Origin of the sequence: Leptothoe sp. LEGE 181152, from assembly GCF_032906605.1 — a bacterium.
In the GTDB taxonomy this organism is placed as follows: domain Bacteria; phylum Cyanobacteriota; class Cyanobacteriia; order Phormidesmidales; family Phormidesmidaceae; genus Leptothoe; species Leptothoe turfae.
In genome coordinates this window covers 1-57,671 of sequence record NZ_JASATU010000028.1, presented here as the reverse complement: position 1 = coordinate 57,671, position 57,671 = coordinate 1, and the positions used below count along the sequence as shown (strand labels likewise).

Genomic DNA, 57,671 nt, shown 5'->3' with positions numbered 1-57,671 from the left:
ATTGGTAACCCTTCCACCTTGATCCAAACTGAGTAGGTATATTGACGATTGATGCTAACCTTTCCCAGTCGAAACCCCTCAGTCTCAACGGCTGGATTGATGCGGACCACACTGCCACTAAATGTTTTTCCTGGATAAGCCACCAAACGGACAGTGACCGGATCACCGACACGAATAGTATCAAGCCGGACCTGATCGACAAATGCTTCGAAGGCAACATTCTGACTCAGGGTAATCAGGGCGTCTTCTCCAATTTCATAAAAGTCTCCGGCATCAACATTGACTTTGCTAATCAGGCCGTCACTCACCGCATAGAGTAGGGTTTTATCTAACAGCCCCTCAGTCTCATTAACGATCGCTTCAGCTTTTTCTACGTCTAATCGCAGGCTTTTCAGCGTTACTGATTGGGTTTGGCGCAAATTAGCCAGCTGTTGTTTAGCGGCTGATAAATCAAGCTCACGTTCTAGAAAAAAGTCACGGTTAATAAATTGGGAGTTCTGGTCTAAAAAATCTCCCCGACTAGCATTCTCAAATTCTTGTAATCTCGCCGCATACAGATCTTCCGCATCCAGTAGACGAAATTCGCTGACAGCTCCCTGCTTGTGCAGATAACGTATGCTTTCAAGACGTTCTCGTGCATTTTCTAACCGTACACGGGTTGCAGTTCTCTCTTGTTCAATTTGTTGCTGAATGCGGACGGTGCTATCTTGCACTCTCGCTGTCGCAGTGTTGAGGCGATCCCTGGCCAGGGTGACTTCATCTTCAAGCAGTTGAATCGCTCCCTGGGTATCGACTTCCTGCTGGCGCAATTGGTTTTGCGATCGCGCCAGATCTGTACGAGCCTGTTGAACCCTTGCTAAAATATCATTCTGTCTCAAGCGGAAGAGCAATTGACCTTTACGGACCCAATCACCTTCTTTAACCAAGACACTTTCAACAACACCATTGATTTCAGGTCGAACATTCACATCATCGAGTGCCACTGATACGCCTGGCGCACCAATGGCATTGGTGGCAATTTGCTGACCTACCACAAATGTTTCCACGGCGATAGGTTTACCAGTCTGCCGCTGCCGTGCTGGATAACCGATCCTCGACGAGTATATACGCGAATTTGGATCCTTAAGTGTTGGCAGTAAAACCATCAACGTCAAGAAAAGCATACCTACCAACGGACCTACCACCAACGTAGGCAGCAGCCAACTCAAGACTGAAGGTCTAATCCCCCTGAACATAACCTACGTTACGAACCTTAAATGGTTCTCTGCTAAAGGACTCGTTGGTAGATGTCCTGCCACATGGCTATAATGCTCGACCAGTTAAAACGCGTTTGAATATCCGCTAAACCCTGATGTCCTAGTTGGGTTGCCCAGTCTGGCCGATCAAGCAACTCTGCAATTGCTTTGGCCAAAGCCAATGAGTTTTTCTCAGGCACTAAACATCCCGTTTCCCCTGGCCTAATTACATCCGGGATTCCGCCAACGGCGGTGGCTACCACTGGTTTGGCATGGGCTAGTGCCTCAATCATGACAATACCCAATCCTTCGGTATCTCCTTTACTATCAACAATTGCAGGCAATACAAAAACATCGCATTTAGCATATTCGTCAGCTAGTTGTGCCTTAGAAACAAAACCAAGAAAGTCTACTTGTTGCTCCAATGCCAGACCTTGGACTTGTTCCTTTAACTCAGTTTCTAGAATACCTGTGCCGACAATCCGTAATCGTACATCTCGCTCAGTCAATAAAATTGCCAGTGCGTCCAACAGATAGCACACCCCTTTGCGTTCATCTAAGCGACCCACAAATAGCAGGGTAGGTATCTGCTCGGGAGCACGAGGTTCAGTCGGTTTGGCTTCTACAGTTAAACCGTAGGGAATCACCTGCAACGGACAAGGGCGTAATTTCTCTACTAGGCCCTTGGTAAAGGATGAATTGGTTGTGACGCCAACTGTGTGGGACAAAAGCCAGCGTAAAATATGGGCAACAAAACCAAACCGCTGAGCTAGCAATAGCTCACCACCATGGAAACTAAAGACCATGGGAATTTTAAATAGCTTGCTAGCAGGCCAGGCCATTAACCCATGGGGAAAGGGCCAATGGACATGCAACAAATTGGGGCGAATTTTGCGGCAGAGCCAAACTAGTTGCCAGGTTCCTAATATTACATAGCAAACAGCCGGAATCAGGTTAAACGGCTGACGTTTTAACTTAGTCGGTGCACCATCTCGCACCAGCGTCTCAAACCGCTTCCAAAAATATCGAAACCGATAAACCTTGACTCCTTCCAGCTCATAGGATTGGCCACCCTCATAGGCAGGGGCAAACACACTAAACGTTGCTCCTGTCGGCTGTAGTCGCAGAATTGTTTCTCGAATAAATGCTCCATGATTCCCATCTGGAAAGAGGGGATAGACAGAGCTAAGAACAAGAATATGCTTTTTATTTAAGGACATCGACCACTATCCCCTACCCATAGGGCAAATACCTAGATAGTCGAAGATTGCCCAGTTAGTTGAGGACCCTCAACAGAAACCCAGTAATTTTTTGCAAGCCGTCCGCAGTTCAAGCGGGCTCTAAGGATATCTACAGATCAAAGCATTGGGTACTATTCTCAGGCATTGATTGTCTCGGCTAGAAATCTTTCTTGCAAGTAAGTATTAGCCATGGCTATGTAGCGAGAAGCCCGACCCAAGGGTCGCTCCAGGTAAAACCAGGTAACAACTTTCAGAAAGTCTTGGGCAGAGGTCATTAAGCGTTTCTTGCCAAATTTGCTAGTTCCAGAAAACCGTGGATGCCAATGGGTTTTCACTTCTTCTACTTGGTGACCTAACCCCGCTAAGACAGCCAACAAAAATCGGTGGGTAATCAGCTCAATAGGGAGTCCTACCAGGGCATCTCGACGCACTAATTTGATCCAGTTCATGTCGTGAATCTTCAAGCCAAAGGTCCAACGGCAGGCACGGTTCGCCAATTGAGACGCTTGGGTTTTACCATCACCGCGTTGCTGCCGCCAACCAGCTACTGCCGTCATACCGGGTCGGTAAGCTCTGAGTAATGCTGGAATATCTGTTGCTGGATCAGACTCTAGATCTGCTTGACCCCAGAAAATCCAATCTGTCTTAACGTGTTCCAAGGCTGTTTGCCAGACAGCGGCAACACCACGACGTTGAGGATGTCGAATTACACTCAAGAATGTATGCTTTTCAGCCAACTGTGCCAGAATTTCTGGACTTTCATCGGTGCTACCGTCATCAATAACTAATACGGGTAGTGTCAAACTTAGCTCATCAAAAGCAATAGAGATTCGCTCAAAGAGCTTTTCTAGATTGCCAGCTTCATTTAAAGCTGGAATCACAACCGTTACTGCCCCTGCCTGAAGAGGATCATCGCTTGAAGCCTTAGAGAAGGTAAAATCAAATACCTTTGACTCGAAATTGTCGACGAATGCCAATTTACTTAAAGCTGTATCTTTCTTAGAAACGGCAACAACCATTGACATTGATCTCCATAAAAATAAGGAAAAAGCCTGTATAACCTAGTTAGAAACTTGAGCTTTCACCTCATTTACACCTATCCTTCTAGCTTTGAGCCGCGAGGTAAAATCTAGTAATTTCACTTGGTTGAGTACATCACAAATCTATCAGCTAAAAAAAGGTAACCCTACAGAGATATTACTGACAGAACATTCGTACATCAAAGCAAGTCGGTTCAACTAATCTTATTTTTTAAGGACAAATACAGATATTTTCAAACTCAAAACAATAATCTTTCGAAGAAAGTTAGTTATTTCCCAGGAAGACAGGTAAGGATTGATATTCGATGTTCAGTTTTATTGACTAATTTTGAGCATTTTTCAGCACTTTGATCACTTATTATCGAGATAATTTCGACAAATGGCTGAATAGTCTAAATAGTCGAATAATTGGAGCGCAGTTTCTAGCAATGTATCAACCCTAAAAATTAGGTTGGGAGCATAAAGGGTAGAGAGTGAATACCGATGGAGAGCAGCGCTTTACCCGTTACTCTTCATTGAACCTTCACCTCAAAATCAAGCCCTGATAGATCACTAATAAGAAGTATCCGATTGACTGAAATCTCCAACGAATAGCTTCAGGAATCAGTTCGTGGCAGACAATACAACCCAGTTCACGACTAGTACAGATGGAGGTTCCTCAAAAGATATGTAACGATCAAATGCAACGAAACATGTTTTGTTGGTAGGTAGCCGACGTCATTAACAATGGATTTGGCTAGTCCTGAACTAGAAACATCGAGCGTGCATATCTAAATATCATTTTGAGCTGCTGGTACAGTCTCAAAGAGCTGCAAAGTACCTATATCGAAGTTGCCTTGTTGCTGTTCAGGGATTTCAAACTCAAGATTTTCTCCATCATTTTTAGATAGATGGAGGCGATAGATACCAGGCTTTAAGCCAGGCGCTACAAAACGACCAGTACGATTAGTGAAGAATTCAATAGCAGGCCAGTTAGAATCCGACAAAGACTCTATCCATCCTTGCTGTAGAGTAACAGGTTCCTGTCTTTGGTCAACTAATACACCTCGCAAAAACACAGTCGCTTCAGTTCCTGTTGTAATCAACGTACCGCTGCGATAGGTGGGTAAGAGTTGATAACTCGTTTGGCCCAAATCTTCTCCTAGACTCAGGCTAGGTGCATCCAGCGATACCTCAGTTAAGGTATAAGGTGCCATAGAAAGAACAGCAGGTCCTGTGCCATTAGCCTGTGCCATATCGCCAGATAATGTAGGATTAACCTTGACAGTTTCTCCTACGGCACTTCCCTGACGGCTGATCAGAGCAAAACTGTTGTCAATGGGGCTAGACCATCCCCAAATACCGTCCACAAAAGCAATTGCTGTTCCCCAAGTCACTGTGGAACTACTTTCAATGGAGTCTTTTTGATCACGAGGTAGTGTAAATTGATGGTTTAACCCTACGCTACTGCGGTAGCCCTGATACTGTAAACGTCCATTAAGCCCATAACTTTGCAGCGACTGTGTCAGGGTTAAATTTGGAGTTATTGCACCTAATGTGTGACTTGGAGAATAACTCCAATTGAGAGAATTTTGAGGTTCTAATGTATTGTTAAACTCTGTACGTGTATTAAATCGTTGGCCTGAAAAGGGGAGTGCCCCATTAAAGCCAATACTAAAGCGATGGTCCGTTTCACTTGAAGAATCTTGCCCATAGTGATAACCGAGGTTAACGTTCAACCCTTGTGCGAATGGACGAGCTAAACTCACACCAATGTTATAGGCATCACTGTTTTCACGCTGTATTTGATATTCACCATTGAATCTGGCTTGAATATTCTCGAAGAGAGTCTGCTGATATGCAAAGGATACGTTTAGCGCAGTCTTATTCTGGGGAGTATCTTGTCCCAAAATCGAAAAGTCTTCACCTCGATACTCTAGTGCTAAATGTAGTTGTCGATTTTGAGACGAGTTCTGAGATGCTTCTAGCCATTCATAAAAGAGCTTACCTGCTATATCTACCCCATAATCAGTATGGTTACTAGCGGCCATATCCCAGCCAAAGTTACCCACTGTAGTTGCCAAGGTACCATTTAGGCCAGCCATTTGTTGAGTAATATCTCCTTGTAAGTAACCACCTAACGTTAAATTAGGAGTCAGGCCTACTCGGTGAAACATGGATAATGTAGGCCGTGATAAATCATAGGATTTTAACGGTTGTTGTTCTATGGCAGGAAAGCCAACACTGTATGCAAACTGGTGAACACCTTCAGCTAATAGTTCACCAGCGGCCCCAGTGGAGAAGTTGAGGGTTTCTGTCTGTCCTAAATTATTTGTGATTTCTAAGCGAATATCGTTAATACCCATTTTTAATGGTAGGTCGCGAATATCCTGTGGGCCAGCCTCTAGCCGTAATGTTGTGATTAACTTATCATTAACAAATATTTCAACCGTTGAGAGCTGTTCCAAGAAAAAACTATAGTGACTGGTGGGGCGTGCTATTCGAAAAGGCTGTAGTGAAAAATTACGAGCAGCAGAAACTCCCAATAGTGATGGGCTCATTTGGTACCCTGCTGTGGGTACGGACAAATCCCCGAACGTATAGCGGATTGCTTGATCAGGCACATCTCTCACAACACTGAGTCGATCGAATTGCCATGATTGGCCTAATGTAGCTTGACCATAGGCTTCTAAGACCCAGCCCTGCCAATTAATTGCACCATCAAACTGTAAACCTAAGGGTTCTAGCCTAGTGTCATCTGTCCAATTAATTTTCTGATTGCCCCTGAGATTCAGATACCCACTCAGCTGGCCGGGTAACGTTAAGGCAAACTCACCAGGATTATCTGGGGGGACGTTAAGGCTATGAGTATTGGTGAGCCTTAGCTCAGAAGGTACATTAACTTGAAGTTCTAAACGTCTGCGGTCAAAATTGACTTCTAACCCTTCGCTCTGAAGAATTGATAAACTTAGTTGATCATCCGCAGCAATAGCCAATTGCACATTCTTTTGTGTGCCTTCTCCCAAGCTATCTTGCGCTAATGTCAAAAATGCGTTGCCAGCTATCGTTATATGGACAACTTCATTGTGGGGATGAACAAAAATATTCCCAGCAAAGCGACCATTAAGGATTAGGGGCACTTCTATTTGAGTAGAGTAGAGCTCAGAAGGTTTTCCAAATACCTGTTCAAATAGTTGAGCTTCATCCAGTACAGCATTATCTGGAGATTGAGAAATTGTTTGTGATCTAGTGTGAGCATGATCTGTTTTTATATTCTTTTTTGAGGAGAAGAGAACAGCTGATTCTTGTACCTCAATCACCGATAAGGACTGTTGATCAATATTCTCTTTAAATAGTTCTCCGGATAACTCAGGGTTAACATTGGCAGGAATAGGGCTTACGTCTGCGGGAACAGCAGCAGACGTATCAAACACAAGCGGGAGCATGGCAAAGCCAATCAACTTATAGAATTAATTTTCAAACTGAAAAGTAGCCATTACATCCCCAATGGGCAGTCCTTCGGGCCAGGGAAGATCAAACTGCCGCTGTTGTCCCGGCAGTATTACTCGGCTATTCATTTCTTTTGCTAAAGCAGGAGTAAGCTGCACCGTTTGCCCTTGACCAACCACTTCTAACTGCCAGTCACTTAACCGCGCATTACCATTTCCTTGATTTTCAAGAACGACAGATAGCTTGGTCTCACCTGAATCAATTACGGTTGGTTCTACCGATACCAGGCTAACGTCAGGAGCTACATTTTGGGGGCGAATAAACACGCTAGATATGTAGCGAAAAGAAAGTTTTATCTCTCCACGGGGTTCGTTAGGAATTGGTGCTTCAGGATTGACTAAATGAATAGGCAGTTGTTCTGCAATTAAGCGATAGGTCAATTCCTGAGTCGGGGTTGGATCACCCAGCCATGTCACTCGCACCATTTGTATTTCATCAGGTGCTAGAATCATTTGTGGAGGATAGACTAAAAAGTCATCTTCCGCAGGGGTAAAATTCTCATCTCCTGTCAAGTCCATTTCGCTCAGAACGACAGAAACTTCAACGGCAATGGGCTCATCTGTATCATTAACGATCTCATAGGATTGCGTAGCTTCTGAACCCGTTGGAGTAAATACCTGGGATAGAGGATTGAACTGAAATGCGAGGGATGGACGTGCAGTACCTAGTAATAAACAGGTGGTTAACGTTAGAGCTGAAGAGAAATGTCTGAACACCGTTAATTATCAGTAACAGAAAGGTCAACAGAACTGGTATAGCTGCCAGGATCTTGAAATGGCAAAGGGGTATAGAGAATATACACATCTCTATTTTCGGTTCCGGCAGAACCGGTTACATAGGTGTAGTTATTGCCAGAGGGGGTTGAAAAATCTCCACTATTGGGAGGTGAAGCATTGTCGGTCACAGTAGTAACTTGGAATGATATGGGTTGACCACCGATGCGATCAATATCTCCTGATGAGATAGTCAAGGTTAATCCTGAACTATTATCAGTTGAAAGCGCTATATCAGCTACTTTCACCACATGGGTCGATGCATTACCCTCACCATCCAAATCCAACTGCCCTGCGTTGATAGTCGGAGTGGTAGTTAATGTAGGTACGGCCTGAGCAGGTAATAGATATATGCTCCAGAGTCCTACAATTAGGCATCCTGTTCGGATCACGACTAGCTCCACCTCCGTCAATAGTGTCTAGGGATTAAGTGTCTAGATATTGTCTAGAGTGCTTTAGAGATAGCTTTCTACAGTCATGGTAATGGTAGAGCTATAAGTATCAGGATCTAAGTACTCTGGACCATCGTACTCAATGTATAGGTCTTGATTAGCTGCGTTGCTGGAAAAGTCTGTATTATCTACATTTACAGTATCTGATGTAGCGGAGAAAGCCCCAGCTGCTGGTGCTGTGGCATTATCATCAACAAGTTTCACTTGATAAGCCAGAGTGACACCATTAGTACCACCAGTCAAAGCACTATCAGCTTCAGCCTTTAACTCAACACCCTCTGTGTTGTTAGATGTAAGCGCAATATCAGCTACTTTGACAACAACATCAGCTGTAGCAGTCCCTTCACCATAAAGGTTAAGGCTGCCGGCACCAGCCGTGGCCGTCGATGAGATAGTGCTGTAGTTAGACACTGTTCCACCAAGGTTAATCGTATCAGCGAATGCGGCGGCACCACTGAATGCTAGAGTACCTGCCACCAAGCCAGTGGTCAATGCAAAACGACGCATAGTCATAAATGAAATACTCCAAAAGTCAATAAATGATTCTCACGAATTCTATGCTTGTGCACAAGCATAGAATTTAAGCCAATGATGAGAGAAGAAGTAGCAATTTTCAGAAACTCAACAACTCTAGATTTTTCACAACCATAAGAGGTTTTACTAAATTTATTAAGCCTTTTCTTGCTGTCTCTCGCTTACGAGTTTAGAGATTCTTCTGTGCAAAGTCGTCACCATTCCCACGTATCTTTTTTGACATAAATCTCCGCAAAAATGTTGAATCAAAAGAATTTGAATATCCACAAAAAACTAAAGATTTAGATGATGAATTTCAAAAATAAGCGATATAACGCGCTATAAGACTACAAATCCTACTAAATTCAAAATTTAAAGTTGTCGTAAATAGCACAATTATGATTTAGAAAAAAAACGGAGGAGTATAACTTTGACCCTAGTTAATTTTGCGGAGACGATTAATTTATAGCTCAGCCAATTATCCTAAAATTTTAGGCACTGGTGCGTAAGCAAGATCCAATAATCATGATTTCGACTTGCTTGTATCAACTTTATGGAATGCACCTACTGACGCTGGCAGTAGGTGACTAAGCCATGACCAGTACACTTAGTATTCTCAGTCTAGATAGAGCTGTTTTACTTAGACGTTGAGTGCCGCCACTTGACGAGATTCACCTAGGAAGGGAACCACAAATGTTGGAATATACCAGGTTGCCCCGAAATATGGCACAACCTCCGTCTGACGAAAAGCATTTATCAAGTCCCCTGCGCCAACAATATTGAAGAGCCAGACCAATGGTAGCGAAAATCTCCAACCAGCTCGCAGGGTTATCAAGGAAAAGAGCGCCAGCAAACCACTTATAAAATCCCCATAGGTAGCGGCATTAGCAAAAGCTCCAGGCAGTGGTTGGACCACTAATTGGGGTATTAAAAAGGCTCATCCTAAATACCGAAATGCATGGGGAATAATTAGCGGGATTAATGCTTGGTTGATGGGTTTCTTGGCAAGCCACGGTATCAAGTACCACTTGGCTAAGAGAGCATAAACAACAAGGCTAAAAACAAATTGAAGACCAAAAACTGTTAGGCGTGTCCATAGAACTACCTCTCAATGGGTGTAAAAGTAAATCTTGTATTTTAAAAAGATGCATATGCACATATTTCGACAAAAAATCAGGTTGCTGCAAATTTGATTGAAATCTTGCTGAGTTCCGCTAAAAGTTGGTGGACATTGGTTTTGCCTAGAAGTTCTTCAGTTTGACTTTGAGCCTTTTTCCAGGCAGGAAATGCCTCTTTCAGCCGCTGATGACCATCGGTTGTTAGGGATATTTCCTTTACCCGACGATCCGTTCCAGGCTGTACTTGAATCAACCCCTGGCGCGCCAGGGATGCTAAATTACGGGTCAACGTGGTTCGATCTGTCACCGTACATTCAGCCAGAGTTTTCTGATTAACAGGCTGCTGTAGCCGAATGGCAATGAGAAGGGTGAACTGAGTTGACTTCAATCGGTGAGGTCTGAGCATTTCATCATACAGTTGCATAATAATCCGATCTGCCTGACGCAAATGCTTAGACAGGCAGGTGTCTCTCACTTCAAAGGCCGCTTCGACTTCCAGGGAATTAAGCGTTGATTCAATCATATATGTGCATATACACCTTTTGCTTCGATGATATATTTCAAAGTCAGTTTTGGGATGGCTTTTGGGCTCAGACCACTACATGTGCAGTAATGTTTGTGGGAAGTTTAACCCGCTTGGATCTTGATACTTTAGGGCTTACAGGTCATAGACTTATAACTATGGTTTAGATAGCTCATTTCTCACATCCCTTCTTTGGCTAACAGATCAGTCTTTAAACTGCTCTACTACTTCGGGACTGATTGTTAAAGATGGCTCGATTTCTTCTTCGCCTGATAGTTTCTGTATTTCTTGCTCAAGCTGAGCATTGCCAGCTTCAAAAAACCGTTGTGCACTGTTGGGATAGGCCAGATCAGCTACCAGTCTTGCCAGGGTGGCCTGATCCAGAGTTGCTGGAATCGCTGAACTCGGTACAGATTGGGCCATGGCAGTGGCACTTCCACCGACAACAACAGTTAATATAACAACTGTAGTGCTAATGATATAGGGAATTGTTACGGGAGGTTGTTGCATACAGTCCTCTGCTTAACCTACAGTTAGAGGGGGTCTCTATAATTAGAGAGGGGTCTCTACAAACCTTACTTACTATTGTAGAAATTTCTTCTAGAATTGTGTTGAGTCGCTCCAACAAACTAACTAAGATGCTTTATTTACTTTCTTTGGGGTAAATAATTTTTATAAAAGCTCGTTCATATACAAGCCGTTTCCGACTTATATAGATAGGTAACGTTTCCCATAGATAGGTTTCCTATCTTGTATCGATGCGCATATTGCTGGTAGACGATGATGAAGCGCTGATGGATGCATTGGCTAATCACCTGATTCATCATCGCTATGCCGTGGATATTACAATCGATGGTCAAAGTGCTCGAGAATATCTCGACATGTTTAACTATGACCTGGTGGTACTCGATCTTGATCTGCCCGATGGCAGTGGTATTGAGTTTTGCCAGATCTTTCGGAAAATGGGGTATGAGCAACCGATTTTGATGTTATCGGCAACGGATACCCCAGCTCAAAAAGTAAAAGCCCTAGATGCAGGGGCTGATGATTATGTGGTCAAGCCCTTTGATTTAGATGAACTGGATGCCCGCATTCGAGCGTTACTGCGACGTGAACAAGTAGGATTGCCGACTGTATTGCGGTTAGGAGGGATTAATCTAGACCCGAGTACCTGTGAAACCACCTACAACGGAACGCTGGTGCATCTTACCCCTAAAGAGTTTGCACTGTTGGAATTGTTTTTACGGCGGCCTAATCGGGTCTACAGTCTAGATGCCATCATTGATGATCTTTGGGCCTTTGAGAATCCCCCCAGTGAAGATGCTGTCCGGACCCATATTAAAGGGTTACGGCAAAAACTGAGTGCGGTGGGCGCACCTAAAAATTTAATCAAAACGGTCTATGGTTTGGGCTATCGACTCAATGTCAGTGAGTCGACGGAGCCACCCACACCAAAATCCACCACTACTGCTGCTGTGGAGCAGGCCTGGCAAAAGTATCAGGGGGTGATGCAGGAGCGGGTAGCGGTGCTGGAGAAGGCTGCGATCGCAATCGAGCAAGGTACCCTGGGCAGCGAGCTATACCAAACCAGCCAAATGACGGCCCATAAGCTCGTGGGGGCACTAGGTAGTTTTGGCTTTCCCATGGGGTCCACCCTCGCACAACGGTTAGAAAAACTCTTACAAATCACTCCATCCACTAATATTCCGTCGATGCAGTTTAATCAGCTGGTGCAGCAGTTGCGCCACGAAATTGATGAAACCTCGATGGAAGATGCCACTGAAACCTTAGCGGCTGGGGCTCCCCTGCTGTTGCTAATTAGTCCTGACAGTACTTTGGTGGAGCAATTGAGTCTAGAGGCAACACAGCAATCCTTACGGGTCCGTCAAGCTAATAGTCTGATCCACGCCCATCGTTTGCTCCAAGCCCTTAAACCTCAGCTGGTTATTTTTGATATCCTGGCATCCCTGCAAGGGGAAGAGCTGCCAAATCAACTGCTCAACGATATTGCAACCTTTACCGATCAATTTACCGGCCCCTTTTTGCTGCTCCTGCCACCCCTGCCCGCCCAGTCACGGCTCCAACTCGTACAACAGGGGGCCAGTCAGCTACTGGATCGCACCCATCCACCCGCCCAGCTGATGACAGAAGCTCTGCAAATCATGCGGACTAAAACCACCCCCGCCAAAATCATCATTGTTGATGACGATCCGCAAATCTTAAAACTGCTACAGGTTAGCCTGACACCCTGGAATTTTGATATTACCCCCCTCACCAATGCCAAACAGCTGTGGGAAGTTCTAGAAAAAATCCAGCCAGATGCCTTAGTGCTGGATGTCACCATGCCAGAAATGAACGGCTTTGAAATCTGTCAGTTACTGCGGGCAGATCCCCGTTGGCGCAACCTACCCATCGTGTTTCTCACCGTTCATGAAGCAGAAACCACCCGTGGTCGAGCATTTCGCTTTGGCGGGGATGATTTTATTAACAAATCAGTTGCTACTTCTGAGCTGGCCATCCGTATTCTCAATCAAATCAATCACCATACATAGGTGTGTCTGAATAGCTGAATACGTTGGGGGCTATACCAAACTGGGCGGATAGTATCCTAACCCCTCAACAAAGCGGGCACAGAATTCATGCAGCTCTGTCGGGTCAGGCACCCCATGGGAAACCACAACCACCTGATACTCACTCATCACTTCAGTGGGCGTTTTACCCTTGTCCAAAGCACGGAGGGTATCCCGCAACTGCATAGATGGCTTATGGGGCATGCCATTTTCCATCAGGAAAGCGATTAAGTTTTTCTCTGCATCAGCGCCCAAGGCATTCCTTAACTTAAGACGCAGCACCCACCGATCAACTAGATAGATAACCGTCACAGATTCTAAGGACAGACCAATCATCTGCGATAACCGATCCATCACCCTTAGAATTAAACTTACGTTTGCGAAGCTGTAGAGATATTGCATTGCCATTGCCTCCTAACGTCTACACCCTACGGGAAAATTCTGAAGAAAATGTGAGGATTGGCAATTCATATAGGTTTTTGTTGGCTAGCAAACCCTTGATTCTAAGGATGATCTGTAACAGCGTGTAAAGAACTAGGCCCAGGTATCAGTGTTCCCGAAAAGGATCGCTAGGATAGACTCGGGATCACCCTTTCGCATTGAGGTGGCGGACGTTGTCTATGGTCAGCTCTGAGCATCATCAAGCTAAGCCACCCTTGTTTGGGCAAAACCTGGAATTATTCTTTGCCATCACACCAAGTCTGCTGTGCATTACTGATTTTGATGGCTATTTCAAGCACGTTAATCCTCAATTTTCTAAGGTTCTAGGGTATTCCTCGCTCGCTTCTATCACCCAGCCTTTGATCGAGTTTGTGCATCCCGATGATCGTGAGGCTACTCAACATGCTTTGGATGCGCTAGTCCATAACCACCAGGCGATTACCTTTGACCATCGCTATCGCTGTGCCAATGGTGGCTATCGCTATTTGGTATGGAATGCGATCGCACAGGGCAATCTAATCTACGCTGCCGCCAATGATATTACTGAGCAAAAGCAAACCGAACAGACCCTATTCCAAGAGCGCGATTTTTCAAAATCCATCCTGGCGACGATCAATAGTATCAATGAACATCCTCGTTCCCGTATTACCCAGCACTATAGTCAACAAACCCTAGAAAACATTTTTGACCTGGCTGGAGAAGCGATTATCTGCGTTGATCAGCGCCAGACTATTCGTCTATTTAACCAGGCGGCTGAACGTATTTTTGGATACATGGCGGCTGAAGCCATCAACCAACCCCTTGATTTATTGCTACCGGCGGCATTTAAGGTCATTCATCGGCAGCATATAGATAAATTTGGCAAGTCCTCTGTGCCCTCACTGCGGATGGGTGAGCGTCGGGGTAACGTGAGTGGCCGCCGTAAAAATGGCGAAATTTTTCCGGCAGAGGCGTCTATTTCTAAAAGTAGGACCAAGGACGGGCTGGTATGGTACACCGTTATGCTGCAGGACATTACTGAACGGCTACAGGCGGAAGCGGCCATTCGTCGTAGTGAAGAGCAACTGCGCAAAACAACCAATGCCCTGCCAGTATTGATTGCCTACATTGATGCGGAGGAGTGCTATCGCTTTAATAATCGTGCCTACGAAGATTGGTTGGGGGTACCTTATGAAAGCTTAGAGGGGCAATCCTTAGCCACAGCCTTGGGGCCTGAGATTTATGGTACTATTCAGCCCTATTTACGACAGGCGCTCGACGGCCAAAGTGTCACCTTTGAGGTGGAGTTTCCCGGAAGTGATAGCCCTTACCGTTGGGTGAGTGTCAGCTATCAACCGGATATTCATGATGGCAGAGTGAGGGGGTGTTTTGCCATGACCCAAGACATTAGCGATCATAAAGCAGCTGACCAGCTGAAAAATGAGTTTGTTTCGGTGGTTAGCCACGAGTTACGCACGCCCCTTACGTCCATCCATGGGGCGCTGAAGCTTTTAACGACAGGGCAGTTGGGGCAGCTACAGCCCCAGGGCCAGGAACTGCTTGAAATTGCTCTAAGTAATACGGAGCGGCTGACGCGGTTGATCAATGATGTTCTCGATTTAGAGCGCATTGAGTCGGGTCGCATCAAGATGATTAAGGTACAGTGTCAGGTGGCGGAGGTGTTACAAAAGGCGGCACAGGCGATGATGCCCATGGCTCAGACTCACGGGGTGACGGTACAGGTGTTGCCTATCGATACCTATATCTATGCTGACCCTGACCACATTGAACAGACGCTAACAAATTTACTGAGTAATGCGATTAAGTATTCACCTCGGGGTGAAATGGTTGTTCTCAAGGCTGTAGACCATCCGCAACAGGTAGTTTTCAAGGTGGTTGACCATGGTCGAGGGATTCCTGAAAATAAGCTGGAGACAATTTTTGAGCGGTTTCAACAGGTGGATGCATCGGATACTCGCAAGCATGGTGGTACGGGTCTGGGGTTAGCAATCTGTCGTGAGATTGTGCAACATCACAAGGGTCGCATTTGGGTGACCAGCGTCCATGGTGAGGGGAGTACATTCTGTTTTTCTTTGCCTAAGACGTTCACCTAAGAGAATCCATCATGACTTGTCGTACGGTTTTGTTGATTGATGATGAGACTGATATTCAGACCGTTGCCAAAATTGGTCTGACGTTGAATACGGATTGGTCTGTGACGACGGCGAATTCGGGTGAGGCGGGGTTGGATGTGGCGATCGCCACTCTCCCTGATGTGATTTTGTTGGATGTGGCGATGCCGGGTATGGATGGTCTGGCGACGCTGGCGGCATTGCAGAAGAATCCAATAACGGCAAAGATTCCGATTATTTTTTTAACGGCGAAGGCCCAGGCGTCAGATCGACGACGACTCTACGAAGCGGGCGCGTCTGGGGTGATTACGAAGCCGTTTGATCCGACCACCTTGGCGAGTCAGATTGCCGGTTTTTTGGCATGGACGATATAGGGTTAACCCACCCCGTTACCCTTCTCGTACCCCCCTATATTCCCTACCAATCCAAAATTTCAGCAATTTGATCCGCCAACAACATTACCTTAAATGGCTTCGTAATAATGGCCGTTACCCCCAGGCTCAAAAACCGCTGCTGATCAGCCGCTTGAGTTTTGGCCGTCATCAACAGCACAGGAATATCCTGAATTTGCGACTCAGCCCGCATGCGCTTAAACACTTCAATGCCATCCATATCTGGCATCATGACATCGAGTAAAACAACATCAGGGGGATCTGCCTGCATCTGGGCTAATCCCTCAGGTCCTGTGCTAGCAGTTGATACACGCCACCCCCCAATGGTTTCAAGGGCAACCTGAGCGACATCACGAATATCGTCTTCGTCATCAATAATTAGAATGTGTTTCATAAAAACTGATACTTGAAATGGTTATCCCATTGATGATTTTAGCGTTGCTGACTCAGGGAACGAGTCGATCCGACATAGTTGCACTCAGTCCAGACTTTTCATATGGCATCATACCGAGGATCAGCAACACCGATTTTACCCAATGGGATCAGTAACACGATGGATTAATTGCATCACTTGTTTTTCAAAGTCATCGGGGGAAACACGACCTTTGGTTAAAAATAAAGTTTGCCCCAGGCGCAGGCGCTGTCGCTCGGTATCATCCAAATCTTGAGCAGTGTAGATAACCAGGGGAACACGGCAGAGCTGGTTATGTTGTCGCAACCAGTCAACAACGGCAAACCCATTGCTTTCAGGTAGGGCCAAGTCGAGGACGAGTAGATCGGGGGTGACCTGCTGAATCAGATGAATCCCCGTTTGTCCTGTGGCAGCATGGTGTGAGGTAATGCCGTGACGTTCAAAAATAGCTGTGAGCACCTGGGCCAGATCCAGATCATCTTCGATGATCAATACCTGAATCTCTTTTCGGGATGATGCTAATGCCTGTTGTAGAGCCTGAAATAGGCCATCTTCATCCGGAGGCTTCACAATCCAATCGCTGATGTCAGAATGCAGCGAGCCCCCTTCTTCAGGACTGAGACCGCTGAGGATAATCACTGGGATATTTTGGGTTTGCGATCGCGCCTTCAACGCCGCCAATGTTTCCCAACCGGTCATTTCCGGCATCAGTAGGTTTAACAAAATCACATCAGGTTGTTGCTCTATGGCTTGGGTCAATGCCGCTTGCCCTGATTCAACAGCAATCACACGGTAGCTATGCTGCTCCAGCATAGCTTCCACGACCATTCGTATGGATGGGTCATCATCACATACCAGGACCAGGGGATGATGTGAGTCATCATCCAGCACTGGTGTAGGCGGCGGCAACACCGGCAGACTGACAAAAAAGGTGCTGCCCTGCTCCAGAACACTTTCAACCCAGATGCGACCACCATGGTGCTGAACAATACTGCGACACACCGCCAAACCTAAACCAGTGCCTCCCCGTCTACGGGCATCAGATGCATCCACTTGCTGGAAGCGACCAAAAATTGTCGTGAGTTGATCGGGAGGAATACCCCGACCCTGATCCCTCACTTGAAACTGTACCCGTTGGGTTGATACCGGTAAGGCTGCACAGGGAGCTGCTTCTGGGGCATCTTCCAGATTGGCCGTAAGTTCTACGGTTGTGCCCTCGCCGGAAAACTTAATGGCGTTGCTGAGGAGATTGGTGAAGACCTGAATAATTCGATCGGGGTCAGCCCAAATCCGCACAGGCAGTGGAGTCACGACAAGCTGGATACCCGATTGTGTGGCTAGGGTGTGAATTTCATCCGTTGCCGTTTGCATGAGTTTGGCCCCATCACACACCTGCTTATTTAGGGTCATCTTGCCGGACTCAATGCGTTCAATATCCAGCATGTCGTTAATCAAACGCACCAATCGATCGGCATTGTTAGCCGCAATCTGTAGCATGCGCTGTCCTTTTTCAGGTTGAGTGCTTAAGACACCGCTGGCCAAAAGATCTAACGATCCTAAAATCGAGGTCAGAGGTGTGCGTAGCTCATGATTGACAACGGAAATAAATTCATCTTTGAGTTTTTCTACTTCATGGCGATCGCTAATGTCAATACAGGTGCCGATATACCCAGCAAAACTGTCGTCAGATCTAAACCTGGGTACCCCACGACTCAATAACCAGCGGTATTGGCCATCTTCCCTATGCAGACGATATTCCAGCTCAAAGGTGCTACGGGCATCAAAGGCTTTAATGTAGGTGTCAAGAAAGTGATCGCGATCCTCAGGATGAATGCCCTCAGTCCAACCGTTACCTAATTCTTGTTCTAGCTGACGACCGGTAAACGTCAGCCAGGTTTGGTTCAGAAACGTGCAACGGGTATCGGTGCCGGTCATCCACAACAGCACTGGCGCACTGTTGGCCATCATACGAAAACGGGCTTCACTCTCTCGCAAGGCTTCTTCAATTGCTCGCTGTTGTTGCTGAGCGAGATCGGTGGCCAAAAATCGGCCAATGCTCTGGGCCATCAACTCAATAATCTCTTGTTCATGGCGAGAGAACTCATGCTCATGAATCTGGGTAGATGAGAAGTTGAGGGTGCCATAGATCTCGCCATTCACCCAAATGGGAGTACCGAGGTAGCTCTCCAGATGAAGGTTTTGATAAACCGGGTGCCCTTTCATCACCGCATGACCACCCACATGCTTATAGGTAACGGTTTGTTGCCCCTTAACGACCGCTGCACAGTAGGTGTTGCTCAGGGTAAAGGATTGATTGGCCACTAGAGAGTCTAAGTCTGACTGCACTGAGCGAATGGTATAGGTTTGCCCCGTCACCTGGCTAATGATGCCGGTTTCTAATCCGAGAATTTGCCGACCGGTTTCTAGACAATCGGCAAATAATGCATCAAAGGTTTCATAGTGGGTTGTGTTGATGCGGTGTAGATGCTTGAGGTTGGCACTAAACTGTTTGAGGTTTTCTTCTGTGATTTTGCGGTCGGTAGTATCTCGGGCCACCGCGTAGAGTAGACCGGTTTTGGTCGCAGGGAAAGCGGCCCAGTGTAGCCAGCGGTAGCTACCGTCACGACACCGATAGCGATTTTCAAAACTCAGGGTGGCCTGGCCATTCGTCAGGCTTTCCATTTCAGTCAGGGTGGATGCCTGATCATCTGGATGAACAAAGTTGATAAATGGTTGAGAGAGAAAGACCTCTGTCGGATGACCTAGGGTTCTTTCAAAAGCGGGATTAATGTGTTTAAAGTAGCCGTCCGTGCCAGTGACACAAAGTAAATCCACCGATAGACTAAAGAATCTTTCTAAATCTTGTTCAGCTCTCTGGCGTTCAGTACTTTCAGTAACCAGTTGCTGGTAGCGTTGCTGAGATTTTTGGGTTAGCCAAACCACCCATGTAGCTAACCCGGACAGCAACAAACCACTGACTAAAATCACCGTGGGTAGGGGAGACTGTTCATGGGCCAATAGCGCTGATGTTGGCCAAATTTCTAGCTCCCAAATAGTGCCATGGATGTCAATTTCAGCATGCTGACTCCAGCGATTTCGTAGACTCGTGGTCGCCGATTGAGGTGTGTCAGTCGGGAGATGGCGATAAATTTCAGTGCCGTTTTGTTGGATTGCGATCGCATAATCATCAGTCACCTGATCGCTCAAAATGGTATCGACCAGATGCTGCACCCGAAACACCCCTAAAATAAACCCATCAAATGATTGATCAGAGGCGAGGAAGAGGGGCGAATAGACCAAAACCCCTTTCCCACCCTGCACCAAATCCACCATGGACGACACAGTCATGGTGCGAGTTGTGCGAGCCAATTCCAAGGTTGCTTTGCGTTCAGGATCGGTAGCGAGGTTAAACTCTTGGGCGGCTTCATTACCCGCCATGGGAACAATCCAACGGACATATAAATTTGGATCAACCCACTCAATGGCCTGATAACCAGGGTAGTCATGCAGCAGACTCTCGGCATCAATCGTCCAGTTTTCCTGTGAAAGTCCGTCTTGGGTCTCCCACCGACGTGATAACCGCACCAACGCCTGGATGCGGTTGTCAGTCTGAGAGCGAATTTCCCGACTAATACTGACTCTGGCAAAATCCACCTGTTGGTGAATGTGAGTTTGTTCGTGGATCTTGAGAGATTGCCAAAAAAACAAGACAATGGGAAGCGTACCAGCTCCCACCACTGCGGGTAACCACGTCGCTTGCCAGAGAGCAGATCGTCGTAATAAGCGCCACATAGGGGGAATCTCCCTGACTTTTAAACCGATAAACTATGGCCAGGCTGGGCTCGCTCTAAACGTTTCAGCGCCTTAATCACCAGACTGACATGATCACCCACGGGCCAATTATCTGATAATGCCTGGTCCTCTGACGGATAGATCGCTAAGCCAGCACTAAAGCTGATGGGTGATAGATAAGGTTGAGGCTTTTCAGTCGACTGATCTCTAGAAAATTCGCTGTTTCTCTGTTGAGGCAGTGGCACCTGATGAAGCTGTTTGCGCACGGTGCGTAACCGATGCATGGCCTCCTCAATGGTGAGACCATACATGGCCACGATAAATAAGCGTCCTGCCCAGCGCCCTACCACATCATCACCCACAAACGTTTGGTGGAGAAGATGGGCAAAATGTACGAGCACTTTGTCACCTAAGTCATAGCCATAATGGCGATTAATGGCATCTAGATGATCGAGGGATAGCATCGCAATGCACACCCTTTGATGGTGTTGTTGGCCTTGCGCTAAGGCCTGGGTCACGGTCTGAATCGCCTGATGACGATTGGCCAGGCGCGTTAACGTATCAATCTCTATCTGAGATTGTGTCATCCTTGCCCGTTCTAAACGATTCAGGATGCGGGTGACAAGTTCTGGCCCAACAATGGGTTTGGAAACATAATCGTCAGCCCCCATCTCAAATACCTGGTGCTTGGTGCCAACATCGGCATGGGCGGTGAGAAACAGAATGGGAATATGGCACCATCGTAAGTCGCTGCGGACCACCTGGCATAGGGCCAAACCATCCACATGGGGCATTTCAACATCGAGCACCAGCACATCCGGTTGGATTTCATTCAAGACATCCCAAAACAGCCGTGGGTCCACCAAGGTAAAGACTTTTAACCCCCAGGGTTTTAAAAGACCTCCCATGGCGTCTAGAATCTGGGGGTCATCATCGACGACCAAAACCTTAGCTATGTGGGCGTGGGAGCGCATCCAGAGATCAATGACGGTCTCCACAACGGCTGATGCAGGTGTTGTCGATGGAATAAATCCCCGTCCCCCTAATTGGGAAGCCTTGACCCGATCTAGCAGGCTACCGTGCTCGGTGCGCAGTAATACTGGCACAGGGGGAGTTGAGGCCTGTAGCTCAGCCAAGAAGGCCACCATATCAGGGCTGAGGGATACCGTTTCTGGATGATCATCGGTCGCTGACAAATCTAAAATAACCACATCTGGGCGATGGCTATTCAGCAGTGTCAGGGCCTCAATGGGATCGGCTTGCAACTGTAGTGTCCAATCAGTGGCCACATTCGCTAATGCGGCTGCACATTCGGCCTGGAAGTCTTCATGCGGGCTAACAATCAACAAGGATGCCGTATGGATGGTCAAGGCAGCGCCTTGGGGCGGTGCTGGTTTGGGATAAAACAGGGTGGGGGTGTCACTATGTACAGCACGTTGGACCGTATGCCGTAGTTGACCAATTAAGTCGGCCAGTTGCGTGCGCTCATGATCAGGGAGCGTTGGCCAGTTTTGGAAGGCCTGTTCAGCCTTGTGGGCTAGCTTTGAACCCAGATCAAAATTGAACATGCCTAAGGACCCCGCTAGCTTGTGGGCCTCTGTCTCGGCTTGCTGTCGCAGGTCTTCAGCTAGGGTATTGCTAACACCGGCAGAGGTGGCTTTTTCAATGACCGCAATGCGCTTGCTCAGGCGTTGTTTAGCTCGTTCCCAAATTGCCATGGTCGCCGCATTAGCCTGGCTTACCACTTCAGACGATAGTTCTGATGTTTCTGCATGGAGTCGATAGCCAATACCGTACACCGTTTCGATGGGGTCATGGGGTACACCAGCCGCTTTTAAATGCTGCCGTAGCCCCTTGATGTGGGCGGTGATCGTTTCTTCACCGGGGGATCCTTCAAAGGACCACAGGTGATCGAGAATCGCCCCACGACTAAACACGCGTTGGGGATTACGCAAAAAAAGTTCTAGTAGATCGTATTCCCGTGGCCTTAGATAAATGGGCTTACCCCGATGGGTGACTTCACGGGGGCTAGGGTCCAGGGATAATTCTTCCCAGGTCAGTACCGGCAGCAGCGTGCCCGACTCCCGTCGCTGTAGTGCTCGAATACGTGCCAGCAGCTCCGCCAGGTTGAAGGGCTTGGTCACGTAGTCGTCAGCCCCGGCATCCAGCCCCAGTACTTTGCTGCTGCTGTTGTCCTGGGCCGTCAGCAATAAAATGGATGTCTGAATGCCCTGGGCCCTCAATTTGCGGCAAAGGCTCATGCCATCCAGTTTTGGCAACATGACATCTAGCAAAATTAAGTCATAGACGTCAACGGAGGCCAATTCCCAGCCTGTTTGACCATCAGTCGCTACGTCGACAGCATAGTGCTCTGCTGTCAAAGCCCTAACTAATGCTTCTATTAAAATAGTGTCATCTTCAACCAGGAGAATCTTCACGCTTAACTCCCCTACTGCAACTACCACACCAAAAATTAGCGCTATCAGGCCACTATTAGGTCATGGGTCTATTGGCCCACGCTAACGCGAGTTCAAGATGACTTAGACAGGTGTTTGTAAATTGCAACACTCATGGGAGAGGAGTGAGCAAGAAGCGAGGGCGTTTGAGGGAGTGAAGTCGTTCTATGCACGGGTTTTCTAAAACTCTGTAGACCCTACCAATCATAGATAAAACCATTAAGTTTATTTTTTAAATAAAACTTAATTTTATAGGGCTCCCGGCCATATATCACGTTAAAAACTTTAGTTAGAACATTGGGGGCTCAGGGATGACGCGGCAGGCGTTGATGGCTCATTGAGCAATCTGTTATCGGATTCAGACCATGCCGGGATACGGCGTATTATTGGCATAATCTCTTGTTTTGCCAAAATTTGACCATTTTCATCAATTTTAAAGTCCCGTTCGGGGATGTATCCGGCCAGGGTCAGTGTGAGTAGTAACTGATTGACTTCAGCCTTAGTGAGATGACGTATTGCCATGATGGAGGCGAACATTCCTTAACTTTGCTTAATCCTAGCCTAATAAGTAATTCTGAAAATGTGGTGAAACAACCGTTCAGAAGTCTGAATTAAGAGGCATCACTGTCTACATAAAATCCTCAAATTGTTGAGTTAGCTTGAAGACAATGGTTAAGCTCAATGAACACGCTTGATAAATTCTGGGGTGTTGCTGATTCTTAAGAAGATTTAAGCTTAAAAATCCTGATATAGGGCGATCTTGCCAGATCGATTCATTCTCTAAATCAGCAACGGCAATAAATCAGCAACGGCAATCCTGATTGGGTTTAGTCAATATCTGCCATAGAAATATCTGTCGTAGATGAATATCAGAACAGTTGTTTCTGGAGCAAGCTATGAGCGCACAAAAGACCTTACATCCCTTCAATTGGAAAACACTAGAAATGTATCTAGTGGCCATTATCTTGGGTGGTTTGGCAGGCTGGGGATACTGGTGGACGTCTCAACAAACTGACTATGTGTCAGGGGGGATAACGAGGGTAGAGAGTCTAGATTTGTCGGATGCGATCGCAAGGCTCAACTCGTCCTTACCAGCGGAGCTGGCTGCCTTAGTCATCGTGCAGCCCCAAACCTACTGGGTGAGCATTTCCAATCAGCAAGAGCAGCTCTTACCTCAACCGCTATCAGTAGAAGCGCAAGCATCTCCAGCAGTGATGCTGACTGAAGCCATGGAAATGTTGCTGGCAGGCTCAGTGAAGATCGACGATGCCTTCACCGCTATTCCTAAAAACACCCAGTTACTCAGTTTGACCACCAATTCTAGGGGTATCTATGTGAATTTATCCCAGGAATTCACCTATGGTGGGGGCTCCAGTTCAATGATCTATCGAGTTGCCCAGGTCATTTATACCGCCACAAGCCTGGACCCCAATGCAAAAGTCTATTTATCAGTGGCAGGGCATCTAATTGATGACGCCCATCCACTGGGGGGTGAAGGTCTTGTATTAGAACAGCCTGTCACCCGTCAGTCTTTTGCTAAAGAGTTTTCTTTTTAGGTGATAACAAACCCTTAGAACAACCATGCTTTTGAGGGTTTCATGCGATCCAAGGAGATTTTATGATGAGGGCTAAACTTACACCAATGGTCTAAGCGGCGGGGTGTGCCTGCTGCCAACGTTGCTGAGAGGCCCGGAGGATCGCGATCGCATCTTCATACCGCTCCACACAGCGAGGGATAGCCATATCGGCTGGATCAATCATGGGCGTTTGCTCATCAAGCATGCTGGTCTGGGTCCAGTCCAATAGACCTTTCCACATGGAACCAACCAAAATAAACGGTGTTTGATCGAGTTTACGCACTTGCAGTAGCTGCCAAATCATCAGCGCTTCTAAGGTTGTGCCAATACCACCTGGCATCACGACAAAAGCATCCGACATTAGAACAAAGTGGTGTAGTCGAGAGAAAAATGTACGATGACAGTAAGCCTCTTCCACAAATGGGTTAGTGGCTTGCTCGTGCTTTAAATCAACTCGAATTCCAATGGATTTGACCTGATCATTGGGGTCGGCTAAGACACTGCCCTCATTCGCTGCCTGCATTAAACCAGGGCCACCCCCCGTGACAATGTCACAGCCCAGTAGGGTTAATTCACTTGCTAACTGCTTAACCTCTTGATAGAGTTCGCTCCCTGGTGCCATACGAGCCGATCCAAAAATTGTGACCCGATAGCGAGCTCGCTTAGGAGGACGTAGGGCTGTTAAATTGTTCACCACCTCCCACAGACCTAATATTGATTGTTCTACGACTTCGAAAACAGCTTTGCTATCTGTTTCTATGGCTGTTGATAAACCCCTGAAATGGTCCGAATCAGCCATTAGGCATCTCCAGTAGCGACCTATCCATTATGCCCAAACATCGTCCATTTCGGGTATTTCCAATAAATCGGTCTGGTCACTATCGGATGAACCATTATTTAAGGCAGTTTGTTTAAGTGGAGGATGTTTCGCCAGGGATAGACTGGGTTTAATTTCATGTGTCTGACGATAGCTAGGCTGCTGGCTAGTATCTGGATTATTTATTATGGGAGATGGCGGCGCAGCATCTAGACGAGTTTTAGTCACTTTCCAGGCAGTCTGAGCACCAAGTTTACCAACTTTTACAAACGTCCATGTACCTCGCTGATAGATTTTGTCTTTTCCATGGCACTTAGGCTTAACTCCCATCAGTTGCTCAATCTCGTCAGTGGTCAGCAACCACTGTGCTGTTGCCGCCCGCTCTAACACATCCATATACCACAGTGGATTTGTCGTATGGGATTGAGCCATAATGGTTTGATTGAGTTGGTGTAGCGCCTGTGATATTTCAGAAATTGCATCCGCCAGTTGCTGATTCACCTTGAGCTGTAATGACGTGGTCAGCGGCTGCGTGGACACTATCGGCTTTGATGGGCTGCCGCCTTCATCCTCGTTAGCAACGTCCTTAGCGTTTGCCACCTTAGAACTCTGGTCTGTATTTTCTGTTGCAGAATCAGCTGTTTTCAAGGGTACATGGGAAGACTCTTTTTGCAGCTCAGGCTGAAAGGCCTGAGCTGCAATCCATGCTTGGTTGAGCTCATCTGCCAGATGTTGTAAATAGTCGGCTGACTCATCTGATCCTTGTTGTTTAAGTTGTTGAGCCACCTGTTGCATCTGATGGACCAACCCTGGTCCAATTAAATCATGGTGCTTGGCTAACAGATGTTCTTTATCGTTTTCTGAAGAACTTAACAGATCCTGTATCAGGGCTAAATATGCCTGGGACTTATCATCGTCCGGTTTGGGTATTGGCGTTTCTTTAACTAAAATATGGTGAAGTTTTGCCGCCCAATTGTGTAAAAAAATAGCAGCCTGGCGATTGCCCTCTCGCAACAGTTGTGAGGCCACTTGTTCCATGACTTGAAGCAGCTCAGAATCCACTAAATGCTCATGCTGCTTAAGCCGAATCCATTCTTCACCTTTGGGGCAGGTTAATAGTTCTTGAATAAGATTCAGATAGGCGTTGAGACGACGCTGTTGCATGGAAATATCCTCTTGATAATTTATTGGTAGGGGCGTACGGTCTTACCCCCTCTGCCTTTAGAGGCTACGGTGTACACACATCTAGAAGATAATGTCCCAAAAGGTATACCTGACCTTGAATTAGCCCTCATCCTAAATCCTTCTCCCTGGGGGAGAAGGACTTTGAGTCCAGGCCCCCCTTCTCCCCCAGGGAGTAAGGGGTTGGGGGATGAGGGCTCGATACTTGGAGCCGCTCTCCGACTTCTGTATACACCGTAGCTGCCTTGAGAGGGGGTATCGATCGTCAGGGCTATAGCTCGATAACCCCTCCCCAATGGTCCCCCTCAGCACTTTGGACAGGCTTTGCCAACGTCAGGGAAACCACATCGCCAAGCCTCTGGAGATGGGAGACTGTTAACCCTTTTAAGTGGCTTTAATTTTTACGGTTTTAGAAGCTGCAACTTCCGATTTGGGCAGCACCAGGCGAAGGATGCCATTGTTGTACTCAGCTGAAACAGCATCTTTGACAATATGGCTAGATAGGGGAATCACACGCTCAAATTTGCCATAGTGAAACTCAGAGCGAGTAATGTTATCTTCTTCTGTCTTCGACTCAGATTTGCGCTCGCCTTTAACGGTAACCGCTGTATCAGTTACCTCAATATTGAGATCATCCGCTGTCATGCCAGGGACTTCAAACTTAAGATGGATTTCAGTATCGGTTTCGTCCATCTCAGCTGATGGCATAAAGCTAAAACTAGCTTGAGCGTCAGAGGGACCAGGGGTAAATTGGGCAAACAATTTATCCAGCTCTTTTCTCAGTGTTTCCATTTCGCTGAAAGGTTCCCAATGTTCGATTTGACGGAATGGTTGCCAGTGCGTGAGTGTCATAGTAAACCCTCTAAAAAACATTTTTTTATATGGTCAGCCCTGGTTGGTCATAACTCCATAACCTCCAGGCCAACCCTTAACTTTATGGTAGGACGCAAAATTGAGGAATTTATGGGGCCAAAACATAGGAGTACGGAGACCGGAAGCAAAAGTCAATGGGCATATATTCTGCCTCCTGCCTCCTGATACCCCACCCAGCCGAGATTTCCTGGCTGACGTTGATGTCCAGCCTTAACACTCAGGGCTCTCAGTAGATGATGTGTAAGCTGTCACAGAGCCCATCTTGGCTGCTAGAGCTTGAATGCTTTCCCTTAAATTCATGTTGGTGTCAAGATATGTGGCTAGGGATTCTTCTTCGTGAGTTAATGCTTCTGCAGTTACTTTTTGCTTTGTCAATAACTCGCTGGTCGCATCAGAAATGTCATCTTTGCGCTGTTGCAGTCGCTGGCAAATAACACCGAAAGGCGCTTGGCACACAAGAATCGAGACGGGAATCCTTGACGCTTTGGCCTGAGTCAGGACAGCTTGCCGAGTAGCGATGCGATCGTATTTTGCATCGAGAATAACAATATGCCCGAGTTTTGCTAATCGGATACCTAAATCACCCAAGCGATCATAGGTTCTTTGGGTCATCTCTGACGTGTATAGATTCGCATCTCCTCGCTGCTGGAGTGACATCCCTGCCAGGTGTTTACGCACGGCATCAGAACGAATATGGAGTGCATTGGTGAGCAGGGCCAACTCCTGGGCTACGGTGCTTTTACCGACCCCAGAAAGCCCTGACATCAGGACTAGTTGTCCTGGGTGTAGCTGGGTATAACGCCAAGCCAGGGTGTAGTAGGCTTGGGACTGGGTTTGGATCTGCTCTTTCTTCTCAGCATCAATGGTGGGATCGTCCAAAAGAAACGAAGTGGTTTTTGCTCGAACATAGGCTTGGCGACTAAGGTATAGCGGTAAAACCTCTAACCCTTCCCAATCACCCGTTTCCTCTAGATAGGTATTAAGAAAGAGGTTACCCAGGTCATAGCGTCCATGGGCATCACAATCCATCACTGTAAATGCCACGTCATACATGGTGTCTACGTATCGAAATGCTTCGTTGAACTCAATACAATCAAATAGAAAGATACGGTCTTGCCATAGGCAAATATTTTTCAGGTGCAGATCGCCATGGCATTCACGAATCTTTTGTTGTTGGATACGCGTTTGAAAGCGCTCTTGATGCTCAGTAAAAATTCGATCCGTATACTTTTGAGTGTCTTGTAGCTGCTGTTGGGTTTGACCACGACCAATATACGGTAGGCTCTGGGCATAGTTTTCATCAAATGCCTGGCGAATCTTGACAACAGTGCCAAATGACTGAATGTAGTCGCTAACCATAGCGCGCTGATGGAAGACCGCCACTTGATGGGCAAGTCTTTTGATCAACGCTGGAGTTAATTTACCCTGAGCCAATAAATCAGAAAATAGAGAACCCGAGGGGAACTGATGCATTTTGACCGCATATTCAACCGGTTCTCCCTGCTCTAAAAGACTGAACTGTTCTCCCCGCTGATAAATGGGGATAGCGGCTAAATAAATTTCTTGAGCGGTGCGTTGATTTAACCGTAATTCTTCTTCCACATAGTGTTTGCGAGCTGCCAGGGTCGTATAGTTAAGAAAGCCATAGTTCACTGGCTTTTTGACCTTATAGGCATAGTTTCCTGTCAATAGGACATAGGCAGTGTGGGTTTGTACCAGTTCAATCTTATCTTGCGTCCAGTGAGGATAGAAACTGGGCCATAGCATTTGTTGAATAAGAGGAGGAAACCCCTGAGAGATCACTGCATACCTACCTATGAAAAGCCTACAGATATTTATTGCCTCGCTATACTATAGGATAGTAGAGCAATAATATGAGTATTTTGTGAGGGCAGAGAAAAATTAAATATAGGTCTATAGATCATCACTAGTGCTATGACCTAACATAGGTATTAAGAAAATATAAGGCTAAGAGCCTGAAACTTTGGGTCGAATCTAGCGATTTTCTAAGGATGGCTGTCGATTCGCTAAACACTGGTTAATAATGTCTACTAAGCGATCGGGGGCAATTGGCTTGTAGAGAGTTATATTTACACCTGTCCGTTTGGCGAGTTCTAGAGGCGTAGATTTGCTATAAACTCCGGGCTTGTATCCACTTACCCCGATGATATAAGGTGAGCCGTCATACTCCATTTTTAGTCGGGCTAGAAGTGTCAGCCCCCCTGCTGGAACAAACCGGCCATTCTGTTTAATCATCATGTCCATAATCACTATATCGGGCTGAATAGCTGTTGCGATCGCTAATGCATTTCGTATAGTTGTGCAACAGCAGACGTAGTGATTATAGGTTTCTAGTAACTGTCGCCATTGCAAGGCCAAGGCCATGTTGTCTTCAAAAATAAGTACGGTAGCCATAATCAACTAAGCAGGTCACTAACGAGTTTTTCTAACTTTGATTCATCAATGGGTTTTTTTAGGAGCGGCACCGACTCCAAGGAATTGGGAAGAGCGTGCTTGGAGTTATAACCTGTGGTAAAGGCAAACGGTATACCTTGTTCCATCAGGAAGTCAGCAATTTCGAAACTTGTTTCCTGTTTCAGATCAATATCCAATAAACAGAGCTGATAGCTTTCTTGCCGCAGATATTTAAAGGCGCGAGCGACGCTGGGGGCTGAGGTGATCGATTCTAATCCAATCTTTTTTAAAATACTTTCCATCTCCATCGCAACTAACAAGCTATCCTCTACCACTAATACTTGAATCTGTTCCATGGGCTTGAGTCGGTCAGTTTCTGGTACATTCGCCAAAGGACTAGGCTTTGTACCTCCTGCTTGACCCCACCGAATAAGATTATTGGGCAACCAAAATTCAGCCCTGATTCCAGAGGATAGAAAGTGGATCGTAGCCTCGCCCTCAAATTCATAGGGAATAGCTCGTTCAATTAGATCACGACCGAACCCCCGTCGCTGGGGAGGAGTCACGGTGGGGCCACCCGATTCTTGCCAGATCAGCTTAATCCCACCATAGTGTTCATACCACTGCACAGTCACATTGCCTGATGTAACTGATAAAGCACCATATTTAGCGGCATTGGAGGTGAGTTCATGGATCACTAAAACAAATGTTGGGACAAAATTGGCCTTGAGGCCAATCACGGGGCCCGTCAGGGTTACCCTAGGGGCTATATTGCTCAGGTAGGGGCGTAATTCAATGGCGAGTAAATTGCGTAAATTGGGCCATTCTAACCCATAGCCTGTGACTAGATCATGGGCGGCGGACAACGCGGCGATGCGGCTTTTTAGGGTTGTTGTATACTCTTCTAGAGAATTTGTAGACATTTCAGTTTGGCGAGCTATTGAGCGAATTAACGCCAAAATGTTTTTAACCCGGTGATTCAGTTCTGCCACTAAAAGATTTTGTTGACGTTGTTGAAAGTCTTGGATTTTAATTCTGGCTAAACGAATCAATTCAGTTCGGATCTCTAGGGCAATATTCAGGTCCGAAGGTGTCCAGGGGGCACAATGGTCCTTAACAATTTGCTTGTACTCTTCAAAGGAGCGTCTTGGGCGTAACTTAGGTTTAGGGCTATCTTCTACGAGCTCTTTACTCTCTGGATTACCTGCCCAGCGAATATCGCTAAGAATCTCATTTCTGAAGAAAATCAGATACAGGGGGGCATCGGAAGGAATTGTAAAGCATAGGCCCCCGGCACTACTGCCCCATGTTTTCACATCAGGCATATCAAGGTCCTGTAGACACTCAATAGTCGTGATATCGGTCTGCCCATGGTCATTATGGTGGTTTGCCAGGGCTAGAACTGTTGAAGTTGAGGGACTATTCCCGTAGCTCGCTAATACCTGTTGCTCACTGATAAAGGCTACGCCATGGGCCGATAGCAGCTGACAAAAGGGTTGGCTAGCTTGAATGATGATCTTGATCCAGTCTTTGGGTGTGGCTTGATCCGCTTGAATAGAGAAAAGCTTGTCTAGGATGGATGCTGCTTGTTTGCGATCGCGAAATCGTTCTTCAGCCAAGATTTGTTGGAACTGTAAGGAAAATAATTGCCTAAATAGTTCAACAACAGTGCGAAGATCGGGGGGGATTACCTTGGATTGTCGGTGGTGTAGGGCAAACAATCCCCACAGTTGCCCCTGCACTGTAATGGCAATGGCCATACTGGCAGTGACCCCCATATTCTTTAAATATTCACCATGGATCAACGATGAACCCCGAATTAAAGCCAGAGACAAGTCGAGGTCAGCTTCTGTTTTATCCAATGCCAGGATCGGAGCCATAGGGGCATGAACATCTGCCACAACACGAACACCTGTTTTCCAAAACAGACGACGGGTGGTATCTGGAATATCAGACGCCGGATAGCGTAAGCCTAAATAGGACTGAGCACCTGGACTGCTGGCTTCTGCGACAACTTCTCCGGACCCATCTGGTAAAAAGCGATAGGCCATCACCCGATCAAACCCAGTGGTGTTGCGTAACTCCTTTACAGCGAGAGCCAGCAATTGCTCTGAGCTAGACGTTTTCTCGAGCATTAATTGAGCTCGCATCAGGAGTGGAGTATGGGTATCCAGGTTTTCAGTAACAGGCTCTAGCTCAATCAAGGTGTGGGTGGAGCTACAATGGACACTCACATCAAGCCAGCATCCATGAATCTCATAAATTCCTAATCGATGGCGTTGAGTGGTAATTGTCGATAATCCGCAGGCATTATTAAGGTCATGAACGAGCGTGTCGGGTAAAATCGTATCTAGCGGCTGTCCCAAAACATCAGCACTTATCCCGTCAGTCTCATGTCCCAAGAGGTTACTCAGGTTATCGGAAACGTGGGTAATATACTCTAATGCACGGTCAGTGGCTAATAGTGCGCCAAAAGACTGAATTACTCCTGGGCTATGAATAGGTTCCTGAGCACAGGTAGTTAGCGCAATCTCCCATTGTTGAGCAAGGTCAGCAGACATAAGGTAACTCGTCTTTGTCGCGCAAAGTGTTTATTAATACATTTCACGTTATATCGTCCCAGTCTATTCGTGTTCTTATGAATTATTTTCAAATTTCTGGAGTTATGCCCAAGGGTAAGGTCATTGTTTGACATATGTTTGACCCTACAAAAAACATAATTTTAGACATAAGTAGGTTGTCACCATTAGCTATCCGATATCACAGCCCCCTTTTCCCAATTCTGGGGGAGACCAAGCCCAAAGCCCTCAGAATTAGGGTTTGGGGGTAAACTCGCAGAAATCAAACAACTGGTTGGCAGTGTATAAGGAACTGAGCTGACCTACTTAGGTCTAAACTTTAACAACTGCATGTCAAGAAAAAATTAGGTGATTGAGAAGATTTCAATCATAAAAGAATCATAAAAAGCTCTAGGTTTGATCAACCAAATGTTTCTTGCTCTGTTACGCTAAAAAGCTAAGGAAGAAAAAAGAAAAAATAATAGAAATATTCCGAGAATATACTGAGGTGCCATTAGAAACGTTCCTATTATTTTGAGAAATTGTCTGTCCCCCCTGACTAGAACACATCAATGGTAGATACGATTGATAGACAAACTAGCACTAGCTTTTTGATTGTCGGTATTGGTACTTCTGCAGGTGGGTTGCGTGCCCTCGAAGATTTTTTTGGGAATATGCCCAGCGATAGTAACGCTGCTTTTATCGTTGTTCAACACCTGTCACCTGATTACAAAAGCTTAATGAGTGAACTGCTCAAACGACATACCGACATGGATGTTCAACAGGTGACAGATCAGGTGTCCCTATGCCCTAATACTGTTTTCTTGATACCACCGGGTCAAAATATGGTACTCAAGGACGGATGTTTGCATCTGACGCCACAGGAACGAGGTCGGGGTCGTCAGCCTAATTTACCCATCGACTTATTTTTTAAATCTCTGTCTTTGGAGAGTCGAGAGAAGACTATCAGCGTGATTCTATCAGGAACCGGCAGCGATGGTTCACAAGGGATTCAGGAAATCTCAGAAAAGGGTGGCATTGTCCTGGTCCAGGCTCCAGAAACAGCTGAGTTTGACGGCATGCCCCAAAGCGCTATCTCCACCGGAGTTGTTGATCTAATCTTGCCTGCCAGTGAACTGGCTCAAACGACGTATCAATTAGTGACCGCCCCGAACGGGTTGCAAGACCTACGGGATAATCTGCAAAACCAGCTAATCCCTATCCAGCTACAAAAAATCATCAATATCATTGAGCAACATGATGATATTGATTTTGGTCATTATAAGCCCAGCTCGATTACTCGACGTATTCGACGACGATGTTTGATTGCAGGTTATCAAGATTTAGATAGCTATATCAGTCGATTAAACGCCTCAAAAGAAGAGCGCAACTGCTTGCGTAATGATTTATTGATTACTGTCACACGTTTTTTTAGAGATGCAGAGGCGTGGCAATTTTTAGAAAACAATGTTCTACCTGAACTACTTGACAGATTTTCCTCAGGACAGACGCTGCGTATTTGGATTACAGCTTGTGCCACGGGGGAAGAGGCCTATTCCATGGCCATCTTAGTCAGAGAACTGCTGGATCAACGCCAGCTGTCTATCGAAGTTAAGATTTTTGCTACGGATCTGGATCAAGTTGCTTTGAATAAAGCATCCTTAGGGATTTATCCAGCACCAATTGTTAATGAAATCGGTGAAGCTCGTGTCAGTCGCTTTTTTACCTCTAGGAATGATGGCTCCTTTGAGGTATCGCGAGCAATTCGAGAGATGATTATTTTTGCCAATCATAATTTGGCTAAAGACGCGGGATTTACCCAGGTGGACTTGGTGACTTGCCGTAATGTCCTGATTTACATGCAAACTGATCTTCAAGCTCAAGTCTTGAGAAATCTGCATTTTGCCCTGAACGTCAATGGTATTCTGTTCTTGGGTGAGTCAGAAACCCTAGGCATTCTTGAAGAAGAGTTTGACACTTTACACCGGAAGTGGAAAATCTATCAGAAATTGAGAGATGTCAAGCTATCCTTATCCACAGGAGCGTTTGCGGCCTTAAAGATCAATAGACCCCAGCTTCAAGTTGCTCTTTCAGATAAAAACTCTCGCTTTGATCCGCTGTTGGAGCAAGCTTTCAAGACTCTCTTAAATCAACGTGAAGCCACTTGTCTACTAGTCGATCGACAGATGCAATTGCTGTATGTGTGTGGTGACACATTAAGTCTCTTAAGGGTGCCCGATGGCAGACAATCGAATGATCTAATCGAGATGCTTCCGCAGTCACTACAGCTACCGCTCAGTACTGCATTGCACCGCATCTGCCAGGGAAGAGACAGTAGAGTTTGCTATAACAGTTACCAGATTAAAGAGCCTGAATACGAGTGTTTGACGGTAAATGTAGAAGTGAGCCGCCAGGCTGCCAATCGTAAGACAGGTGAGTTTTTTTTAATAGTCATTTCTCAGGAGAGCGGGCCTGACACCGCCCTACCTTCAAATCAGTTTGAGACCAGTGACGATACTGCTCAATATGTGTTGCAATTAGAGAGAGACTTGCAGCATACCCGCGAAAATCTTCAGGCCACTATTGAAGAATTAGAAACAACGAACGAAGAACAACAAGCCACTAATGAAGAACTAATTGCATCTAACGAAGAGCTGCAAAGTACTAACGAAGAACTACAGTCCGTTAACGAAGAGCTTTATACTGTCAATGCTGAGTACCAGTCTAAAATTCAAAGTCTCACTGAGCTCAATAATGATTTAGATAATCTGCTAAGCAACATTGAGGTTGGCGTCATTTTTCTAGATAATGGGCTGCGAATTAGAAAATATACGTCTGCGGCTACTGTTGCCTATAACCTGGTTGCCAACGATGTGGGTCGACCCATTGGGCACTTATCTCACAACCTGGAGAATCTTGATTTGCTGGTTGTGCTAGAGCAATTTAAAGAGCAGAGAAAGACTATTGAACAAGAGGTTCAGGTCAAGCACCAGGGACCCCATTTACTGATGCGGATTCACCCGTACTTGGCAGAAAATCAAACAGTTGATGGGGTGATCCTCACGTTTGTCAATATTGATGAAATTAAACGCACTCAGCTACGCTTAGAGGCCGCTGAGACCAGGTTAAGTCAATCCAATGAGATTCTAGAACAAAAAATACAAGGGCGCACCGCTGAATTAACCGCCAGTCAAGAACGCTACGATCTGGCGGTTAAAGGGGCTCGGGTGGGTCTTTGGGATCGAAATATTCTAACCAATGAGAATTATATATCGCCTCAATATGGAGAAATTCTGGGGTATGAAGACGATCAAGATGAACTTCAAAATTGGCATACTGCATTTGAATCGAAGCTGCATCCCGATGACTATGGTCGGGTTATGGAGGCCTTGAATAACCATCTACAGCATCGGGTTCCTTATCAGGCAGAATACCGTATGCGTAAAAAAAACGGCGACTATTGTTGGGTTTATGCCAGGGGGCAAGCTATTTGGGATGAATCGGGCAATCCGGTACGGCTAACGGGTTCAGTGATTGACATTAGCGATCGCAAAGCTGCCGAAAAAGAGCTACAGGATAGCGAGGCACGCTACCGCAACCTGTACGAAAGCACTCCAGCAATACTATGTTCTATCAACAATGAAGACGAATTAGTTAGCATCAGTCATCACTGGCTGCAAACGTTTGGATATGACCATACCGAGGTGATTGGCCGTAAATTTACAGAGTTTCTGACTCCAGAGTCTCGTCAATACGCTGTAGATGTGGTTATGCCAGATTTTTTGGAGAATGGAGTTTGTCACAATATTCCATATCAATGGATATGCAAAGACGGTAGTATTCGTGATGTATTACTATCTGCAACCGTTGAACAGGGTACGTCCGGCATCTTGCCTCGTTCCTTAGCAGTGCTGAGCGATGTCACAGAACACAACAAATCTCAGGCCGAGCTTGTTCGCTACCAAGAGCATTTGGAAGAATTAGTTGAAGGCCGAACTACTGAAATTAAACAAGCCAACCAGCAACTACAAGCCGAAGTTCTAGAACGGCAACGAGCTCAAAGTGAACTGGCCAACCGTGCCCAAGCCTTAGAACAGTCCAATGCGGATCTAGAACAGTTTGCCTACGTCGTTTCCCATGATTTACAAGAACCACTGCGGGCCATGACTGTTTTTGCACAACTGCTAGAAGGGGATTATGGTAAGCATCTAGACGCCACGGCCCATGACTATATTGGTCATATTGTCGAGGGTGGCATCCGCATGCATGGGTTAATTAATGGCATTTTGGCCTTTTCACGGGCTACCCATCGTGAGATTACCTTTACAGCTGTGGAGCTTGAGCAAGTATTGACCGCTGCTATCAAAAACTTAAGTTCTGCCATTGAAGAATCTCAAGCGGTCATCACCCATGATGTCCTACCCAGCCTTAACGTAGATGAACCCCAGATACTACAGCTATTTCAGAACCTGATTAGCAACGCCATTAAGTTTCGAAGGGCTGAACCTCCCCGCATCCATATGGGTGCTGAATGGAAGAACAATCAATGGACTTTTAGTCTGCAAGACAACGGCATCGGTATACCCAAAGAACAACAAGAGAGAACCTTTGGTCTGTTTCAACGTTTGCATACCCGCGAAGAAAAGGAAGGCTATGGCATCGGTCTAGCCGTCTGCAAAAAAGTTGTAGAACGACATCAAGGCCACATCTGGCTAGAGTCAGAACCCGGACAGGGCTCAGCCTTTTATTTTACCCTTGGAATGCCAAAGGGTTAGTTGTTACATAAAGCACCAGCTATTTTCTCGACGCCCGATGCCCATTCCCTAACGTCAGCACCTGTAGTATCCCCTTCGTACTCACAATGGTAGCAACCTTTCAGGCTGTCTTAATATTTAGGCAGTTCTACCCCTAACAACAGTAGATACAATAATCTTGTATACGAAACAAAGGTAGTAGACTTAGTATTTTACAGGATAGGTACTCAAGTCTTTTCACGGCAGATGCCTTACTTCGTATATTCCATTAGCAAATACTCTCTAGTAGCTATAGGTTTTGGCTGCTAGAGGGTATTTTTTATAGGAGTGTTTAAGTTACTACCATATACATCACCTATAGCAACTGTACCTTGGCAGTTTTAAGCCAAAAATCATAGATATGCTGAGCCGTTAATTTATACTCTTCGAGAACAATTGGTTTAGCAATATAGGCGTTTGCATATAGCTCATAGCTCTTAGCAATATCATCCTCCCGCGAAGAGCTAGAAACAATAATTACTGGGATCCTTCGCAGCTGATGATGGCCCTTGATTTCCTGTAGCATTTCATGGCCAGATTTACGGGGTAAGTTGAGATCCAACAGAATTAGCCGAGGTAAATCGGCCATCCCATTCCTGAGCAACTGTTCCAGCCAGTTAAGGGCTTGAATACCATCCTTAACAATCTCTATATGTCCCGCATAACCAATACATCTAAAAGCTGTGAGCATAATAGCCGCATCTGTCGATGAATCTTCCACTAGAAGAATAGGAGCATCCATGAACCAGAACCACCCTCTTAAACACCCATAGCATCATTCATTCTAGTAATCAGCAGCACCTTAATTCGCACTAGATTTGTAGTCGGGTGATGCTCCCCCAAATTCTCTTCAAATAGAGCTAATGCCTCCTGATAAAGAAACTTAGCTTTCTTATAACGACCTTGATTATCATAAAGGGTGGCAAGCTGATAAACATTTGCCATTACATCAACATGGTCATTGCCTAAGAGCCATTTACGCATCATCAAGGTTCCTTCTAATAGGGAAACCGCTTCATCTGGCTGATCTTGTTCGAGGTGAAGGTTGGCTAAATTAGAGAGCATACCAATCGCAATGTAGTGCAGCGCTGATCGAGTAGCATCCTGGCCCTGCTGGGATGTGTGGGCCAACTGCGTTTTAATACTCATGTCGGTTTGACAGCCCACCAGACGGTAAGCAACACCGGCTAAATCCCACATGGCTGTTGCCCGGGTTAACACCCAAAGATAATCCCCATTTTGATGTTGAATGCGATACTCACAATGAAATGGGGATTGCTGCTGCTGCTGCAAATAATTATTTAACTTTTTATCAAAGAGATCTTGATCCTCTGGATGAATGCGCGATAGCCATTCATCAGGGTTGTCACTAAGGGGTATATGTTCTAGCCCCAGGAGGGATTTCCACTGGGGAGAATAGTAAATAGAGTCTGTTGTTAAGTTCCAATCCCAAATGCCATCGTTCGCTTCCTGAGCAATTAATGCGTAACGTTCTTGATCTTGATTGAGTCTTTGGCTAGATTCTGTTCGCTTAATTGCATACTGAATACGTTGAACAAGTTGATGGCCCACATTAACATAGCCTAGTTGCTTTAGGTAAGCTGGAGAGAAAAAATCGGATTTGACCACATAATCCTGAACGCCTGCTTGAAGCGCGGCCTCTACAATCGTTTGATCCTGGAGGCCCGTGAGCACAACAATAGGTGTCTGAGGTGCCAACTGCTTTAATCGTTTAATTAGAGATAAGCCTTCCCCATCCGGTAAATGCAAATCTAACAAAATAATATCAAAGGTATTAACTTCTAATACAGTCAGTGCCTCATTAAAGCGACGAACATGATGAAATATAGGCTTGTCAACACTTGCTAAGTTGATAATTTTTTTCACTAGCTGAGCATCAGAGGGGCTATCCTCCACAAGGAGTGCATCAATAGTTGATTTCATAGGTTGCGACGAAACGGTATATATACAGAATGATGGGTAACAATGATCCAGATTTCTGGATAAGCTGTTTAGAAAAAGGGTTTTGAAAAAATGTTTGAGTATGATTCAATCTTTGCCTGATAACACCTACTGTTTAGCGGTTAATTTAACTAAAAAAGTTAAATTAAATATTCTTGTTATAGATTACCCACATTATCAAGAACACTATCGAGATTGTTAGTTAGGGGCGTATACAAGGCAGAGAAATTTAGATGCCGCATGTGCCATCTTAGAAGATCTCCTCCTGTCGAAAAGTTCTAAGACTCTAAAACTCCTCCACCTTGTATACCGTGGTAATATTCCCACGCTCATTTACAGCTACCCTCATCAAATCCTAATAAAACATAAAGAAGACCTAAAGGTGTTAATCTCATTTTTCTCCTATCCACTGTCAGTAGAGAGCTTTCATAATATTCATCCGAAAATTTATATATCAACCTTTTGCATCGTTTTATCTGTGACCATAGTAACTATCTATGAAAGTTGATGCGTCTCGTAAATTTTCGATACCTCGTGATACTAGGGCGCTATCAGCAAAAATCAAAACATAGCCTAAAGGACCATTAAGGTAGGCGGTCCTTTATTGGGCTAAGGGGATTGAGATTGAGAGCTGATAAAATAGGTTGCGATCGCAGCTATATCAATCACCAGAGAGCGGTGGATTGAGGGCAGTTCCGAGAAAACTTGCGCAATTCCGCTGAAGAGTTGCGCTAATTTGCCGTAGATCTAGAACTTTGAATATTTGAACGTATTACATAGTGGAGTCCGCAGTTCTAAACCATGGGTCCATGTTTTCCCATGTTTCCAGGTGAGCGGCTCTGGTTAACATCCCTGAGCCCTGCCAAATCATGCTGGTGGGTGAGCGGCTCTGATTAACATCCCTGAGCCCTGCCAAATCATGCTGGTGGGTGAGCGGCTCTGGTTAACATCCCTGAGCCCTACACAAATTATGCGGGTGCAGGACATACGTAACCACAGGGTTAAACGGTTAAGGTCTCTGGCTCAATAGAGTTACTTGAACGTCAGTGACATTGCTCGCAATAGCTTCGTAATTGACACAAAATATTAGGTCCCATGTCTCTAAAATCTGAATGGCAAGCATCGGCACTACCCAGTTACAAATTCAGTAGTTTTACAGTGGGAGTTGATCTGTCTCCGTTCTTGGATTGGTGGATACAAAATCGAGAAAACTTAAAAACAGAATCGGAGCCTACACCAGATTTGGGCTGCAACTGGTACTATAGTGAACCTGATATCAACAACTTGGTGCGCGTCCAGGTTCGGAATGAATTTTTTTATGCCCCCCAACAGGTAGCAGAACAGCATCAAGCGGCTGTAGCTCAGGGAGGGACTCAATGGCAAGAAGTTTTACAGAGATATTCCAACGTTATCAGGTCACTGAACTGATCGTCCTGACCTTTTAGTTGTCGATAAGACTAACTGACAACAATCCAAAGAACAGAATTAATGCACCCAGGGTAAAGCCAAAAGCTAAAAGCTAATACCCAATGAAAGCCCCTAGAATTTTGGCTTTGGCAGCAAACTCGCAGATGTTACACAGCTCGCTTGCATTTTATAAAGGCTTGAACTGACCTACTGAAGGATTCAGAGTTTACCACCCTCCATAGGCATTCCTACTTAGATTAATTGATATCGACTTCAGCTATATTATGATGTTTGGCAAATAGCTGCTACTTAGATTACATCCTCCATTAATATCGGGGTATTCCAGAGTTAATGCCCTGTATGAAATCTCTTCAAGAAAACAAAAAGCAAAAATATCGACAGTTGCTAATTGTACTGGCGATAACCTTTGTGGTATCGCCATTTTTGCAGGCTGGGATTGGTAATATTTTCCTGATTTCGCTGCTGTTGTATACGATTATGCTGATCATCAGCAGCTTTCCACTACCTCGAAAGTTATTGGCCATTTATGGCGCGATCGCAATTATTGCCTTCTGTTTAGAAGTTATTTCTACCCTGAACGGGGGCTTTTATCTGAATCAAACATTTAGCCTCATATCTCAAATTGTTTTTGCCATTTACTTAGCAGGAGCCGCCTACTGGATTGGTCGAGATATCTTTACTACGCCCGAAGTCACCATAGATATTGTGCGAGGTGGTATTAGTGTTTATTTATTGATTGGGTTTGTCTGGGCGTTGTTGTATGGCATTGTGAACACTTTAGATGCTAATGCCTTCTCTCAACCACTTGTACGAGTAGACTCTTATCTCAGAACAATACATTTTAGTTTTACCACCCTGACTACTTTGGGATATGGCGATATTGTGCCTTTAAGTGAAGTTGCCCAAGTATTAACAAATTTGGAAGCTATTATAGGCCAGATGTACTCTTCTATTTTTATTGCTATTCTGATCGGTAGCTATCTCAGTCACCGCTCCAATTAACATCGTTAACACGATAAAACATGACATTAGGTGACCTGAAAATCAGATGTTAAACTCTGTGTACTTGTGCTTTGTTGACTAGCATTCAGTAAATTTATTTGGCAACATTAGGCAAATCTAATCCGGGACGTTCCATAGTTACAGTTTCGCAACTACCTACTCTATGTCCTCTGACGGTATCAGCCCTCAACCGCCGATTGAGCAGTCATCCAATAATTTATCAAATACTAATGTAGAGACGGCAGTCGAAACGCCTCCCCCATCTACAGATACGGCTTCTCAGTCCAGTGCTTTGCCAAAATGGCGTAGTAAGTCTAAGAAACCGCTGTGGCCAGCCGTTGCTCTGGCTATGTTAGTGGTAGCTGGATTTGTGGGTGTAAAAGCCTATCAAACATTGACAGCCGCTCCCCCATTAGAAGAAACAGACGATGCAACCAATCAATCTCGTTTACCCATAAGGGTGCTCAGGGCGCAAAAAGGGCCAATTCAGGGATGGGTGTTTGATGAAGGTTCCGTTTGGCCAGTCCGACGGCGGATACTTAACTTTCAGGCCAGTGGTGACATTATTTATGTGGCTAAGGTCGATGGCATCGAACTGCGAGAAGGAGATTTTGTCTCCCAGGGGCAGCTGCTGGCCACCATTGATGCCCGCAGACAGGAATCTAGCATTGCTACCGCTGAGGCGGATATCCAAGTTTCAGAAACCCAACTAAACCAGTCCAGAGCCAGTTTATTGCAATCCCAGGCGAATCTAGAAAAGGCCAAGTCGGACTTGGCCCTGGCTGAGACTGAGTTACAGCGTTATGAGAATTTATTTGAGCAGGGGGCAGTATCGGAAAGCGATCGCGACGCCTACATCAACCGAGTAGACCAGGCCGCCGCCGCCCTGAAGACCGCTGAACAAGATGTCCGCTCTGCCGGCGAGAGCATTCGTTCTTCCGAAGCAGGGGTGAATGCGTCAGTGGCTCGCCTTAATCAAAGTGCCGTTGACCTAGAAGATACACAGTTAGTCTCTCCATTAGATGGAGTGGTGGCTTATATCAACATTCGAGAAGGAGAGTATTGGAGCACCCAATATCTCAATACAAGCAGCCCCCAAGATTTGATTGAGTCTGCCCCCATCGTGGTAGTTGATCCTCAATCCTTTGAAGTAGAGATCGAACTACAGGCAGGGGAAGCCGGAGAGATTAAGCCCGGTCAGCGAGCCTATGTTGTCTTAGAAGAAGAGGTCAGTGCGCTCCAGGCAGCTGGAGCTAACTCCCAGGGATTACTTGATATTGCTAGACAGCGGGGCAGTGGTGGTCAAGTATTTGCGGTTAGCCCTTCCCAAACACCTGGCAGTCGGGGCACTGAAATCACGATTCGAAACCTGGAACAGGTCGGTAATTTAAAGGTAGGGGGCCGGGTTTATGTATGGATTGAAGTGGCTCGCGATAACGATGCCGTGGTTTTACCCCTCGGGGCTCTAGTCTCCAGAAATCAGCAATATTATGCCTTTGTCGTCAATGAAACTGATGGTACCGTCCAACAGCGACGCATTACCGGCGGGATTGAAGGATTATCTGGCGTAGAAATTCTCTCTGGTATTGAACCCGGTGAGCTGGTGGTAATCGAAGGCCAAAACCGTCTGGTAGATGGCACCCCCGTCGAGATTGTTGACCGAAATTAAGCACTATGCAAATTGACGAGCGCGTTACGGCTGCTCCTGAAACTGAGAAGGGTGCTGATATCTCGTCAGTTCCCGCCTGGATGGAATTCTTCTTTACTCAGCAGATCTTTGCCATTCTCCTCTGCTTTATGCTGATGATGGGGGGCCTGATGGGCTATTTCTCCATGGTGAAAGAGGGCGATCCCGAAATTAAAATTGCTCGGGCCATGATCACCACCACCTGGGGGGGGACCGATGCCGAGACCCTCGAAAATCAGGTCACAGACAAGCTAGAAGAAGAAATCAAAAGTCTTCAAGGTCTAGATGACTTTACCAGTGCCACCTTCAATTCATTTTCCATTATTAATGTTGCCTTTAAGGCAGAATCTCCCGTTGCAGAATCCATTCAAGAACTGCGGGGTAAAGTTGACGACGCCGAGACAGAACTCCCTGAAGAATCCACCGGACGTGAAAAGCCAGATTTTGAGCAGCTATCCCAGCAGGATTCACCGGTTCTCACCCTGGCGCTAACAGGAGAGGGGTTAGACATTGGCTTACTCAGTCAGGCTTCAGAAGATTTACAAGAACGCCTGGAATCTGTTCAAAACGTACGAGAGGTAAATCTAGGCGGTCAGCGCGACGAAGTGATCCACGTACAGATGATTCCCAGCCGGTTGACCACCTTGGGGATTGCCGCCACCCAGGTGCGCGATGCCATCCAGGGGGGCAATATTGACCGCTCTTGGGACCTGGTGCGGGATGATGAGATTGGGGCCCAGGTGCGTCTATACGGTCGTTTTCGTACCCTGGAAGATTTAAAGAATTTGCCCGTAACCCGCTTGGATGAGAATCGGGTGGTCTTGCTGTCGGAGGTGGCCGACGTCTACCAGGGACTGGAGCGGGAAACCCAACGGGCCTTTTTAAGCTGGGAAGGGAGTGAGTTTAGCCCCACCATCAACCTGGAGGTGGTCAAAGTTGCTGGTAGCGACACCATTCAGGTAATCGAAGACGTCCTGGCAGAAATGGAGCTGGTGAAAAATGATCCCAGTATCTGGCTCCATGGCATGGATTATCAGGTGCTTACCAATGATGCCGACACCATTCGCAGCGACCTGGCAAATTTGGGTAGTAACGTCCTGCAAGCATCGCTGTTAGTCTTTGCCATTTTGTTTGTGGCCCTGACCTGGCGAGAGGCACTGATTGCAGGTTTAGCGATTCCCATGACCTTTGCCGGGGTGTTGTTTATCCTCTGGATGCTGGGCTACACCCTCAACACCATGGTCACCGTGGGGATGATCTTAGCCCTGGGACTCTTGGTGGATGTATTTATTCTCATGTTAGAGGGGCTGCACGATGGCATTTTTGTACAGGGTTTGAGCTTTCCTAAAGCGGCCATTAAAACTGTGCAAACCTATGCATCGCCTGCCTTTACCGGACAGCTCACCACCATTTTGGCCATGGCTCCACTGATGGCCATTTCCGGCACCCTGGGTAAGTATATTCGGCTGATTCCCATTAGTGCCATTACCTGTTTAGTGATGAGCTATGCCCTGGCCCTGTTGGCGGTGATTCCCTTATCCAGATTTCTGCTCGGTAATCAAGGTGGCAGCGGTGAGTCTAAAACCTACGTCGACCGTCTAACGGAAGCTGCATCTGAAAAGTTTTCCCACTGGAGTTTACGCATGACCATTCCCAATCGTCATGTGGCTCGTTTGTGGACAGCAAGTGCGATCGCGCTGTTTGTCTGTGCCATTCTTTTATTTAGCCAGCTGCCCAGTTCTCTGTTTGCCGTTAGCGACGACAATAAACTCAGCCTCAATGTGGAACTGCCCCCAGCCGCTACCTTAGAAACCTCTCAAGAGGTAGCCGATCGCATGGGTGAAGTGGTGCGCAACTACAGTGACCCCAATGGCGAGAAGGTGTTTGAAAGTGTGGTGAAGCTAGTGGGAAAGCGCAGTAACCTGGTTGCTACCAGCGAAATTAAACCGGGCAATGCCGATTATTTTGTCGGTCTGTCGGCAGTCTTAGTGGATCGTAACCAGCGGGCACGAGATTCTTTTAAATATGCTTACGACCTCAAAGTTCAACTAGAAAAAGAGATTATCCGTAACTACCCAGGGGCTGTATTGAGTACAGGGTTTCCACTGTCTGGTGGTGGGTCTGATCCGATTCAAATCGAGATTTTTGGTGACGACTTACAAACCCTAAGGGAAATCTCCAGCGAAGTACAACAGGCACTGCGAGAAATTCCAGGCACCATGGATGTGCGTGACGACCTGGGTAATCTACGAGAAGATTATAAGCTTGTGCCTAAGCGGGAGTCTCTTAACTTTTATGGCATCAGCCAGGATGAAGTGGGTTTGCAGGGACGTTATCTGATGATTGATAACGATGTGGGTGACTTCTCCATTGGCAGTGGTGAAGAGGATCTTGAAATTCGCCTAAGTACCCAGTGGCCATCTCAACAGGGTCGGATTGGTGGGCCTTCTCGCCTGGATGAATTTGCCACGATGCGGTTTATCAACTCAGACGGTGAAGCCATATCGCCCGATGCCCTGTTGGAAGAAGTGCCAGGCGCTGTACCCCTGGCGATCACCCACCGTGATACTCAGCGCAGCGTAACGGTACTGGCTAAGGTGATACCGGGGCAGGACTTCTATGACTCCCAAATCCTGGCTGAACTGACGCCCAAGCTAGAGGCAATGCAGTATGACCCCAACGATGAGGGCAATGCTGACCGCTGGCCTCGGGGGTATTCCTATCGGTTTGGTGGGGATGCGGATACCAGCAGTGAAACGTTTGGTTCTGCGGGTCAGATGCTGGTGGTGGCCATCTTCTTGGTGTTTGCGGTGCTGGTGTTGCAGTTTGGTTCCTACACTCAGCCGTTGATTATTATTCTCACCATTCCCTTTGCCTTAATTGGTACGTTGTTTGGGTTCTTCTTGTTGAGGCTATCGTTCTCTTTCCCGGCCATGATTGGTGTGATTGCGCTAGTCGGAATTGTGGTGAATGATGCCATTGTTATGGTGGAGACGATGAACGAGCGACGGAAAGAGGGGCTGGATGTACGCCATGCGGCAGCGGCAGGGGCCAGCGATCGACTGCGACCAATTTTGACCACATCGATTACCACTATTATTGGTCTGTTGCCGTTGGCGCTGAGTGATGCTCAGTGGTTCCCGCTGTGTATGGCGATTATTTTTGGGTTGTTGTCGGCGACGTTGATTGCGTTGCTGGTGGTGCCAGGATTGTATTTACAGCTGACGCCAACCAATTCCAAAGCTGTTTTGTAAATGTTCTGGCATTAAGGCGTACATAGACCCTCAGCCAGTCTCTAAACTGGGTGCGTAATGGACCGTTAAAAACGGTATGGATCGTTAAAAACTGTATGGACCGTTAAAAGCTGCGATCGCAAAACGCACCAAGTTTATACCTCGTCTATTGCTTGATGGCCAACCGTTTGGTCAAAATGGCCATCACTTCATTGGGCCGTCCGGTGGAAATGGGTTTACTCCAATCGTTGGGCTCAGCGTAGTGTTTTTTGTGCAGGTCTTGAATGGTCAGTCGCACGGCGGTAAGGCTGCCAAACAGCAGATGGCGAACGGTTTCGTATTGATGGTCGGGCAACGGTGCGGTGCTAACAGGTAATGTGGACGCAACAGCGCCCTGAGTCATATCGAGAAACATAAGCTTTGGTCTCCAAACGTAGGGTTGTTAAACCGTTGCCGCGTTTGAAAGCTGTAGCTAAAGCACTACAGTCTGGCGGCTCGGTAAGAAACCAAAGCTCAAATTTAGCTGCCCCGATTATGTGATGCAAACCGGGGCAGCAATAGGATAAAGTATCCCAAGCCTCGGACTGCTGGTTCAGTCGGGGGTTAGCTGGCGGTTCGGTGTTAGCGGCACCTGCCGCCAGTGCTAAATATTGAGCTTTGTAGTCATGCCCCGAAGGGCGTGAGAACTAAAGTACCGCTAAGACATTTCTCACGTCAAGCCATAGATATAGCTTTGCGCACATAGTTCACAACAGAGTTGATCGCTAACAACCTTACATAGCCGTTGATTACGAATCCAATGGACTCCGTACTCCACGTCCACCGCGATTAAGCACATGGGTATAAATCATTGTGGTCTTCACATCCTTGTGGCCTAATAGCTCTTGTACGGTGCGGATATCATAGCCATCTTCCAAAAGAAAAAGAGTTGTAATGGACCAACTAGCGAGTTCGGCACCATGGTAAGGCGATCTTTTTGGCCTTTGCCATCTCGCACTGTAATCTGGTGATACTCAAAATCTAAATTCTTAATACGTAGACGTAGCCCTTCCATCAAGCGCATGCCCGTTCCGTAGAGCAGACTGACTATTAGATGTTGGATGCCGTCTAGGTTAGTTAAAATTCGCTTTACTTCTGAGCGGGTAAATACAACCGGTAAGCGCTGAGGTCGTCTAGCTCGTTCAATATCATCTATATACGGTAATTCTATATCTAGAACTTGACGATATAGAAATAGTAGAGCGCTTAAAGCAACGGTTTGCGTTGATGCCGCCACATTACGGTGAATCGCTAAATGTGATAGGTAAGCCCTGATTTCAGGCGCTCCCATATCCTTGGGATGTCGCTTGTTATGAAACAGGATGAAATCTCGAATGTAGTGGATATAAGACTTTTCAGTTGAAAGGCTGAAATGCTTTAAGCGAGCAACTTCCCTAACTTGATCGAGCAAGCGCGGCGGCTTGGGTGGTGCCATGGTAAATGCTGTATAACTCCCGTATAGGGATGCTTATCTATCAGATCTGCTGGATAAGATCCCTATTTCCTATACTTAACTGTCAGAAGTGCTGGATAACACCCTGGATTCCCGGAGTTATACAGCAGAAATTCGGTATAAGTTCTATGAATAGGGGTGTTATCACGCAGATCTGCTGGATAAGATCTAAAGGGTTGGATCTTATCCAGCAGATCTGACACTGAATTACAAGTTAGGCGCGCGACTCGAAGTCGTTCGGTGGGTGGGTGGGTGGAGAGACTCCTAAATGTCTTTCCCCGCCAGTGTTCAGGTGGATGTCCGCCTCGGAATGTTCGATCAGTAATGGAAGGGCAGTATCAGCAGACGAGGTTAACTGTCACAGTATCTTCTGAGCCAACAAGAGGGTACGGGCTAGGGCAAGATTGCTAAGGATAAAGCAAGTGAAACCTTGATGAGGCTTACCTAATTTAGGTGCCCGAAATGTCTGATACGAGAATATTGAAGCACATGGGGATCGGCAATGGCTAAATGCTGATTAAAAACACACCGCCCCCAGATTAAAGAGGATTCCTAAGGCAATCAAATCTCCACCTCGTGCGGAACGAGGTAACCCCGACAGAGTCCTGAAGATAGCTTCATTTTTAGGTAAGCAAAGGGCAACCGAAGCTGAATTCTCCAGCGGGTACAGGCCGTCCCAAGAAGCGAAAGCTGTCAACCGAAAGGTAACCGAAATTCATAGCAGAGCGGTGAATACCCAACCCGAAAGGGTGCACATGGGACAGGTGATGGCCTTGAGTGAAGGTGAGATGAAAATCAACTGAGCATGAAGAGTTAGGTGCAAGCTTCAGTTTGTAAACGTAACCATCAGGACAATCTGTCAAGCTTGTTAAGAATGGGAAACACTGAGTTTCAAGACCTTGCTTGAGCTGTATAAAGTGAAAGTTGTACGTACAATTCTAAGTGGAGGAAGCGGGCTATATCTAAAACCTACTTCCTTACCCGACTTCTGCGTACAACGCCAGTATTAGAGGAAATTGAGAATGCAAAGTCGGTTCAGTAAGGTTGCTGTAGTAATTTTAGCGTTTATAATTGTAATCCTTACATCCTTAAGCGATGGGTTTAGAGGACCTAGATTTCCATTTCCACATAGTTCTGCTTCTGCTCAAGATTCGGTTAGAAACGAAACAGAAGATAGAATATCGCCATCGTCGGGATTTGTCTACCGTGGTAGGTATTGGCCATCAAATATCGTAGGCGCATGCTTTTTGGGTGCCGAAGATTCGTATAACAGAGAAAAGGACTGGGTGCGAGATTCAATCGAACAAACATGGATGCAGCATTCCGGTGTGTTTGTTTGGTTTTATTATTCGTGCCCGCCAAATTTCAGTGGTATCACGATAGCTATCGATGACACTGGTCCGAAGAGCTACGTGGGTACAGATTCCGTTTTACATAGGCCAAGTATGTGGCTGAACTTCGAGTTTCAGGAAACGTTTACCAATTGCCGTGGAAGGCGAGAGCGCTGTATTCGATCAATTGCAATTCATGAATTTGGTCACGCGCTTGGATTACTGCACGAACAAGCGCGACCCGAGAATGTAAATAGTCAATACTGTGCGAATGAAGACCCAAGCGATGCGGTATATCGGCAACATGGAATTCCGCATGGGAGTTATGACAATGCGTCTGTGATGAATTATTGTAGCGGTGATGTTGGTCGTCCTCTACCAACGACGCTTAGCACTGGAGATATTTCTGTAGTACAGTCTCTATATAGGCGTCCTGGTGAAGTTAGTATGGAACTTGGGAATAATGGAACAAAGAATTGTGGTGCCTATTGTAACGACAGAAGTGCAGGGCGATGCGTAGGAGCTCATGACCAACTAAATCACACTCACCGATCCTGCTCTGATACACCAGGATATCTAAACGGTCGGACATTAATATGCATGTGTAAGCGTTGATTTCGGTGAAACGCTAGTGCGATCAAAATGATCTCATAAGTTGGGTTGAATGATTCAATCTTTTTGGGACAAAACTCATCATCTATGCTCCACGAAATCCAACATTCACAAGCACAAGCTTGGTGGGTCTCTCAATTTGCTGCAAAATCGCTTAATCTTCAAAACGCTTGCTTTCTGGGTTGCGGCGGTTCTTCCTGCCCAGATGTAGGCTTAGCCGTGAGTGAGTGGCTAACAACTCAGTGGTGGCAGATGCTACGAGGATCACGGGTATCCTTTTACCTCAAAGGTATTGTCGCACCGCTCACTTCGCAGCCGTTAGCTGGCTTTGAATTTAAGCTGGGTGACTACACAAGTCACCCTGACGGGTACTTTCTCGAATCAGGTGTGTTAACTACGCTTTAATTGCTAGTTAGAGGATGTTTTAAAGGGGTTGCTTCGCGCAGCAAAGACTACCCAGACAGACTGATAGAGAACCGTAAAGCCTATTCTGTCGTAGTCACTTTGGGTAACTCAAGTAGCTAAAATATCGGCTAGAAAACTTTTTAAACACTCTCTTAGCGCGCTTCAATTTTCAAAATTTCTTTGAAATTCGACAGGCCCGCCAAAGCAAACACGTGCCGCGTAAATGCGCGCAAAGCAATCGAACGCTGCGCACGCAGGCAATATGCGCGTCGCTGGGAGCACCATCCCATCAATTCAAACGGCTCACCGAGTCCGGATTTCGATCAAAGCCCGCCGTAATCCTGTCTCCGATAGCACCCATTTACATGACTTAGTCCCAAAAAACTGATCGGTTTCAATCTCTTGCGTGATGGGTTCAAAAAGAAGGCAGTGTAGTTAAATCACTCGTATGCTGGGTTAAGGCGTAAACCAGCGAAGTATGCAAAACAACAAGCTCCCTTTAATGGGTCAGTTAAACGTTAATGATTACTTTGGAGATTAATCATGAGTGATACGATTCGAAGATATTCACCTTTCATGAGAATAATTCTATGCATCCTTGCCATTATTTATTTGGTGGTAATTGCAGCTTGTCAACCAGTTCGGGCCTTAAGTTTAGATAGCCAAGAGCTTGAGTTGAAAATTATTCAGGTTCTAAAAGATCACCCAGAGGTTATTCTTGAGTCAGTAGAAACATATCAAGAACAACAGTATGCGGCCCAGCAAGAAGCACAACGCGCTTACATTAAGGAAATTCAATCAAATCCAGATCAATTGATCGGTCATTCCCCAATAACCAGCGATTCAAAAGGGAAGTTGCTTATGGTAGAGTTTGCTGACTTTCAATGTCCTTACTGTGCTGTTGCCCATGAATCTCTGAAAGCATTCGTAGCAGACCATGCTAATGAAGTGGCATTAGTTTACAAGCATTATCCATTAGCCAATATTCATCCTGAAGCTGTTCCTGCTGCACAAGCTGCATGGGCAGCAGGTCAACAAGGAAAATTCTGGGAATATCATGGCTTGTTGTTCGAACAACAAGAACGCTTAGATGATACCGTTGTTGTAGAACTAGCAAAATCATTGAATTTAGATCTGGATCAATTCAATCGAGATCGCAATAGTAGTGCTGCTGCTGAAGCTATTGAAAAAGATATGCAACTAGCAGACCAGCTAGGTATTGATGGAACTCCTTTCCTAGTAATGGGCGATCAAGTTATGGCTGGTGCTGTAGAACGAGAAGTTCTTGAAGAAGCTTTGTCGAATCAGTTGTAAATTATGAGCTTAAATTCTCACTTTTGAGCGAGATTGCTTCACATTTCAAGTGTAGAGGCAGTCACTCCCTTCATAATGTGGCTCAAGTAAAAACTATCGATCACCATAAGGCAATTTTCTTAATTGTGCTTCTACACGGGGTTCTAACGCGCCTTAGTCGTGTATTTCTTGAGCTGGTAGAGCCGCTCATAAATTCCCCGAAGCAAACGATCTCAGCCTAACAACGCCCATGCACCCCGACCGCCGAAAGTGGCTCGGTATGATGCAGAAGTTATTTTCTGCGGGTGATGGGCAACGTTAGGCGTCAAAGCATAATAAGTCATATGGAAACAGAGGAAAATCAAAAGAGTTCTGCCCGACAACGCGCAGATGAAATAAAAGAATACAGGTGTAAAAATTTAATTACTGTGATTGAAGATCCACGCGATATCAAGAACATTGGCACCATCATAAGGAATGTAAATGCTTTAGGCGTGGAAAAGGCTTATATTGTAGACCCAAGAAAAGCCTTGCCAGACAATTGGCAAGAAATGCGAGAGAAGAAATCGCTTTCAAAAACGTCTGTTTCTGCAATCAAATGGAGTTTTGTCAAAAGATTTGATACTACTGAAGCCTGTCTTGAGCACCTCAAACAAAATCGCTTTGTGTCTATAGTCACATCCCCACATCGAAAGGGCAGAAAAAACGTTGATCTAGATGAAGCTGACTACACCATTTACACTAAGTTGGCTGTTTGGTTTGGTAATGAAGCCAAGGGTGTAAGCGACCTCGCTGTAGAACACAGCGATATGTGTGTAAGTATTCCAATGTTTGGCATGGTCGAAAGTCTTAATCTGGGTACAACGTCGGGAATAGTTTTATATGAAGTTACGAAGCAACGTCGTGAATATCAGCGTAAATACAGATGGAGAAATAATCGAGGATTGAAGATTAAAACCTAATACTGCGTTGTTGCGGCGAAGCAAAGATATTGACCAAAATTAGAATCCTGTCGCCGCACAACTCTGCCGTTATGCGTACTGATTATTAAGCACAAATGGAAGCCAATATTGACATCTGGAACCTTTTACACGATGGCAACATTGTTGCTTTCAGTAATGTTGGTCCTGGAGACATCTCTGTAAAAGTCGAAATAGAATATCTCTGTGAATTATTAGCTACCGGATCTAAGTTTCTATTGATTCACCTTCGCGATTGTAGCGACATATCATATAGTCCTTTCAAAAGCTCCGACACTGTTATTAAGCCTGAGTCATTGGGCGAATGTGATCTCGAAATCCTAAGCGCGAAAAATGAGCACAGCTATATCTCAGTTTGCTGTACTGAAGGCATAATACGACTAAGCTACATGGATGCTTATTATGAGTTGGACAACGGTGTTCCAATTTCGTTTGCTACTTTGTCTCAAGCATGCAAGAAATATTGGAATGACTGGGAGCAGCATAATAGGAACGACGTATAATATAGCGTTTCCCTGGCGGATGAGGTGCGGTCCCGAACCTGAAATCCTTTTGTAGCAATGAGTCTAAGCTCCTCGCCGTACCTCACGGGAGCAAGAAAGACTGTAGGCCAATAATTATTTAATGTAGATGACTGAATACTTAGACAAAATCACAGTTGAGCAAGCCTATTTGGCAGCATATGAATATTTATTGCGTAGATGGGAGTATATGCCCGAGAGGCTAATAGCTGATGAACTCAGCGGGATGAGTCTATTAGATGACGGAGGCAGTGCCGATCCAGCTTGCAAGAGCGAGTTTTTCGAAGCTCTCCGCGCGGTTCTTGATGCTGAGGCTAAATCAAGGAGATACACAAGGGCCGATCTAAAGCTAATTTGAGCTGCATAACAAATCGTTGGAGCGGCTGAGCTTAAAACTAGGGGCGCTAACATTGAAAAAGTGCTGTCCAGCCGCACAACTCCACGTTATATGGCCTGCTTTTAAGCTGATGTACATTCAAGTTGCAGGATTTGTGCGCTGAAACCCAGTCAGGCCATGAATCGGTCTGGAAATTTAAATGCTGATTAGCTTATGAGACCCGTATTCAAAGTCCTACAGACATGAAATAACTGAGCTTCTGGCACAAACCCTGTTTCAAAGGCTGCCCAGTGAGCTGTCTGGTCGGCTGCCCAGTTCAAGCTAGCAAACTGTGAATTAATCAACGCCTGGATGGCAGATTTGTCATCTGGCAGATTTGTCATCATCGATTTAATCTTTTATCTTTTGTGTGATCTGTTGCACCAAGTCTGGAATTGCCCCATAGGCCGATTGAATCGATTTCTGATGGCGATCGTCCCCAAATTCCTGGTATTCAATTCGAATAACGTGGTGTTTGCTAACTCCAAACAGTCTTGAGGCAACCACAATGTGAGGATCAAGGTGGTTTATTGCCGCATTAGCACCGCCAAGTTTAAATCCACCTTCTCCTGATGCAGATAGAATCACTAAAGTCTTGCCAATCAAAATAGGTTCGATTGGCTGTTCACCACGCGCCAAATCAAAGGAAAAGGTACGTCCAATCCGAATCACCTGGTCGATCCAGGCTTTCAGAGATGCTGGCATACCGTAGTTGTACATTGGTGTACCAATCACAATGACATCAGCAGGCTCTAGTTCATCGATCAATTGATCAGAAATCTTAAGCACTTCTATTTGTTCAGGCGCACGCTTCTCAGGTGCAGTGAAGGCAGCGGCGATCCAGGCTTCGCTCACGACTGGTGGTGGATTCAGTCCTACATCGCGTGTAATGACAGTATCATTAGGTCGAGACTTCAACCATTGTTGTGTAAAAGCCGTCGTTAATCCCCGGCTCAGGGAACGAGTGACACGTGCACTGGCGTCAATTTTTAGAATAGTAGCCATGATTGTAAGTTTCTAAGAAGGGTGAGGGAACCAGGCTTCGGGTTCCGGTAGAAAGTGTTGGAGAGTGAGGATGCCGTAAGTGCTTGAATGGGGGCTAAGCTGGCTTCCATCATTGTTACGATCGATTCAGTTATGGTGGTGCTTTTTGTCATCTGGAGAGTCAGTGGCTGAGGTAGTGTTAGCATAAACACCACCATCAAAAACTCCAGTCATTGCAACAGAAAAATTCGTCGCATCGATCGCGCGAATATTGGCTGTTCCACCAATGGATAGAGTGTCAGACATGATAGTCCTCCTGATAAGCTGTAAAAGTTCCTTGAAATAGGAAGAGTGACCTGTTTTCAATGCTCCAAAATCCAACAGACTTCGCTGAGCACAATGTTCACTGCACACACAAACGCGATTGTTTAGTTGGGACACACCCAAGGAGTTTGCTTAGATACGTAGCTTTAGATGAGTTTTATGCAGGTCTTGAGCGATTGAAAACCTGTTTTATTCCCTTAATTTGAAGAATAACAAGGGATAGAGGAATATTGCAAATTCAATATATTCAGGCTTAAGATGAAAGAAATTCACCCACAAGCCGATGCGATCGCTTCCCCCACTTAACGCTTTGCATACCTTTGAAGTGGCAGCGCGGCATCTGAGTTTTCAGCAAGCGGCTGAAGAACTGGATGTCACCTCGACGGCAATTAGCCATCAAATCAAATTACTAGAAGATTACCTGGAAGTTTCTTTGTTTCGCCGACGTCCTCGCCCTCTGTCGCTGACAGAAGCAGGTCAACTTTTATATCCGGTTGTACGTGAAAGCTTGGATTCAATTGCTGAGGCGATTACCCAATTAAAGCAAGTTCCAATATCCACGACGTTAACGGTAAGCGTGACAACGGTGTTTGCAGCTAAGTGGCTAGTTCCTCGTTTAGCTGAGTTTCAACGGACGCATCCTGAAATTGATCTACGACTACAAACCTCAAACGATGTGGTAAATCTACAGCGGCAAACAGTCGATTTAGCCATTCGCTACGGCAAAGGGAATTATCCAGGACTAGCAGTTCGCCCGCTGATGTCTGATAGGTTCGTGCCCATTTGTAGTCCACGTTTGTTGGAGAACAACCATCCAATTAGAAAACCGGATGATGTCGTGCATTATCCCCTGCTGCATTTTGAGTGGATTCACTTTGGAATCGATGCTCCTGATTGGAAAAACTGGTTTAGCGCTACGGGATTGAACACTGTTGCCCCCGACCACGGACTGAAATTTAACGAAGAAAGTTTAGCCATTCAAGCAGCGATCGCAGGTCAAGGTATAGCATTATGCAGCACTGTTCATGTTGCAGATGATGTAGCGTTAGGTTTTCTTGTGCAACCCCTCAATGTGATGCTAGACGGGTTTAACTATTCAGCAGTGTATCTAGAAAATCACCCGAAAGAAGTGCTGATTCTGAAGTTTATAGATTGGTTAGTGGAAATGGCTGGTCATGTCTCTTAAACCAGAGTCTTAAGGTAAAATGGAGTTTTTCGATCGCCGTATAACTCAAATGCAGCGGACGGTTGAGAGTCGTTGGTGTGGAGTTTGAGGCTATCTACTGCCGCTGATTTGAAACGTTATGTGTCAAGTGGAGCCGTATGCCTGACTCAACTGAACTCGTCCATCGTGCGATCGACTTGTCAGACGCTGAGGACTACACCGGTTCGCTGAACCTCCTGACGCGCGCTATCACCGTTGATCCAAACAACGCACAGGCGTACTTCGAGCGCGGAATGGTGCTGTTGAATCTTGACCAAGATGCCAATGCCATTCCGGACTTTGATCGCGCTCTCGCGATTGATTCTGAATTCCCCGGCGCGCGGGATTGGCGCGCGCGCGCGCGCCAATCGCTGGGCGATCATCAAAGCGCCGCTGAAGATCGTCTGAAGGAGCTGCAATCACATCCCAACGGCCCGCATGAAGGCATGGGCGTCAGTCCACAGAAATGGGCGGATTGCGCCGAAGCATTCATCAACGCTGGCAACCACCAAAAAGCTCGCGAATTGCTCGAAGATTACTTCGACAATTACTCAATCAAAGTCACCAGCTACGCACGCTTTGAAACCGCCCCAATGCGCATGCTCGCGAAACTGCTAATCCAGTCAGGCGATTTTGAGCGTGGCTGTGAGTTTGCGCAACAAGCGTATTCCAGCGATCACCAATGCCCGATGGATGTGCTAATATATGCTCTGGTGCTCGAGTCTTCTGGTGACTCAGTTGCCGCTCGCCGCGTCTTCGATGAAGCAAACCAGATCAATGATCAGATGCCGGGCGTCAAAGATTTACACGAACGCCTAACTGAATGATACATAACAATATAATGCACCAGAGTTGCCGTCCGGGGCGAATCTGAAATCAACGTCGCTGGCGGCAACCCGGTGATTGTCGTCGTTATGCGGCAACATGACACCGCTTCTCTTTGACTCAACAGTCGAATCACACCAATGGGCGTCACGATTAACACGCTTCACCACATGGATGGTCACCACGATCGACATTTTGGTTCCATCACGCACAACGGTCAGACACTTGATGCAGTGCTGGTTGGCCCATATGATCGACTCCAATTGTTGCTTCACTCTGACGCGATCGCAGAATATGAACTCGACGAGATCACCTCCGTCGAGTCCGGACTGGATAAGGACGATGCGTTGTCCGGGGTCTTCCCGTTAACGGATAACCAAATTGCAGTCGATGGCTCAATTCACCGCGAAACCAAAATCGACGAGTTTGTCAGCATACTCGATATTTACATTCAAAACGGGGCCGACTTTCTCGCCGTCTCAAGCGAGCGGCTTGGGCAAAAGCCACCGGTCGGCAGTAGAATCAGGATTGTGGGCAAGGGGTTACACGTCTATCCAACGTTCATTTAGGTCTGCGCAATGCCTCATAACAAGGCATTGCACCGGAGTGATGGACACTCGCTTTCTGTTTTTCGTACATCGTTCGCCACTTCCCGGTGAACTTGGTCGTTAGCTGGCATACAAAGCGCATAATGCGACACGTAGAACTAGCCAAGCAACTATGGCCGAAAGCGAAGTTTATCCTGCTGCCATGGGACGGAGCAGCGACGGAGGTGTTTATCACGTCACTTGACAATGACTCCCTACACCATTCCATAGAAGTAATTCAAAATTTCGTAAATAACCCTGAGATTATTTGTATTGCCAATGAGAACGTTGAAACGCCCGTGCCTCTAACTTCAGTTGCGCTGAAAAAGCTCAGTGCCGATCCAGATAACCTTATCCAACATGCAATGCGTGGTTCATTTATGAAAGCAGATGATATGTGCTTTTACATTTGGGTGGATGGACCAAACCAGTCACATGATATCGAAATAGTGTTCTGGAATGACCTACATTTCCCGAAGACAGTATCCGATGAGCAACATATCACTACTTGGGAAAGGATCGTGACTTTTACTGAACAGATTAGAGAGGGAACATTAAATAGCAAATGTATTCTCACTCCGGAGCACAATGGGCCTATAGAAGAGTTGTTTGACCATAAATCTATTGTTGTTTGGTGAAAACCATGCAGCAG

At 46.1% G+C, this 57,671-nt stretch carries 43 protein-coding genes and 2 pseudogenes (1 of these 45 running past the window's edge); 17 read left to right on the top strand and 28 right to left on the bottom strand.

Features of this window, described 5'->3' with window-relative positions; genetic code table 11:
* The 10 genes and pseudogenes from QGP82_RS16055 to QGP82_RS16010 all read right to left on the bottom strand — a co-directional run.
* Window positions 1-1,046 carry the 5' portion of a permuted SH3 domain-containing protein gene (locus QGP82_RS16055; protein WP_163668667.1) on the bottom strand. Its footprint begins 298 nt before the window's first position, so the window shows 1,046 of its 1,344 coding nt (coding positions 1-1,046); it begins with the start codon at window positions 1,044-1,046; its stop codon lies off the left edge, out of view.
* A gap of 221 nt (window positions 1,047-1,267) precedes the next feature.
* On the bottom strand, window positions 1,268-2,455 hold the full coding sequence (locus QGP82_RS16050) for a glycosyltransferase (RefSeq protein ID WP_163668666.1): 1,188 nt from the start codon (window positions 2,453-2,455) through the stop codon (window positions 1,268-1,270).
* A gap of 158 nt (window positions 2,456-2,613) precedes the next feature.
* The gene (locus QGP82_RS16045; RefSeq protein ID WP_163668663.1) at window positions 2,614-3,495 is read right to left on the bottom strand and encodes a glycosyltransferase family 2 protein; all 882 of its coding nucleotides are present in this window, start codon (window positions 3,493-3,495) and stop codon (window positions 2,614-2,616) included.
* Between the two features lie 791 nt (window positions 3,496-4,286).
* Window positions 4,287-6,941 carry a fimbria/pilus outer membrane usher protein gene (locus QGP82_RS16040; RefSeq protein ID WP_499060221.1) on the bottom strand — a complete coding sequence of 885 codons (2,655 nt, stop codon included), beginning with the start codon at window positions 6,939-6,941 and terminating at the stop codon, window positions 4,287-4,289.
* 24 nt (window positions 6,942-6,965) lie between these two features.
* On the bottom strand, window positions 6,966-7,721 hold the full coding sequence (locus tag QGP82_RS16035) for a fimbria/pilus periplasmic chaperone (protein WP_163668660.1): 756 nt from the start codon (window positions 7,719-7,721) through the stop codon (window positions 6,966-6,968).
* Window positions 7,722-7,723: 2 nt separating this feature from the next.
* Complete coding sequence (locus QGP82_RS16030) at window positions 7,724-8,170, bottom strand: hypothetical protein (protein WP_499060219.1); 447 nt, start codon at window positions 8,168-8,170, stop codon at window positions 7,724-7,726.
* A 63-nt stretch (window positions 8,171-8,233) separates the two neighbouring features.
* Window positions 8,234-8,743: a hypothetical protein gene (locus QGP82_RS16025; protein WP_163668656.1), complete on the bottom strand. Its 510-nt coding sequence runs from the start codon at window positions 8,741-8,743 to the stop codon at window positions 8,234-8,236.
* Between the two features lie 640 nt (window positions 8,744-9,383).
* Window positions 9,384-9,812: pseudogene (locus tag QGP82_RS16020) on the bottom strand (DUF8737 domain-containing protein); the annotation flags it as partial.
* Window positions 9,813-9,916: 104 nt separating this feature from the next.
* Complete coding sequence (locus tag QGP82_RS16015) at window positions 9,917-10,384, bottom strand: MarR family winged helix-turn-helix transcriptional regulator (RefSeq protein WP_163668654.1); 468 nt, start codon at window positions 10,382-10,384, stop codon at window positions 9,917-9,919.
* A gap of 204 nt (window positions 10,385-10,588) precedes the next feature.
* A complete protein-coding gene (locus QGP82_RS16010; RefSeq protein ID WP_163668652.1) occupies window positions 10,589-10,894 on the bottom strand; it encodes a hypothetical protein in 306 nt (101 codons plus the stop codon).
* Between the two features lie 248 nt (window positions 10,895-11,142).
* Between QGP82_RS16010 and QGP82_RS16005 the strand changes: the two genes are divergently transcribed.
* Window positions 11,143-12,936 carry a response regulator gene (locus tag QGP82_RS16005; protein ID WP_163668651.1) on the top strand — a complete coding sequence of 598 codons (1,794 nt, stop codon included), beginning with the start codon at window positions 11,143-11,145 and terminating at the stop codon, window positions 12,934-12,936.
* Between the two features lie 30 nt (window positions 12,937-12,966).
* Here the strand turns inward: QGP82_RS16005 and QGP82_RS16000 are convergent, their stop codons facing one another.
* Entirely contained in the window at window positions 12,967-13,356 is a 390-nt protein-coding gene (locus QGP82_RS16000; protein ID WP_006514648.1) for a hypothetical protein, read from the bottom strand.
* A gap of 218 nt (window positions 13,357-13,574) precedes the next feature.
* On the opposite strand from QGP82_RS16000, the gene QGP82_RS15995 reads away from it, so the two are divergent.
* Both QGP82_RS15995 and QGP82_RS15990 read left to right on the top strand, forming a co-directional pair.
* Window positions 13,575-15,488 carry a PAS domain-containing sensor histidine kinase gene (locus QGP82_RS15995; RefSeq protein WP_499060216.1) on the top strand — a complete coding sequence of 638 codons (1,914 nt, stop codon included), beginning with the start codon at window positions 13,575-13,577 and terminating at the stop codon, window positions 15,486-15,488.
* A gap of 11 nt (window positions 15,489-15,499) precedes the next feature.
* Window positions 15,500-15,880, top strand: a complete 381-nt coding sequence (locus QGP82_RS15990; protein ID WP_163668647.1) for a response regulator — start codon at window positions 15,500-15,502, stop codon at window positions 15,878-15,880.
* 43 nt (window positions 15,881-15,923) lie between these two features.
* Here the strand turns inward: QGP82_RS15990 and QGP82_RS15985 are convergent, their stop codons facing one another.
* The 4 genes from QGP82_RS15985 to QGP82_RS15970 all read right to left on the bottom strand — a co-directional run bounded on the left by QGP82_RS15985 (window position 15,924) and on the right by QGP82_RS15970 (window position 23,080).
* Window positions 15,924-16,292 carry a response regulator gene (locus QGP82_RS15985; protein WP_163668645.1) on the bottom strand — a complete coding sequence of 123 codons (369 nt, stop codon included), beginning with the start codon at window positions 16,290-16,292 and terminating at the stop codon, window positions 15,924-15,926.
* A 135-nt stretch (window positions 16,293-16,427) separates the two neighbouring features.
* Window positions 16,428-20,102, bottom strand: coding sequence for a response regulator (locus tag QGP82_RS15980; RefSeq protein ID WP_499060213.1), 3,675 nt, complete (start codon window positions 20,100-20,102; stop codon window positions 16,428-16,430).
* A gap of 20 nt (window positions 20,103-20,122) precedes the next feature.
* Window positions 20,123-22,540, bottom strand: coding sequence for a response regulator (locus tag QGP82_RS15975; protein ID WP_490794313.1), 2,418 nt, complete (start codon window positions 22,538-22,540; stop codon window positions 20,123-20,125).
* A gap of 303 nt (window positions 22,541-22,843) precedes the next feature.
* Window positions 22,844-23,080 (bottom strand): hypothetical protein, encoded by a 237-nt coding sequence (locus tag QGP82_RS15970; protein WP_163668639.1) that lies wholly within the window; start codon window positions 23,078-23,080, stop codon window positions 22,844-22,846.
* Window positions 23,081-23,454: 374 nt separating this feature from the next.
* On the opposite strand from QGP82_RS15970, the gene QGP82_RS15965 reads away from it, so the two are divergent.
* Window positions 23,455-24,114: a GerMN domain-containing protein gene (locus tag QGP82_RS15965; protein WP_163668637.1), complete on the top strand. Its 660-nt coding sequence runs from the start codon at window positions 23,455-23,457 to the stop codon at window positions 24,112-24,114.
* 91 nt (window positions 24,115-24,205) lie between these two features.
* Here the strand turns inward: QGP82_RS15965 and QGP82_RS15960 are convergent, their stop codons facing one another.
* From QGP82_RS15960 to QGP82_RS15935, 6 genes are all read right to left on the bottom strand, one after another.
* On the bottom strand, window positions 24,206-24,934 hold the full coding sequence (locus tag QGP82_RS15960; RefSeq protein WP_499060210.1) for an LOG family protein: 729 nt from the start codon (window positions 24,932-24,934) through the stop codon (window positions 24,206-24,208).
* 27 nt (window positions 24,935-24,961) lie between these two features.
* Window positions 24,962-26,116 carry a hypothetical protein gene (locus QGP82_RS15955; protein WP_499060209.1) on the bottom strand — a complete coding sequence of 385 codons (1,155 nt, stop codon included), beginning with the start codon at window positions 26,114-26,116 and terminating at the stop codon, window positions 24,962-24,964.
* A 402-nt stretch (window positions 26,117-26,518) separates the two neighbouring features.
* Entirely contained in the window at window positions 26,519-26,986 is a 468-nt protein-coding gene (locus tag QGP82_RS15950; protein WP_499060208.1) for an Hsp20/alpha crystallin family protein, read from the bottom strand.
* 231 nt (window positions 26,987-27,217) lie between these two features.
* The gene (locus QGP82_RS15945; protein ID WP_499060206.1) at window positions 27,218-28,774 is read right to left on the bottom strand and encodes a bifunctional aminoglycoside phosphotransferase/ATP-binding protein; all 1,557 of its coding nucleotides are present in this window, start codon (window positions 28,772-28,774) and stop codon (window positions 27,218-27,220) included.
* 228 nt (window positions 28,775-29,002) lie between these two features.
* The gene (locus QGP82_RS15940) at window positions 29,003-29,422 is read right to left on the bottom strand and encodes a response regulator (protein ID WP_499060204.1); all 420 of its coding nucleotides are present in this window, start codon (window positions 29,420-29,422) and stop codon (window positions 29,003-29,005) included.
* A 2-nt stretch (window positions 29,423-29,424) separates the two neighbouring features.
* The gene (locus QGP82_RS15935; protein WP_499060202.1) at window positions 29,425-31,983 is read right to left on the bottom strand and encodes an HWE histidine kinase domain-containing protein; all 2,559 of its coding nucleotides are present in this window, start codon (window positions 31,981-31,983) and stop codon (window positions 29,425-29,427) included.
* Between the two features lie 569 nt (window positions 31,984-32,552).
* Here QGP82_RS15935 and QGP82_RS15930 point away from each other — a divergent pair.
* A complete protein-coding gene (locus QGP82_RS15930) occupies window positions 32,553-36,755 on the top strand; it encodes a chemotaxis protein CheB (RefSeq protein WP_499060201.1) in 4,203 nt (1,400 codons plus the stop codon).
* A 334-nt stretch (window positions 36,756-37,089) separates the two neighbouring features.
* On the opposite strand, the gene QGP82_RS15925 is transcribed toward QGP82_RS15930, so the two are convergent.
* Together QGP82_RS15925 and QGP82_RS15920 are read right to left on the bottom strand one after the other, a co-directional pair.
* The gene (locus QGP82_RS15925; RefSeq protein WP_499060200.1) at window positions 37,090-37,515 is read right to left on the bottom strand and encodes a response regulator; all 426 of its coding nucleotides are present in this window, start codon (window positions 37,513-37,515) and stop codon (window positions 37,090-37,092) included.
* 17 nt (window positions 37,516-37,532) lie between these two features.
* A complete protein-coding gene (locus QGP82_RS15920; RefSeq protein WP_499060198.1) occupies window positions 37,533-38,717 on the bottom strand; it encodes a PAS domain-containing protein in 1,185 nt (394 codons plus the stop codon).
* A gap of 1,113 nt (window positions 38,718-39,830) precedes the next feature.
* On the opposite strand from QGP82_RS15920, the gene QGP82_RS15915 reads away from it, so the two are divergent.
* The 4 genes from QGP82_RS15915 (at window position 39,831) to QGP82_RS15900 (ending at window position 46,106) form a co-directional block, all read left to right on the top strand.
* On the top strand, window positions 39,831-40,163 hold the full coding sequence (locus QGP82_RS15915; RefSeq protein ID WP_163668610.1) for a hypothetical protein: 333 nt from the start codon (window positions 39,831-39,833) through the stop codon (window positions 40,161-40,163).
* Window positions 40,164-40,502: 339 nt separating this feature from the next.
* Window positions 40,503-41,165 carry a potassium channel family protein gene (locus tag QGP82_RS15910; RefSeq protein WP_250565113.1) on the top strand — a complete coding sequence of 221 codons (663 nt, stop codon included), beginning with the start codon at window positions 40,503-40,505 and terminating at the stop codon, window positions 41,163-41,165.
* A 163-nt stretch (window positions 41,166-41,328) separates the two neighbouring features.
* Window positions 41,329-42,834, top strand: coding sequence for an efflux RND transporter periplasmic adaptor subunit (locus QGP82_RS15905; RefSeq protein WP_163668606.1), 1,506 nt, complete (start codon window positions 41,329-41,331; stop codon window positions 42,832-42,834).
* Window positions 42,835-42,839: 5 nt separating this feature from the next.
* Complete coding sequence (locus QGP82_RS15900) at window positions 42,840-46,106, top strand: efflux RND transporter permease subunit (protein WP_499060197.1); 3,267 nt, start codon at window positions 42,840-42,842, stop codon at window positions 46,104-46,106.
* A 145-nt stretch (window positions 46,107-46,251) separates the two neighbouring features.
* Here the strand turns inward: QGP82_RS15900 and QGP82_RS15895 are convergent, their stop codons facing one another.
* Window positions 46,252-46,500 (bottom strand): hypothetical protein, encoded by a 249-nt coding sequence (locus QGP82_RS15895; RefSeq protein ID WP_163699156.1) that lies wholly within the window; start codon window positions 46,498-46,500, stop codon window positions 46,252-46,254.
* 373 nt (window positions 46,501-46,873) lie between these two features.
* A pseudogene (locus QGP82_RS15890) lies at window positions 46,874-47,559 on the bottom strand (phage integrase N-terminal SAM-like domain-containing protein).
* Window positions 47,560-48,599: 1,040 nt separating this feature from the next.
* On the opposite strand from QGP82_RS15890, the gene QGP82_RS15885 reads away from it, so the two are divergent.
* From QGP82_RS15885 to QGP82_RS15870, 4 genes are all read left to right on the top strand, one after another.
* The gene (locus tag QGP82_RS15885) at window positions 48,600-49,523 is read left to right on the top strand and encodes a M12 family metallopeptidase (RefSeq protein WP_499060196.1); all 924 of its coding nucleotides are present in this window, start codon (window positions 48,600-48,602) and stop codon (window positions 49,521-49,523) included.
* An 84-nt stretch (window positions 49,524-49,607) separates the two neighbouring features.
* Complete coding sequence (locus QGP82_RS15880; protein WP_499060195.1) at window positions 49,608-49,925, top strand: hypothetical protein; 318 nt, start codon at window positions 49,608-49,610, stop codon at window positions 49,923-49,925.
* A 543-nt stretch (window positions 49,926-50,468) separates the two neighbouring features.
* Window positions 50,469-51,239 (top strand): DsbA family protein, encoded by a 771-nt coding sequence (locus tag QGP82_RS15875; protein ID WP_499060194.1) that lies wholly within the window; start codon window positions 50,469-50,471, stop codon window positions 51,237-51,239.
* A gap of 323 nt (window positions 51,240-51,562) precedes the next feature.
* Window positions 51,563-52,180: a TrmH family RNA methyltransferase gene (locus tag QGP82_RS15870; RefSeq protein WP_499060193.1), complete on the top strand. Its 618-nt coding sequence runs from the start codon at window positions 51,563-51,565 to the stop codon at window positions 52,178-52,180.
* Between the two features lie 1,082 nt (window positions 52,181-53,262).
* Here the strand turns inward: QGP82_RS15870 and QGP82_RS15865 are convergent.
* The 3 genes from QGP82_RS15865 to QGP82_RS15855 form a co-directional block, all read right to left on the bottom strand.
* Window positions 53,263-53,442 carry a hypothetical protein gene (locus QGP82_RS15865; protein ID WP_499060192.1) on the bottom strand — a complete coding sequence of 60 codons (180 nt, stop codon included), beginning with the start codon at window positions 53,440-53,442 and terminating at the stop codon, window positions 53,263-53,265.
* A 4-nt stretch (window positions 53,443-53,446) separates the two neighbouring features.
* A complete protein-coding gene (locus QGP82_RS15860) occupies window positions 53,447-54,100 on the bottom strand; it encodes an FMN-dependent NADH-azoreductase (protein ID WP_499060191.1) in 654 nt (217 codons plus the stop codon).
* Between the two features lie 126 nt (window positions 54,101-54,226).
* Window positions 54,227-54,385, bottom strand: a complete 159-nt coding sequence (locus QGP82_RS15855) for a hypothetical protein (RefSeq protein WP_499060190.1) — start codon at window positions 54,383-54,385, stop codon at window positions 54,227-54,229.
* A 301-nt stretch (window positions 54,386-54,686) separates the two neighbouring features.
* Here QGP82_RS15855 and gcvA point away from each other — a divergent pair, with 301 nt between their 5' ends.
* From gcvA to QGP82_RS15835, 4 genes are all read left to right on the top strand, one after another.
* Window positions 54,687-55,589, top strand: a complete 903-nt coding sequence (gene gcvA, locus QGP82_RS15850; protein WP_163668594.1) for a transcriptional regulator GcvA — start codon at window positions 54,687-54,689, stop codon at window positions 55,587-55,589.
* Window positions 55,590-55,726: 137 nt separating this feature from the next.
* A complete protein-coding gene (locus tag QGP82_RS15845) occupies window positions 55,727-56,434 on the top strand; it encodes a tetratricopeptide repeat protein (RefSeq protein ID WP_499060189.1) in 708 nt (235 codons plus the stop codon).
* A 138-nt stretch (window positions 56,435-56,572) separates the two neighbouring features.
* The gene (locus QGP82_RS15840; RefSeq protein ID WP_499060188.1) at window positions 56,573-57,001 is read left to right on the top strand and encodes a hypothetical protein; all 429 of its coding nucleotides are present in this window, start codon (window positions 56,573-56,575) and stop codon (window positions 56,999-57,001) included.
* A 122-nt stretch (window positions 57,002-57,123) separates the two neighbouring features.
* The gene (locus QGP82_RS15835) at window positions 57,124-57,657 is read left to right on the top strand and encodes a hypothetical protein (protein ID WP_163668588.1); all 534 of its coding nucleotides are present in this window, start codon (window positions 57,124-57,126) and stop codon (window positions 57,655-57,657) included.
* Window positions 57,658-57,671: the final 14 nt, after the last annotated feature.

What these genes read in the sequence shown, in the direction of transcription:
- QGP82_RS15905 (WP_163668606.1), top strand. Translation starts at nt 41,329, where the DNA reads ATGTCCTCTGACGGTATCAGCCCTCAACCGCCGATTGAGCAGTCATCC.
- QGP82_RS15835 (WP_163668588.1), top strand. Translation starts at nt 57,124, where the DNA reads ATGCGACACGTAGAACTAGCCAAGCAACTATGGCCGAAAGCGAAGTTT.
- gcvA (WP_163668594.1), top strand. Translation starts at nt 54,687, where the DNA reads ATGCGATCGCTTCCCCCACTTAACGCTTTGCATACCTTTGAAGTGGCA.
- QGP82_RS15880 (WP_499060195.1), top strand. Translation starts at nt 49,608, where the DNA reads ATGCTCCACGAAATCCAACATTCACAAGCACAAGCTTGGTGGGTCTCT.
- QGP82_RS15995 (WP_499060216.1), top strand. Translation starts at nt 13,575, where the DNA reads ATGGTCAGCTCTGAGCATCATCAAGCTAAGCCACCCTTGTTTGGGCAA.
- QGP82_RS15960 (WP_499060210.1), bottom strand. Translation starts at nt 24,934, where the DNA reads ATGGCTGATTCGGACCATTTCAGGGGTTTATCAACAGCCATAGAAACA.
- QGP82_RS15840 (WP_499060188.1), top strand. Translation starts at nt 56,573, where the DNA reads ATGGGCGTCACGATTAACACGCTTCACCACATGGATGGTCACCACGAT.
- QGP82_RS15920 (WP_499060198.1), bottom strand. Translation starts at nt 38,717, where the DNA reads ATGAAATCAACTATTGATGCACTCCTTGTGGAGGATAGCCCCTCTGAT.
- QGP82_RS15900 (WP_499060197.1), top strand. Translation starts at nt 42,840, where the DNA reads ATGCAAATTGACGAGCGCGTTACGGCTGCTCCTGAAACTGAGAAGGGT.
- QGP82_RS16005 (WP_163668651.1), top strand. Translation starts at nt 11,143, where the DNA reads ATGCGCATATTGCTGGTAGACGATGATGAAGCGCTGATGGATGCATTG.
- QGP82_RS15940 (WP_499060204.1), bottom strand. Translation starts at nt 29,422, where the DNA reads ATGGCTACCGTACTTATTTTTGAAGACAACATGGCCTTGGCCTTGCAA.
- QGP82_RS15935 (WP_499060202.1), bottom strand. Translation starts at nt 31,983, where the DNA reads ATGTCTGCTGACCTTGCTCAACAATGGGAGATTGCGCTAACTACCTGT.
- QGP82_RS15895 (WP_163699156.1), bottom strand. Translation starts at nt 46,500, where the DNA reads ATGTTTCTCGATATGACTCAGGGCGCTGTTGCGTCCACATTACCTGTT.
- QGP82_RS16000 (WP_006514648.1), bottom strand. Translation starts at nt 13,356, where the DNA reads ATGCAATATCTCTACAGCTTCGCAAACGTAAGTTTAATTCTAAGGGTG.
- QGP82_RS15955 (WP_499060209.1), bottom strand. Translation starts at nt 26,116, where the DNA reads ATGCAACAGCGTCGTCTCAACGCCTATCTGAATCTTATTCAAGAACTA.
- QGP82_RS15870 (WP_499060193.1), top strand. Translation starts at nt 51,563, where the DNA reads ATGGAAACAGAGGAAAATCAAAAGAGTTCTGCCCGACAACGCGCAGAT.
- QGP82_RS16040 (WP_499060221.1), bottom strand. Translation starts at nt 6,941, where the DNA reads ATGCTCCCGCTTGTGTTTGATACGTCTGCTGCTGTTCCCGCAGACGTA.
- QGP82_RS15845 (WP_499060189.1), top strand. Translation starts at nt 55,727, where the DNA reads ATGCCTGACTCAACTGAACTCGTCCATCGTGCGATCGACTTGTCAGAC.
- QGP82_RS15970 (WP_163668639.1), bottom strand. Translation starts at nt 23,080, where the DNA reads ATGGCAATACGTCATCTCACTAAGGCTGAAGTCAATCAGTTACTACTC.
- QGP82_RS15865 (WP_499060192.1), bottom strand. Translation starts at nt 53,442, where the DNA reads ATGATGACAAATCTGCCAGATGACAAATCTGCCATCCAGGCGTTGATT.
- QGP82_RS15885 (WP_499060196.1), top strand. Translation starts at nt 48,600, where the DNA reads ATGCAAAGTCGGTTCAGTAAGGTTGCTGTAGTAATTTTAGCGTTTATA.
- QGP82_RS15860 (WP_499060191.1), bottom strand. Translation starts at nt 54,100, where the DNA reads ATGGCTACTATTCTAAAAATTGACGCCAGTGCACGTGTCACTCGTTCC.
- QGP82_RS16010 (WP_163668652.1), bottom strand. Translation starts at nt 10,894, where the DNA reads ATGCAACAACCTCCCGTAACAATTCCCTATATCATTAGCACTACAGTT.
- QGP82_RS16015 (WP_163668654.1), bottom strand. Translation starts at nt 10,384, where the DNA reads ATGATTGAATCAACGCTTAATTCCCTGGAAGTCGAAGCGGCCTTTGAA.
- QGP82_RS15915 (WP_163668610.1), top strand. Translation starts at nt 39,831, where the DNA reads ATGTCTCTAAAATCTGAATGGCAAGCATCGGCACTACCCAGTTACAAA.
- QGP82_RS15985 (WP_163668645.1), bottom strand. Translation starts at nt 16,292, where the DNA reads ATGAAACACATTCTAATTATTGATGACGAAGACGATATTCGTGATGTC.
- QGP82_RS15950 (WP_499060208.1), bottom strand. Translation starts at nt 26,986, where the DNA reads ATGACACTCACGCACTGGCAACCATTCCGTCAAATCGAACATTGGGAA.
- QGP82_RS15945 (WP_499060206.1), bottom strand. Translation starts at nt 28,774, where the DNA reads ATGCTATGGCCCAGTTTCTATCCTCACTGGACGCAAGATAAGATTGAA.
- QGP82_RS16025 (WP_163668656.1), bottom strand. Translation starts at nt 8,743, where the DNA reads ATGACTATGCGTCGTTTTGCATTGACCACTGGCTTGGTGGCAGGTACT.
- QGP82_RS15855 (WP_499060190.1), bottom strand. Translation starts at nt 54,385, where the DNA reads ATGTCTGACACTCTATCCATTGGTGGAACAGCCAATATTCGCGCGATC.
- QGP82_RS15910 (WP_250565113.1), top strand. Translation starts at nt 40,503, where the DNA reads ATGAAATCTCTTCAAGAAAACAAAAAGCAAAAATATCGACAGTTGCTA.
- QGP82_RS15980 (WP_499060213.1), bottom strand. Translation starts at nt 20,102, where the DNA reads ATGTGGCGCTTATTACGACGATCTGCTCTCTGGCAAGCGACGTGGTTA.
- QGP82_RS15930 (WP_499060201.1), top strand. Translation starts at nt 32,553, where the DNA reads ATGGTAGATACGATTGATAGACAAACTAGCACTAGCTTTTTGATTGTC.
- QGP82_RS15965 (WP_163668637.1), top strand. Translation starts at nt 23,455, where the DNA reads ATGAGCGCACAAAAGACCTTACATCCCTTCAATTGGAAAACACTAGAA.
- QGP82_RS16050 (WP_163668666.1), bottom strand. Translation starts at nt 2,455, where the DNA reads ATGTCCTTAAATAAAAAGCATATTCTTGTTCTTAGCTCTGTCTATCCC.
- QGP82_RS15925 (WP_499060200.1), bottom strand. Translation starts at nt 37,515, where the DNA reads ATGGATGCTCCTATTCTTCTAGTGGAAGATTCATCGACAGATGCGGCT.
- QGP82_RS16045 (WP_163668663.1), bottom strand. Translation starts at nt 3,495, where the DNA reads ATGGTTGTTGCCGTTTCTAAGAAAGATACAGCTTTAAGTAAATTGGCA.
- QGP82_RS15990 (WP_163668647.1), top strand. Translation starts at nt 15,500, where the DNA reads ATGACTTGTCGTACGGTTTTGTTGATTGATGATGAGACTGATATTCAG.
- QGP82_RS15875 (WP_499060194.1), top strand. Translation starts at nt 50,469, where the DNA reads ATGAGTGATACGATTCGAAGATATTCACCTTTCATGAGAATAATTCTA.